At 37.7% G+C, this 57,671-nt stretch carries 66 protein-coding genes and 1 riboswitch (1 of these 67 running past the window's edge); of the genes, 15 read left to right on the top strand and 51 right to left on the bottom strand.

What is annotated here, in order from left to right; genetic code table 11:
- From RV15_RS12850 to RV15_RS12835, 4 genes are all read right to left on the bottom strand, one after another.
- A protein-coding gene (locus RV15_RS12850) for a beta-glucoside-specific PTS transporter subunit IIABC (protein ID WP_071878429.1) crosses the window boundary here: on the bottom strand, positions 1-1,120 show its 5' portion. The gene continues 773 nt to the left of window position 1, outside the view; only the first 1,120 of its 1,893 coding nucleotides appear in the window; its start codon is at positions 1,118-1,120; its stop codon lies off the left edge, out of view.
- Positions 1,121-1,228: 108 nt separating this feature from the next.
- A complete protein-coding gene (gene licT, locus RV15_RS12845; protein ID WP_071878428.1) occupies positions 1,229-2,065 on the bottom strand; it encodes a BglG family transcription antiterminator LicT in 837 nt (278 codons plus the stop codon).
- A 218-nt stretch (positions 2,066-2,283) separates the two neighbouring features.
- A complete protein-coding gene (locus RV15_RS12840) occupies positions 2,284-2,616 on the bottom strand; it encodes a thioredoxin family protein (protein ID WP_071878427.1) in 333 nt (110 codons plus the stop codon).
- A gap of 73 nt (positions 2,617-2,689) precedes the next feature.
- Positions 2,690-3,457 (bottom strand): MerR family transcriptional regulator, encoded by a 768-nt coding sequence (locus RV15_RS12835; protein ID WP_071878426.1) that lies wholly within the window; start codon positions 3,455-3,457, stop codon positions 2,690-2,692.
- Between the two features lie 98 nt (positions 3,458-3,555).
- On the opposite strand from RV15_RS12835, the gene RV15_RS12830 reads away from it, so the two are divergent.
- The 3 genes from RV15_RS12830 to RV15_RS18980 all read left to right on the top strand — a co-directional run bounded on the left by RV15_RS12830 (position 3,556) and on the right by RV15_RS18980 (position 8,970).
- Complete coding sequence (locus RV15_RS12830; RefSeq protein ID WP_071878425.1) at positions 3,556-5,298, top strand: ABC transporter ATP-binding protein; 1,743 nt, start codon at positions 3,556-3,558, stop codon at positions 5,296-5,298.
- Positions 5,298-7,073, top strand: a complete 1,776-nt coding sequence (locus RV15_RS12825) for an ABC transporter ATP-binding protein (protein WP_071878443.1) — start codon at positions 5,298-5,300, stop codon at positions 7,071-7,073. The genes RV15_RS12830 and RV15_RS12825 overlap by 1 nt, the downstream gene beginning before the upstream one ends.
- A gap of 919 nt (positions 7,074-7,992) precedes the next feature.
- On the top strand, positions 7,993-8,970 hold the full coding sequence (locus tag RV15_RS18980) for an Ig-like domain-containing protein (protein ID WP_071878423.1): 978 nt from the start codon (positions 7,993-7,995) through the stop codon (positions 8,968-8,970).
- Positions 8,971-9,087: 117 nt separating this feature from the next.
- Here RV15_RS18980 and RV15_RS12810 read toward each other — a convergent pair whose 3' ends face one another.
- On the bottom strand, positions 9,088-9,894 hold the full coding sequence (locus RV15_RS12810) for a WxL domain-containing protein (RefSeq protein ID WP_071878422.1): 807 nt from the start codon (positions 9,892-9,894) through the stop codon (positions 9,088-9,090).
- Between the two features lie 1,000 nt (positions 9,895-10,894).
- On the opposite strand from RV15_RS12810, the gene RV15_RS12805 reads away from it, so the two are divergent.
- The 6 genes from RV15_RS12805 (at position 10,895) to RV15_RS12780 (ending at position 19,017) form a co-directional block, all read left to right on the top strand.
- Positions 10,895-12,763 (top strand): Ig-like domain-containing protein, encoded by a 1,869-nt coding sequence (locus RV15_RS12805; protein WP_071878421.1) that lies wholly within the window; start codon positions 10,895-10,897, stop codon positions 12,761-12,763.
- Positions 12,764-13,048: 285 nt separating this feature from the next.
- Positions 13,049-13,220, top strand: a riboswitch (Lysine riboswitch).
- 396 nt (positions 13,221-13,616) lie between these two features.
- Positions 13,617-15,200, top strand: coding sequence for an ABC transporter permease subunit (locus RV15_RS12800; protein ID WP_071878420.1), 1,584 nt, complete (start codon positions 13,617-13,619; stop codon positions 15,198-15,200).
- Between the two features lie 65 nt (positions 15,201-15,265).
- A complete protein-coding gene (locus RV15_RS12795; protein WP_071878419.1) occupies positions 15,266-16,006 on the top strand; it encodes an amino acid ABC transporter ATP-binding protein in 741 nt (246 codons plus the stop codon).
- A 118-nt stretch (positions 16,007-16,124) separates the two neighbouring features.
- Positions 16,125-16,673: a metallophosphoesterase family protein gene (locus RV15_RS12790; RefSeq protein WP_071878418.1), complete on the top strand. Its 549-nt coding sequence runs from the start codon at positions 16,125-16,127 to the stop codon at positions 16,671-16,673.
- Positions 16,674-16,678: 5 nt separating this feature from the next.
- Complete coding sequence (locus RV15_RS12785; RefSeq protein WP_071878417.1) at positions 16,679-18,250, top strand: 5'-nucleotidase C-terminal domain-containing protein; 1,572 nt, start codon at positions 16,679-16,681, stop codon at positions 18,248-18,250.
- Positions 18,247-19,017, top strand: coding sequence for a 5'-nucleotidase C-terminal domain-containing protein (locus RV15_RS12780; protein WP_071878416.1), 771 nt, complete (start codon positions 18,247-18,249; stop codon positions 19,015-19,017). The genes RV15_RS12785 and RV15_RS12780 overlap by 4 nt, the downstream gene beginning before the upstream one ends.
- A gap of 11 nt (positions 19,018-19,028) precedes the next feature.
- On the opposite strand, the gene RV15_RS12775 is transcribed toward RV15_RS12780, so the two are convergent.
- A complete protein-coding gene (locus tag RV15_RS12775; RefSeq protein WP_071878415.1) occupies positions 19,029-19,598 on the bottom strand; it encodes an LOG family protein in 570 nt (189 codons plus the stop codon).
- Between the two features lie 25 nt (positions 19,599-19,623).
- Positions 19,624-20,262, bottom strand: a complete 639-nt coding sequence (locus RV15_RS12770) for a histidine phosphatase family protein (protein WP_071878414.1) — start codon at positions 20,260-20,262, stop codon at positions 19,624-19,626.
- A gap of 169 nt (positions 20,263-20,431) precedes the next feature.
- On the opposite strand from RV15_RS12770, the gene RV15_RS12765 reads away from it, so the two are divergent.
- The 4 genes from RV15_RS12765 (at position 20,432) to RV15_RS12750 (ending at position 24,592) form a co-directional block, all read left to right on the top strand.
- Entirely contained in the window at positions 20,432-20,773 is a 342-nt protein-coding gene (locus tag RV15_RS12765; RefSeq protein ID WP_071878413.1) for a MazG nucleotide pyrophosphohydrolase domain-containing protein, read from the top strand.
- A complete protein-coding gene (locus tag RV15_RS12760; protein ID WP_071878412.1) occupies positions 20,773-21,261 on the top strand; it encodes a GNAT family N-acetyltransferase in 489 nt (162 codons plus the stop codon). The genes RV15_RS12765 and RV15_RS12760 overlap by 1 nt, the downstream gene beginning before the upstream one ends.
- Before the next feature lie 114 nt (positions 21,262-21,375).
- Positions 21,376-22,722, top strand: a complete 1,347-nt coding sequence (gene brnQ, locus RV15_RS12755) for a branched-chain amino acid transport system II carrier protein (RefSeq protein ID WP_071878411.1) — start codon at positions 21,376-21,378, stop codon at positions 22,720-22,722.
- Positions 22,723-23,083: 361 nt separating this feature from the next.
- Positions 23,084-24,592: a helix-turn-helix domain-containing protein gene (locus tag RV15_RS12750; protein WP_071878410.1), complete on the top strand. Its 1,509-nt coding sequence runs from the start codon at positions 23,084-23,086 to the stop codon at positions 24,590-24,592.
- Between the two features lie 120 nt (positions 24,593-24,712).
- Here RV15_RS12750 and truA read toward each other — a convergent pair whose 3' ends face one another.
- The 44 genes from truA to RV15_RS12530 all read right to left on the bottom strand — a co-directional run bounded on the left by truA (position 24,713) and on the right by RV15_RS12530 (position 56,076).
- Positions 24,713-25,459 carry a tRNA pseudouridine(38-40) synthase TruA gene (gene truA / locus RV15_RS12745; RefSeq protein ID WP_071878409.1) on the bottom strand — a complete coding sequence of 249 codons (747 nt, stop codon included), beginning with the start codon at positions 25,457-25,459 and terminating at the stop codon, positions 24,713-24,715.
- Positions 25,460-25,478: 19 nt separating this feature from the next.
- Positions 25,479-26,276 (bottom strand): energy-coupling factor transporter transmembrane component T family protein, encoded by a 798-nt coding sequence (locus RV15_RS12740; RefSeq protein ID WP_071878408.1) that lies wholly within the window; start codon positions 26,274-26,276, stop codon positions 25,479-25,481.
- Positions 26,273-27,142 (bottom strand): energy-coupling factor ABC transporter ATP-binding protein, encoded by an 870-nt coding sequence (locus RV15_RS12735; protein ID WP_071878407.1) that lies wholly within the window; start codon positions 27,140-27,142, stop codon positions 26,273-26,275. The genes RV15_RS12740 and RV15_RS12735 overlap by 4 nt, the downstream gene beginning before the upstream one ends.
- Positions 27,118-27,957 (bottom strand): energy-coupling factor ABC transporter ATP-binding protein, encoded by an 840-nt coding sequence (locus RV15_RS12730; protein WP_071878406.1) that lies wholly within the window; start codon positions 27,955-27,957, stop codon positions 27,118-27,120. The genes RV15_RS12735 and RV15_RS12730 overlap by 25 nt, the downstream gene beginning before the upstream one ends.
- A gap of 274 nt (positions 27,958-28,231) precedes the next feature.
- Positions 28,232-29,401 carry a M20 family metallopeptidase gene (locus RV15_RS12725; protein ID WP_071878405.1) on the bottom strand — a complete coding sequence of 390 codons (1,170 nt, stop codon included), beginning with the start codon at positions 29,399-29,401 and terminating at the stop codon, positions 28,232-28,234.
- A gap of 15 nt (positions 29,402-29,416) precedes the next feature.
- Positions 29,417-30,619 carry a hypothetical protein gene (locus tag RV15_RS12720; RefSeq protein ID WP_071878404.1) on the bottom strand — a complete coding sequence of 401 codons (1,203 nt, stop codon included), beginning with the start codon at positions 30,617-30,619 and terminating at the stop codon, positions 29,417-29,419.
- Positions 30,620-30,910: 291 nt separating this feature from the next.
- The gene (gene rplQ, locus RV15_RS12715; RefSeq protein ID WP_025869346.1) at positions 30,911-31,294 is read right to left on the bottom strand and encodes a 50S ribosomal protein L17; all 384 of its coding nucleotides are present in this window, start codon (positions 31,292-31,294) and stop codon (positions 30,911-30,913) included.
- Positions 31,295-31,382: 88 nt separating this feature from the next.
- The gene (locus RV15_RS12710) at positions 31,383-32,321 is read right to left on the bottom strand and encodes a DNA-directed RNA polymerase subunit alpha (protein ID WP_010761667.1); all 939 of its coding nucleotides are present in this window, start codon (positions 32,319-32,321) and stop codon (positions 31,383-31,385) included.
- 80 nt (positions 32,322-32,401) lie between these two features.
- Entirely contained in the window at positions 32,402-32,791 is a 390-nt protein-coding gene (gene rpsK / locus RV15_RS12705; protein ID WP_010761668.1) for a 30S ribosomal protein S11, read from the bottom strand.
- Between the two features lie 27 nt (positions 32,792-32,818).
- Positions 32,819-33,184 carry a 30S ribosomal protein S13 gene (rpsM, locus tag RV15_RS12700; RefSeq protein WP_010766211.1) on the bottom strand — a complete coding sequence of 122 codons (366 nt, stop codon included), beginning with the start codon at positions 33,182-33,184 and terminating at the stop codon, positions 32,819-32,821.
- Between the two features lie 18 nt (positions 33,185-33,202).
- Positions 33,203-33,319, bottom strand: coding sequence for a 50S ribosomal protein L36 (rpmJ, locus tag RV15_RS12695; RefSeq protein ID WP_002288710.1), 117 nt, complete (start codon positions 33,317-33,319; stop codon positions 33,203-33,205).
- Between the two features lie 32 nt (positions 33,320-33,351).
- Complete coding sequence (infA, locus tag RV15_RS12690) at positions 33,352-33,570, bottom strand: translation initiation factor IF-1 (RefSeq protein WP_002356224.1); 219 nt, start codon at positions 33,568-33,570, stop codon at positions 33,352-33,354.
- Between the two features lie 194 nt (positions 33,571-33,764).
- A complete protein-coding gene (locus tag RV15_RS12685) occupies positions 33,765-34,415 on the bottom strand; it encodes an adenylate kinase (RefSeq protein ID WP_071878403.1) in 651 nt (216 codons plus the stop codon).
- A gap of 200 nt (positions 34,416-34,615) precedes the next feature.
- Entirely contained in the window at positions 34,616-35,914 is a 1,299-nt protein-coding gene (gene secY / locus RV15_RS12680; RefSeq protein ID WP_071878402.1) for a preprotein translocase subunit SecY, read from the bottom strand.
- Positions 35,914-36,357, bottom strand: coding sequence for a 50S ribosomal protein L15 (gene rplO / locus RV15_RS12675; protein WP_025869791.1), 444 nt, complete (start codon positions 36,355-36,357; stop codon positions 35,914-35,916). Before rplO ends, secY begins: the two co-directional genes overlap by 1 nt.
- A gap of 36 nt (positions 36,358-36,393) precedes the next feature.
- Positions 36,394-36,573, bottom strand: coding sequence for a 50S ribosomal protein L30 (rpmD, locus tag RV15_RS12670; RefSeq protein WP_010761673.1), 180 nt, complete (start codon positions 36,571-36,573; stop codon positions 36,394-36,396).
- Positions 36,574-36,586: 13 nt separating this feature from the next.
- Complete coding sequence (rpsE, locus tag RV15_RS12665) at positions 36,587-37,087, bottom strand: 30S ribosomal protein S5 (protein ID WP_010761674.1); 501 nt, start codon at positions 37,085-37,087, stop codon at positions 36,587-36,589.
- A gap of 20 nt (positions 37,088-37,107) precedes the next feature.
- The gene (gene rplR, locus RV15_RS12660; RefSeq protein ID WP_010761675.1) at positions 37,108-37,464 is read right to left on the bottom strand and encodes a 50S ribosomal protein L18; all 357 of its coding nucleotides are present in this window, start codon (positions 37,462-37,464) and stop codon (positions 37,108-37,110) included.
- Positions 37,465-37,560: 96 nt separating this feature from the next.
- On the bottom strand, positions 37,561-38,097 hold the full coding sequence (gene rplF / locus RV15_RS12655) for a 50S ribosomal protein L6 (protein WP_071878401.1): 537 nt from the start codon (positions 38,095-38,097) through the stop codon (positions 37,561-37,563).
- A gap of 31 nt (positions 38,098-38,128) precedes the next feature.
- Positions 38,129-38,527 carry a 30S ribosomal protein S8 gene (rpsH, locus tag RV15_RS12650; protein WP_010761677.1) on the bottom strand — a complete coding sequence of 133 codons (399 nt, stop codon included), beginning with the start codon at positions 38,525-38,527 and terminating at the stop codon, positions 38,129-38,131.
- 35 nt (positions 38,528-38,562) lie between these two features.
- Positions 38,563-38,748: a type Z 30S ribosomal protein S14 gene (locus tag RV15_RS12645; RefSeq protein ID WP_002356214.1), complete on the bottom strand. Its 186-nt coding sequence runs from the start codon at positions 38,746-38,748 to the stop codon at positions 38,563-38,565.
- Between the two features lie 18 nt (positions 38,749-38,766).
- Positions 38,767-39,306 carry a 50S ribosomal protein L5 gene (rplE, locus tag RV15_RS12640; RefSeq protein WP_071878400.1) on the bottom strand — a complete coding sequence of 180 codons (540 nt, stop codon included), beginning with the start codon at positions 39,304-39,306 and terminating at the stop codon, positions 38,767-38,769.
- A gap of 26 nt (positions 39,307-39,332) precedes the next feature.
- On the bottom strand, positions 39,333-39,641 hold the full coding sequence (gene rplX, locus RV15_RS12635; RefSeq protein ID WP_010761679.1) for a 50S ribosomal protein L24: 309 nt from the start codon (positions 39,639-39,641) through the stop codon (positions 39,333-39,335).
- Between the two features lie 34 nt (positions 39,642-39,675).
- A complete protein-coding gene (rplN, locus tag RV15_RS12630) occupies positions 39,676-40,044 on the bottom strand; it encodes a 50S ribosomal protein L14 (RefSeq protein WP_010761680.1) in 369 nt (122 codons plus the stop codon).
- A gap of 59 nt (positions 40,045-40,103) precedes the next feature.
- Positions 40,104-40,370 carry a 30S ribosomal protein S17 gene (gene rpsQ / locus RV15_RS12625; protein ID WP_010761681.1) on the bottom strand — a complete coding sequence of 89 codons (267 nt, stop codon included), beginning with the start codon at positions 40,368-40,370 and terminating at the stop codon, positions 40,104-40,106.
- A 23-nt stretch (positions 40,371-40,393) separates the two neighbouring features.
- Positions 40,394-40,582 (bottom strand): 50S ribosomal protein L29, encoded by a 189-nt coding sequence (rpmC, locus tag RV15_RS12620; protein WP_010761682.1) that lies wholly within the window; start codon positions 40,580-40,582, stop codon positions 40,394-40,396.
- Positions 40,572-41,006: a 50S ribosomal protein L16 gene (rplP, locus tag RV15_RS12615; RefSeq protein ID WP_002356208.1), complete on the bottom strand. Its 435-nt coding sequence runs from the start codon at positions 41,004-41,006 to the stop codon at positions 40,572-40,574. Before rplP ends, rpmC begins: the two co-directional genes overlap by 11 nt.
- A 2-nt stretch (positions 41,007-41,008) precedes the next feature.
- Positions 41,009-41,665 (bottom strand): 30S ribosomal protein S3, encoded by a 657-nt coding sequence (gene rpsC / locus RV15_RS12610; RefSeq protein WP_010766221.1) that lies wholly within the window; start codon positions 41,663-41,665, stop codon positions 41,009-41,011.
- 111 nt (positions 41,666-41,776) lie between these two features.
- The gene (gene rplV / locus RV15_RS12605; protein ID WP_010761685.1) at positions 41,777-42,124 is read right to left on the bottom strand and encodes a 50S ribosomal protein L22; all 348 of its coding nucleotides are present in this window, start codon (positions 42,122-42,124) and stop codon (positions 41,777-41,779) included.
- A 21-nt stretch (positions 42,125-42,145) separates the two neighbouring features.
- Positions 42,146-42,424 carry a 30S ribosomal protein S19 gene (gene rpsS, locus RV15_RS12600; protein ID WP_010761686.1) on the bottom strand — a complete coding sequence of 93 codons (279 nt, stop codon included), beginning with the start codon at positions 42,422-42,424 and terminating at the stop codon, positions 42,146-42,148.
- A 42-nt stretch (positions 42,425-42,466) separates the two neighbouring features.
- The gene (gene rplB / locus RV15_RS12595; RefSeq protein WP_071878399.1) at positions 42,467-43,297 is read right to left on the bottom strand and encodes a 50S ribosomal protein L2; all 831 of its coding nucleotides are present in this window, start codon (positions 43,295-43,297) and stop codon (positions 42,467-42,469) included.
- A 38-nt stretch (positions 43,298-43,335) separates the two neighbouring features.
- A complete protein-coding gene (gene rplW / locus RV15_RS12590; protein ID WP_010761688.1) occupies positions 43,336-43,626 on the bottom strand; it encodes a 50S ribosomal protein L23 in 291 nt (96 codons plus the stop codon).
- Positions 43,626-44,249, bottom strand: a complete 624-nt coding sequence (rplD, locus tag RV15_RS12585; RefSeq protein ID WP_071878398.1) for a 50S ribosomal protein L4 — start codon at positions 44,247-44,249, stop codon at positions 43,626-43,628. Before rplD ends, rplW begins: the two co-directional genes overlap by 1 nt.
- A 25-nt stretch (positions 44,250-44,274) precedes the next feature.
- On the bottom strand, positions 44,275-44,904 hold the full coding sequence (gene rplC, locus RV15_RS12580; protein WP_071878397.1) for a 50S ribosomal protein L3: 630 nt from the start codon (positions 44,902-44,904) through the stop codon (positions 44,275-44,277).
- 24 nt (positions 44,905-44,928) lie between these two features.
- On the bottom strand, positions 44,929-45,237 hold the full coding sequence (rpsJ, locus tag RV15_RS12575; protein ID WP_002389727.1) for a 30S ribosomal protein S10: 309 nt from the start codon (positions 45,235-45,237) through the stop codon (positions 44,929-44,931).
- 495 nt (positions 45,238-45,732) lie between these two features.
- Complete coding sequence (locus tag RV15_RS12570) at positions 45,733-46,041, bottom strand: PTS sugar transporter subunit IIB (protein WP_071878396.1); 309 nt, start codon at positions 46,039-46,041, stop codon at positions 45,733-45,735.
- A 62-nt stretch (positions 46,042-46,103) separates the two neighbouring features.
- Entirely contained in the window at positions 46,104-47,705 is a 1,602-nt protein-coding gene (locus RV15_RS12565; RefSeq protein WP_071878395.1) for a solute:sodium symporter family transporter, read from the bottom strand.
- A 23-nt stretch (positions 47,706-47,728) separates the two neighbouring features.
- On the bottom strand, positions 47,729-48,622 hold the full coding sequence (iolE, locus tag RV15_RS12560) for a myo-inosose-2 dehydratase (RefSeq protein ID WP_071878394.1): 894 nt from the start codon (positions 48,620-48,622) through the stop codon (positions 47,729-47,731).
- Between the two features lie 33 nt (positions 48,623-48,655).
- A complete protein-coding gene (gene iolG / locus RV15_RS12555) occupies positions 48,656-49,684 on the bottom strand; it encodes an inositol 2-dehydrogenase (RefSeq protein WP_071878393.1) in 1,029 nt (342 codons plus the stop codon).
- A gap of 39 nt (positions 49,685-49,723) precedes the next feature.
- On the bottom strand, positions 49,724-50,728 hold the full coding sequence (locus tag RV15_RS12550; RefSeq protein WP_071878392.1) for a Gfo/Idh/MocA family protein: 1,005 nt from the start codon (positions 50,726-50,728) through the stop codon (positions 49,724-49,726).
- 140 nt (positions 50,729-50,868) lie between these two features.
- The gene (gene iolD, locus RV15_RS12545) at positions 50,869-52,782 is read right to left on the bottom strand and encodes a 3D-(3,5/4)-trihydroxycyclohexane-1,2-dione acylhydrolase (decyclizing) (protein WP_071878391.1); all 1,914 of its coding nucleotides are present in this window, start codon (positions 52,780-52,782) and stop codon (positions 50,869-50,871) included.
- A 21-nt stretch (positions 52,783-52,803) separates the two neighbouring features.
- Entirely contained in the window at positions 52,804-53,763 is a 960-nt protein-coding gene (gene iolC, locus RV15_RS12540; protein ID WP_071878390.1) for a 5-dehydro-2-deoxygluconokinase, read from the bottom strand.
- Between the two features lie 14 nt (positions 53,764-53,777).
- Positions 53,778-54,596: a 5-deoxy-glucuronate isomerase gene (iolB, locus tag RV15_RS12535; protein ID WP_071878389.1), complete on the bottom strand. Its 819-nt coding sequence runs from the start codon at positions 54,594-54,596 to the stop codon at positions 53,778-53,780.
- Positions 54,597-54,615: 19 nt separating this feature from the next.
- Positions 54,616-56,076, bottom strand: a complete 1,461-nt coding sequence (locus RV15_RS12530; protein WP_071878388.1) for a CoA-acylating methylmalonate-semialdehyde dehydrogenase — start codon at positions 56,074-56,076, stop codon at positions 54,616-54,618.
- Between the two features lie 286 nt (positions 56,077-56,362).
- Here RV15_RS12530 and RV15_RS12525 point away from each other — a divergent pair, with 286 nt between their 5' ends.
- Together RV15_RS12525 and RV15_RS12520 are read left to right on the top strand one after the other, a co-directional pair.
- Positions 56,363-57,118 carry a DeoR/GlpR family DNA-binding transcription regulator gene (locus tag RV15_RS12525; protein ID WP_071878387.1) on the top strand — a complete coding sequence of 252 codons (756 nt, stop codon included), beginning with the start codon at positions 56,363-56,365 and terminating at the stop codon, positions 57,116-57,118.
- A 24-nt stretch (positions 57,119-57,142) separates the two neighbouring features.
- Positions 57,143-57,535 carry a tautomerase family protein gene (locus RV15_RS12520; RefSeq protein WP_071878386.1) on the top strand — a complete coding sequence of 131 codons (393 nt, stop codon included), beginning with the start codon at positions 57,143-57,145 and terminating at the stop codon, positions 57,533-57,535.
- The last annotated feature ends 136 nt before the right edge of the window (positions 57,536-57,671 follow it).

The raw sequence follows: 57,671 nt of genomic DNA, 5'->3' as shown, positions 1-57,671 counted from the left end.
TGTATCTTAAAATCAAGCCGTATACGATTGGTTCTGTTACTCCTGCAAATAAACCAGTTAATGCTAAAGGTCCAGCTAAAGCTTTCATTTTTGAATGTTTTTTAGATTTCAAGTAAAAACCAATTGCGATCCCAATTTGAGCAAAAACAGCCGCAACAGCCATTCCTTCGATTGGGTCACCGCCCATTACCGTTAGGTTTTCAAGCGTGATTGGCGAAAAGCCCCAATGCAAGCCAAACATCACCATAAACGGCATTCCGCCACCTAAAACGATTCCTGAAAGCAACGCACTTTTACCGATCAACCACATAACAGCTTGTGATAACGCATCCCCAATGACCGTTCCAAATGGACCGAAAAGTAATGCAGTCAATGGCACCATGATCATCAAACTAAACATTGGTACGGCAAATAATTGCAGGTCTCTAAATATAATTTTTCGTAAGAATTTATCCACGAATGAGTAAATAAAAATTGCTACAAAAATTGGGAAAATGGTCGTTGCATAATCAACAACATTTAAATTGATCCCTAGAAAATCTAGTTTTTCCTGACCGATCATGCCAGTAAATGACGGTTCTAGTAATGCTGCACCGATCACCCCACCTACATACATGTTACCGCCGATTTTTTTAGTCAACGTGATTCCTAAGAAAACAGGTAAGAAGTAAAAGATCGCATTACTTGCCGCACTTAAGACCATATAGGTTGAACTAGTATCGGCTAAAAGTTTCATTTCAACTAAAATCGTTAATACGGCTTTGATCATTCCTGATCCTGCCATTGCTGGAATCAGTGGTGAAAAGGCACCCGAGATTACTTCAAATACATAATTGAAACTTAGTTTTTTCTCCGTCTTTGGTGCATCTTCGTTTAAGTCAGCGAGCGATTGGATTGCCGCATAATAATCTGGTACTTTACTGCCAATCACGACTTGGTATTGGCCGCCGCTGTTGACTACTGACATCACATATGGCAATTTTTCCAATGATTCTTTGTCTGCTTTTTTCGTGTTTTTCAAACTAAATCTTAAACGTGTGGCACAGTGAACTAAACTATTGATGTTCGACTTGCCGCCGACAAGTTCGATAATTTTTTTACTTTCTTCTTCATAACGCATGATGATAGTTCCTCTCTTTGATTCATTTTTTTATAAAAAAAGTGACCTAAGAAACACTTAGAAACTAAGTGTTTTTCTTAGGTCACGCCTGCTTAACCAGTAACGATCCTATTGATTGCTTGATAAGCGATTTAAGTGAAGGGTTAAGTACATCAATTCATCATTTGAAATCGTCCAATCGTATTGTTGTTTCAAAAATGTTTTGATTTTAACTGCACACTGATAATCTTGTTCGTATTTCACAGCAATTAGATTGATCAAGGACGAATCCTCATTTGATGAAACTTCTTTATCTAGCTGTCTTTTGACAAAGTAACGAATATGGGTAATGAAACGAGTAAAATCATAGGATGTTTCATCGTATTCTTTGCCATAGTGATATTTAATAATATCAATAATGCTTTGAATGATTTTGGTTGTCAGCATCGTTTCGTTCATATTGCTAGTAGAGTTATAGGCATTGACAAAATGAAGGGTAATAAAAGCTGCTTCTTGATTTGGAATCTCAATACCTGTTTTCTCCCGCATCATCTGAACGGCTTTTAATGCAAATGCATATTCTTTTGTGTAAATCTGTTTGATGTCCCATTCTAGTGGTGAACGCATTTGTAAACCTTCCGCGGCTCGATTTAAGACAAAACCGATATGATCGGACAATGTCAGTAAAATGGAATCATCGATCGATTGTTCTAATTCTGCTTCGCCTAATTGAATAATATCACTGGCCAGTTCAATATCTTCAATATCGATTCGTGCAAGCAGATTATCTAAGTTACTAACGGAATTATTACCTTCAAGAACAAATCTTTTTTCAATCCGAGCTGAATCGATCACATCACCTTCACGCTTGTTGAAGCCGACGCCTTTGCCCATAATGATTTCTTCGATGTTGTCATCATTTAAAACCAAAGAAACATTATTATTAAAAACTTTCAGTACTTTCATTGAAATTATCTCCTGTTCTTGACTTGAAAAACGAAAAAAGACCTGACCATATCAAACATCACCAAAAAAAGTAATGTGTGAGGTCACGCCTGCTTAACCAGTAACGATCCGTTGACCAAAGTATACAACGACTTATTTTCTTTGTCAATAGTACGCTTACATTTTGACAACAAACTTCCTCGCACATTACTTAAACGCCTGAATTTACTGAATTTGATCTATCCCTTATTTTCTTCAAATGAATAAATTTGCTCGATTGCGTCGGTTAATTTTTTAAACTGAACAAACTTTCCTTCACGAAGATACTCTTTTCCATCGACGAAAAAAAGTAAGGTTGGGGCTGAAAAAATCAAATATTCAGCTGAAATTACTTTGACTTTATCCGCTTCCACTTCTCTTAGTTTGATTTTAGGATAGTGTTTTAATAGCTCGGTCAATTTAGGTCTAAGTGCATGACACACCGAACAATCTTCTTGCGAGACATATAAGAACGCAAGATGATTTTCATTGATAAAGGTCACTACCTCTTGAATTGTTTGTAATTTTTCCATTGGCTGATCATCCTTTTGCGATTGGCTAAATCATAGCACCTTCTTAGCAAGATTACGATTTTTATGCCCAACCTTACCTATTCACTTCAATCCATGCTTTGTAAAAATCTCTATAAAATCCGTCTTGATCTTCTGCTGTCATGATATAGCGCCCAACTAGCGTGCCAGTTTGATAGCCTTGTTTCGCCAATTTTGCTTTCATCGATTGGAAATTATTTTCCAACGGATTATCTGACTTGATCGTCAGTAGAAATTGTTTGTATGAATACTTTGGTTGCTCTATTTTTTGCCAAATCGTCTCTTCTTCTACAAATTCTTTTGCTGTGACTGCAAACCCATAGGTGATTTCTTTTTCACAACCATCCTCGATATAGATGACTAAACTAGAAGGATTATCGATATAAGTCTGCAATTCATTGGGATCTTTTAAATCAATTGGAATAATTCGTTCCACGTCTAATGGCTCATCAACAAATTCTTTTTCTTTCAACTCAATCAAATGCAACAATTGATCTTTCCTATGTTTGATCCCTTGTTGTCTTTTCTCCAGTTCAGCTAATTCTGTAGCCACTCGTGTTTCTGTTTCATCTAATATAGTCCATAATTCCTCTGGTGATTTTCGATAAAGATTTGTCATTTTGTTGATGGGGATATCGAGTTTACGGTAAAAATCAATATCACTGATTGTCAGAATATCCTCCATATCAAATAGTCGATAGCCATTATGCCGATTTCTAGAGGATGTCAGTAGATTCATATCATCCCAATAACGGATCTTTGATTTTGGTAATTTCATGATTTCAGCCACTTGTCCTACAGTTAATAACTTCTCTTTTTCCATCATCTCACCTCTGATTTCAATTATAAACAAAAAGCATTGACATTCAAGTAACTTGAAGGTGTAGAATTCCCTTTGAGTCTTGAAAAGGAGGAAATTATATGAAGATCATTCAGTTTTTCATTAAAAAGAATAGGATACTTATTTTAGCGACAGTTATTAGTTTGTGTTTACAAATTATTGGGACACTTGGTGTACCGTTACTCGTAGCTCAATTGATCGACGTGGGAATTGCTCACGGCGATGAACAATCTATCAAAACGATTGGGCTTAAAATGCTCGCAATGGCTTTATTTGGTGCGCTCTCAGCAATTGCTGGAAGTTATCTTTCTGCTAAAGTAGCCGCTAAATTTGGTTTAGAAACACGGGAACTATTTTTTGATAAACTTCAAACATTTTCCATTAAAGACGCAGATCATTTTGGAACAGGTTCCCTGCTGACAAGAATGACGAATGACGTTGATAATATTCAACAAATAATCGTGTTGTTCCTGCAATTGATTTTACCTGCACCGATCATTGCAGTATTCTCACTATATATGACATTCACTTACTCAGCAACATTAGCTTTAGTACCACTAATTGCAATCGTCGCTTTTGGGGTGATCGTCTATATTTTGATGAAAAAAGGGACCCCTCTTTCCTTATTGATCCAACCTAAAATGGACAAAATCATTGTGACTTTACGTGAATTTTTCACTGGAATCAATATGATTCGAGCCTTTAACAATCAAGAGTATGAAGAAAAACGGACAAATAAAACATTTTCTGACTATGCAAATGGCATGATTCGCGTAAATAGTATTTTTGCGTTTATTACGCCAGTCGCCTTCTTGTTAATGGGTGTGGTTTTCTCTTCTATCTTATGGTTTGGTGGAAACTTCGTGGCACTTGGTACCTTGCAAATTGGTACTGTTTCAGCCGTCGTTGAATATTCTTTACTAACACTTGCTTATTTGATGATTGCAGCAATGGTGTTAGTAATGTTACCTAGATCGCTTGCTTCAGTAAAAAGAATCGAAGAAATCTTGAATACCCAAGACCAAATTCTTGATACTGATCAGCCTGTTTTACTTGAAAAAACTGAATCTCAAGATACCTTGATCGATTTAAATCACGTAACATTCAGTTATGATCAAGCGGATGAGCCCGTTTTAGAGGATATCCATTTCAGTATTCCAAAAGGAAAAACAACCGCGATCGTTGGGGGTACAGGTTCTGGTAAGAGTACAGTTGCCAAATTACTGTTAAGACTTAGCGATGTCTCCGAAGGTGCGATTTTAATTGATGGCGTGGACATCAGAAATGTTACGCAAGAAAAGCTACGTTCTAAAATCAGTTACGTTCCTCAAAAAGCCTTTTTATTTAGCGGAACCATTAAGAGCAATTTATTGATGGGCTATCCTGAAGCAACGAAAGCCGATATGGATCGAGCTGCTAAAATTGCTCAACTCACTTCTTATATTGAAACGTTAGAAGAAGGCTACGATTCTTTTGTAGCGCAAGGCGGAACCAACTTCTCTGGTGGTCAAAGACAACGTTTGTGTATTGCTCGTGCTTTGATCAAGCCTGCAGATATTTATATTTTTGACGATAGTTTTTCAGCCCTTGATTATCAAACCGATGCTGCATTAAGACTGGCATTGAAAGAAGAAATGTCCGATAAAACCTTGCTGATTGTCGCTCAACGATTAAGTACGATCCAACAAGCTGATACGATTATCGTTTTAGATGAAGGTAAAATCGTTGGTCAAGGAACGCACAGTCAACTGTTACAAAGGAATAAAACATACCAAGAGTTTGCCCGCTCACAAGGGATTATCATGGAAGGAGCACAGTCATGATGGAAAATTTAAATAAACAAACATTAAAACGATTCTTTCAATTGATTCGACCTGAACGTCCGATATTTTTTGGTTTGATTCTATGTAGTTTGGTTGGAAATGCCTTAATCATCGCTATGCCGTTCATTATGGGGATCGCCATTGATGATTTGCTTATGCTAGTCAAAAACCATGGTGTCGGTCAGATCACGTTTCCAATGGTTCAAGAGGCTTTGCTGGCGCCTGTTTTGATCTTGATCGTCTTTTCAATCCTAAGCAGCGCGATGTCTTATATCCAAGAACGTGTCATGGCTTCTTTAAGCGAACGAATCACATTAAGAGTCAGAAAAGAAGTCACAAAAAAATTCAAATCTTTACCGATGGCGTTCTTTGATCAACATCAAGTAGGCGATATCCTAAGCCGAACAACAACCAGTTTAAATCAATTATCACAAGTTTTCTTAACAGGGATCAATCAATTCTTTACATCAATCTCAACCATTCTTTTTGCTGGAATCATGTTGTTTTACATTGATGTCAAATTAACCCTAATTGTGGTTTTACTGATTGCTGGAAGCTCATTCTTAACAAGTAAAATTGCCAATAAAAATAAAAAACTAGCAGAAGCAAGTCAAGCCGAACTTGGGATTTTAAATAATAAAACAGAAGAGTTTTTATCTGGGAATTTAGTGACAAAAACCTTCAACCAACAAGAACATGCCAAAAACGTCATTTCAGAAACGAACCAAAAGCATTACAAAGCATTTTTAAGTGCTCAATTTATGAACTTTGCGATTTATCCAGCGATTCGTTTGATCAATCAATTAGCGTTTATCGTCAGTGCTATCATTGGTGCCTTCTTAGTCTTACAAGGCGGAATCACGATTGGGTTACTTCAAGCTTATCTACAATATATCAATCAAGTTTCTGAACCGATTTCTACAGCTTCTTATGTCATTAACTCGATTCAAGCAGCACTAGCTGCTGTTGATCGGATTTTTGAGATTTTAGATGCGAAGGACGATGTTCCAGAAAAAGCAAACCTACAAATCATCGAGCAACCCACTGGCGCTATTGCTTTTGATCAGGTTCAGTTTGGTTATACTAAAGAAAAAATATTGATGAAACAAGTTGATTTTACCGTTAAGCCGAAACAAATGGTGGCAATTGTTGGACCAACTGGTGCTGGTAAAACAACGTTAGTAAACTTATTGATGCGTTTTTATGAATTAAATGGTGGTCGAATCACCTTTGATGGCGTAAATATCACAGACCTTTCAAGAACAAATCTACGTGCAATGTTCGGAATGGTTTTACAAAATACGTGGCTATTTGAAGGAACGATTGCGGAGAATATCGCGTATGGACGCATGGATGCGACACGAGAAGAGATCATCGAAGCTGCCAAAATTGCCCAATGTGATCACTTTATTCGGACATTGCCTAACGGTTATGATTCGATCATTTCAAGTGAAAACGGCTCACTGTCACAAGGGCAACAACAGTTATTGACAATTGCCAGAATTATTTTGGCAAATCCTCCTGTAGTTATTTTGGATGAAGCTACCTCAAGTGTGGATACTAGAACAGAAGCCCACATCCAAAAAGCGATGGATGAAGTGACAAATAATCGAACAAGCTTTGTGATTGCGCACCGTTTGTCTACGATTGAAAATGCTGATTTGATTTTAGTGATGAAAGATGGCGATATTGTGGAAAAAGGCAATCATCAAGAATTGTTGGCGAAACCTTCGTTGTATGCATCTCTTTATAATAGTCAGTTTCAGCAAACATGAGCGTTAAAAAAGAGCCCGAAACAAAAGATCCGTTTTGTTTCGGGCTTTATATTTGAATAAACATTTTTGTCTCGGCCCATTCAAAATATCCTCACCATCCTATATAATCAGAACCAAAACTGCCTAGATCATCTGTCGGTTCTAGTAACATCGAGCTGCTCAACAACTCATTTACTTCGCTCATCTGATGTTTTTTTCACAAGGAACAATCGTGACAGAATTGAGGAACCAATAGTTATTTCATAATAAGCATCGATTAATTTGGAATAATCGAGTTTTTTTATGAATTGGTCACGATAGTTCAGCGCATTTTCTTCTCTTTTTTCATATTTACTTTCTTCTACATAGGGATATTGTATTGGAACATCGACAATGATCATCTGGCTCTTTCGTTAATTCGTGAAGTTGCTCATGAATATTAAGACCTTTTGACCTTGTTTGGTGAACTAAAAGTCGATTTCTTTTTTGCTTTTAGTATTTTGGTAGCTTCGATCAAGCATTTTTTTATAAGCTTTTTCGTTATCTTACGAATGGTGGCCCATGTCATATTTGGATCGAAAGTTTTCCCAATTGACTCAATACAATGAGGTTCTGAGGGTTTATACTTTTTCAAAACTTATTCCATCGTGCACTTATTCAATCAAGCTAATTTGTTGAACACAGCCCAAAATTCCCTTGTTGCTTGATCCTTTTTTATTTATAATTTTCATCTCCTGCCTACTTGTTTATAACAATCAGTATATGGAATTATTATTTATTTTTCAGCGATAATAAAAGTTTTTAGCTGAGATATTAATCATTCATTAGATGATTCCATCTTTTCTTTATTGCTTTTTTTTTATATTTATATTATAATTTTCTCAGCTACTGTTCTATAAATAGTAGACTATAACCTTAAATGGGAAAGGAATTATGTATTTTGAAAAATTTTAGATTAGGTTTAATTGGTATTGTTTTATTAGGAACATCTCTAGCTGTTTTAGCGCCAGAATCAGCTTCAGCAGTAGATAAGAACGTTAATGTTTCTGATTCTATTGACGTGGCACCTCAAGAAATCGTTGTTGAAGACAACGTAGAACTAGATGCAGGAGATTCTGTAACACTTAAAGCTTCTGTTTTACCTGCCAATGCAACAAACAAGCAGTTACTTTGGGATACAACGGATGAAGGCATTGCTGTAGTAGATGCCAATGGACGCATTACTGGTGTAAACCCTGGTTCTACAAGTATCGACGTAAGAACAGCAGATGGAAAAATCGTTAAGTATATCGATGTTACCGTAAACGAAGTTGCGCCTCAAGAAATCGTTGTTGACAAAGAAAATGTAGAATTAAATTTAGGCAACTCAGTAACACTTAAAGCTTCTGTTTTACCTGCCAATGCAACAGACAAAGAATTATTCTGGGTTTCAATGGATGAATCGATTGTTGCTGTTGATGATAATGGTAAAATTACAGGTAAAAAAGAAGGAACAACTGAAATTTCAGTATTATCTGTGACTAACTTTGGTGAAATTGAAAAACAAATCACTGTTACAGTTAAAAAGAAATTGCAAGCAGCAAACTTAAAATTTCCAGCAACAAACGGATTATATTTTTCTAAACAAGATATAAAAGAGACGTTTGAAATGAAAGGTATTCCAGATGGAACACCTCATATTCTTTTCCATTTAAATAAACAAAATACTATGTATGATTTAAAAATCGGTGAACTAGATTTTCTTAATGGAACTGGCGTGTATAATGTTCAATCATTGACATTAGGTCGTCCGATGATTCAAACACTATATGATGTAAATGTAGATCGCAAATTAGATAATAGTAAAATGGTTATTATGTACGTAGATAAGAAAAATCCAACAATTGTAAAAGATTACTTTATCGTTAAACAACGCTAATTTTTACTCTTCATCTAATTTAACCTAAATTAGACAAAAGCTAAGTCTGTAGTGAAAATCAACAGTGATTTTCGCTACAGACTTTTGCTATTGTTTAAATATTTTATTCAATACAATTTATCCTGGTGTTTGTTCCACAGACCAAGTTAACGTTGTTACATAAGAGCCAGCTGTTGGAATTTTAGTATTAGCATCGATCCCCAATGAAATATTTTTTTCTTGATAGACTTCCTCTCCCGGAATATATCCTCCAGGATACGGATTATTTCTATAACCATCTTCATCCGTTTCAGGAACTTGGAACGGTGAGAGCCAATGTTCACCAATTGCTGCCTCACCTCGATAATCAGCAATCAAAGCGGAACTGTCTTTCTCTAAAGTAACATATTCAGCCAGCCAATATTTATCAGCCTCACCAGTATTTTTAGAGCGTTTTTCCCCTTTAAAATCTAAACTATCATGGAATTTCCCCATGTATAAATCAGCACCTGTCATTTCTTTGCCAGATTTTTCATGAGTAAATCCACTGCGTTTTAATGTAACTTTAAAATCAGGAGCACTCGTCTTATTATTCGTTACTGTCATCATAACATCTTTCCAAGGATACCAAGGTTCTGGCGGAACTACTGGGATTTCTCCGCTATAAGGATTTACCGTTGGTATAACCGTTTCTTGATCTGATCTACTAATACTTTCCTTATCGACTATTGGATAGATATAGTGCGTCTTCTTGTCTCCATATTTAATATCTTGAAAGGATAGTTTTATATTTTTTGCATTGACGGTGATAGTACCATCAACTACCTTTGTCGTGACATCTTGACTGGCTACCAGGTCTTCTGCCGACCCTATCATGGGACACAGAATTACACTTGCACAAAATGAAGCCGTTACCAACTGTTTTATCAACTTTTTTTTTCTCATTTTCTTCTCCTTTTTCAATTTACTATAATACATAATAATCATACCAAAATAAAGTTAAAATGTGAATGTTTTTTTACATCAAAAACGATATATATCTTGAATTAAGATATAAAAAATAAAATTTTAAAATATAACACATTTAATTATATGTTTTTTTATTCCATCTCCAATAAATGATTTATGAATTAATTACTGTTTTCTTAACCAAAACAGCCATCAGAATCATCTACATAAAAAACGATCCAAAAGATCCCAACAAGATATAGAGTTGCTCACAAAGTTTCGGTCTCGTGGTTCGGGCTAAAGATTGAATAGATTGACTATCATTTTAAATTTGTCCTTATTTGTTTATTTGCTTAAAGCACTAAGAATGGGGACTAAAAAACAGATATACTGGCCTATTGTGCTTCATTCCCCTACTCAAACACAACTTCATCGTGTTATCGAAATTCCTTGTGTAGTTTTCTCGGGTATTAAACATATTTTTTTGATTGATAAGTTTACCGGAATTTTCTTGTTTATTTTCTGGTTTCTGCTAACTTTCGATACGTTCTTTTTTTGAGCTTTCTTATTATCCGACTTATGGCATCTCTGATCATATAAAGTTCTTCTTCCTCCTTGATAATATTAGGAGCTATATTTTCCCACTGGACTTTATACAATCGACTATCAGCTCGTTTTCATCTTTTTAGAGACTCTTCCCTTTTAAGTTTATCCAGCTATGTCGTTTTATTGAATAAAGTCCTAAACTCAACGATGACTTGTTCTTTTTAATGCCTATTCTACTCTACTGTCCACTTATTTATTAATATAGTGAATTATTATTTCTATTTAAACAACAATTAAATAAAAATAGTATACTTGTTTCTGGTTAAAAGAAAAATTATAACAAATAAATATTTTTTATATTGATATTATTTTTATAATATACTATACTTTCTCTAGCTACTGTTTTATAAACACTAGACTGAAGATTCAAAAAGGAAAGGAATTACTTATTTTGAAAAATTTAAAATTAGGTTTACTTGGTATTTTTTTATTGGGAGCATCTATTGTTAGTTTTGCTCCTGAAACACACGCTTTAGAAATCGAAAGCAGAACAATCATCGGTTCTGATGATCGTCTTCAAATTACAGATGGCAAACTTGCCCCTTATCAAAGTACTACATTTATCGCAGCTGACGGAGCTTGGGGGTCAGGAACAGTCATTGGGAAGAATACTATATTGACTGCAGCCCATGTTGTTAGCAACGTTCGTAATGATCTGAATAAAGACAGTGTCTTTGTTGCTCCTGGTAGAACTGGTGCCGTTTTGCCTTACGGTAAATTTAAAATTAAAGAGGTTTTCATTCCTCAAAACTATCTTGATACGAAAAGTCCTGATAGTGACATCGCAGTTATCACGATTGAACCCGCTAATGGAAAAAGCATAGGCGATGTTGTTGCACCAATGCCTTTTGTTTTAACAGATACAGTTGGAACAGGTACTGCTGTTACTACTTCTGGTTACCCTAGTGATAAAGAGTGGGCAACGTTATGGGAAGCTTTTGGACAAGTCGTTGGAGAAACAAAAACAAGAATTAATTTTGATATGGATGTAATGGGTGGACAATCTGGTTCTCCAATTTACAATGATCAACAACAAGTTATTGGTGTAGTTGCTTATGCTTCCACTTATTATAATTACGGTACGAAACTGAATGCAGAATATTTTGATTTTGTCTCTGAACACTTAGATACACCTATCGAAGCTCAGGACATTCAAGTTGAAAAAGAAAAAGTAACGTTAAACATTGGCGAAACTACAGACTTTAAAGCTACTGTTTTACCAGTAAATGCAACAAACAAAAAATTACATTGGGATAGCGTTGCCGATCTAATTGCTACTGTCGATGAAAACGGAAAAATTACTGGGACAGGCTCTGGTGTAACCATTATTGATGTCACAACTGATGATGGAAAAATCACTAAATATATTGAAGTTACGGTAACAAATGAAGTAATCCCTAAAGATATCGTAGTTGAAAAAAGCAAAGTAGAATTGAATGTAGGAGACTCTATGAATCTTAAAGCGTCTGTTCTACCTGAAAATACAACAAATAAACAATTACGCTGGGGCACAATCGATGAAGGGATCGCCACAGTTGATGCCAACGGACGGATCACAGGAGAAAACCCTGGTTCTACAAGAATTGATGTTGTAACAGCTGATGGGAAAATCAAAAAATATATCGATGTTATTGTAAAAGAAGTTGCGCCTAAAGAAATCGTGGTTGAAAAAGAAAATGTAGAAGTTGCCTTAGGAAAATCAATAACACTTAAAGCATCTGTTCTACCTGAAAATACAACAGATAAAGAATTATTCTGGGACTCCAACGATGAAACTATTGCCACTGTTGATGATAATGGTAAAATCACAGGAATAAAGGCCGGCACAACTGAAATTTCAATAATGTCAGTAACCAATTTCGGTGAAATCGAGAAAGTTATTACTGTTACAGTAACAGACGGCTTACAACCGATCAAATTGACACTTCCCGCTAAACAAGGTCAATATTTCTCTCAATTAACTTTAAAAAATACATTTGAATCGAAATCCGGCGATGCTGTAAATGCACACGCTGTTGTCTACATGCCTAGAGCTAACTCATCATATGATTTAAAAATTGGTGAAATGGACGTGGCTAACGGAAATGCTGTCTATAACCTACAACCATTAAGATTAGATAACCCATTGTACCAATATTCATATACAGTTAATATAGAGAGAAAAATAAAGAATAGCTCTCTTGTTATCATGTATGTAGATAAGAAAAATCCTGAAATGGTCATAGGCTATTTCTTAGTTAGCAAAAGTACTCAATTTTAAAATATATAACATGAAATAAGCAAAAAAGGGGCCCTTTTTATAGAGTGGATTTTCCACTCTATTTTTTGTGTAGTGATTTATATTACTTTTCTTAACTCATTTGAGCTTTTTGAGCTAAATTTTTCTTTAGCACCAAGATAATGATGATAAGCTTAATAAAGAGACTATTTTCAAGAGATTTTAAGTAACACAATATTGTACTCACTTTTGCATAGCCTAACGTTGACTTTTATCTTCAAATAACGTACAATCTATACTCGAATCAACTAATTAAATAGTACCTCAAATTGAGGTAGAGGTTGCGATTTTTATTAAGCTTGTGGAGTGCGAGGACACATTGAAGCAAGTCTAGGAAAAATCGCCGAAATGTATAACAGCCTCCCTGTTATATGTTGGGACGTAAGCGAACAACTTACGGACTGTCTTAGTAGTGATGCTAAGTTGCGCTATGTTTTTGTTGAGAGTACCTGACGATAGTAGGCAACCATGCATTTTTGTATGGTTGTTTTTTGTATGAAAAGCGGAACAAGTCGTTTAGCTCTTGAGCAAATTAGGAAACTTACTCAAAGATGCTCTTTATCTGCGAAGTCAGTTTCTCTATTTGCCGAAAGAGCTGACTTGTGCAGCTGGATCTACGAAAAGTGGAACGGACTCGTTTTGCTCTGACAGAAAAATAGGGAATATTGATTGTGATGCTATTTGTCACCAGCAATATTCATCTTTTTTCCGAAGAGCTAGTTCGTGCAGCTGGATCTATGAAAAGTGGAACGAACTCGTTTTGCTCTGACAGAAAATTAGACAAGTAAATCAACAGAAATTATTCCAATTACATTAAAAAGAAAGGAAGAAAGAAATGAACAAAAAATCATTTTCATTAGGATTACTATTTGCAATCATTTTAAGTGTGTTCTGTGCACCGGTATTTAGTCAAGCAGAAACAAACGGAGAATTCCGTGTCGGAATGGAGGCTGGTTATGCACCATTTAACTGGTCTCAAAAAACAGACGCACATGGTGCCGTACCGATACAAGGAAATTCTTCTTATGCAGGAGGATACGATGTCCAAATCGCTAAAAAAATCGCGGATGGTTTGGATAAAAAACTAGTGATTGTTCAAACAAAATGGGATGGTTTAGCTCCTGCTCTGCAATCTGGCAAAATTGATGCAATCATTGCTGGAATGAGCCCCACTGCAGAACGCCGCAAAGAAATTGATTTTACTGATCCTTACTACGAATCACAATTAGTGGTCGTCGTTCAGAAAAAAGGCAAGTTTGCAGATGCAAAGAACTTGAACGATTTATCCGGTGCCAAAATCACGGCACAACTAAATACATTCCATTATAGTGTGATCGATCAAATTCCTGGTGTGAATAAACAACAAGCGATGGATAATTTCTCTGCTATGAGAACTGCTTTAGCCTCTGGCATGATCGATGGCTATGTTAGCGAACGACCTGAAGGTGTGACTGCTACAAGCGTCAATAAGGATTTAGAAATGCTGGAATTTGCTAAAGAGAATAGCTTCCAAACAAATGCCGAAGATGTTCAAATCGCAGTTGGTATGCGGAAAGCTGATCCAGCCATCGCCAAAGTCAACCAGCTTTTATCTGGTATTTCTTCAGAAGAACGTACCAAAATAATGGATCAAGCAGTCAAAGATCAACCAGCTGCTGAAACAAGTGATAGTGAAAAATCAGGGGTTTTAGCTGATTTTAAAAACATCTGGGATCAATACGGCGGTATGTTCTTACGTGGTGCAGGTTTAACCTTATTTATCGCGTTGATTGGGACATTTGTCGGAACAGCTTTAGGTTTATTGATTGGAGTCGTTCGTACGATTCCAGAATCTGAAAATAAAATGAAACGTTTCTTCCAAAAATTAGGCAACGCCTTGCTTTCAATTTATATTGAAGTCTTTCGTGGCACACCTATGATGGTACAAGCCATGGTCATCTTCTATGGTTTAGCCTTAGCTTTTGGGATTTCTCTAGATCGAACGGTTGCAGCATTGTTTATTGTTTCTATTAATACAGGTGCTTATATGTCTGAAATCGTCCGCGGCGGAATCTTTGCTGTTGATCCAGGTCAATTTGAAGCAGCACAAGCAATCGGAATGACTCATGGACAAACGATGCGTAAAGTTATAGTGCCTCAAGTATTACGCAATATTTTACCAGCAACTGGTAATGAATTTGTTATCAATATTAAAGATACAGCTGTTTTGAGTGTTATCGGTGTGGCTGACCTATTCTTCCAAGGAAATTCTGCATCTGGCGCGAACTTTCAATTCTTCCAAACATTTACGATCGTTGGGATCATGTATTTGATCATGACATATGCAATCACACGTATCTTACGTGTCGTTGAGAAAAAAATGGATGGACCTTCTGCTTATGTAAAATTAGAAGAAACAGAAAATATAAAAGAAAGCTAGTTAGCTGTGCAAATAAATCCTGCTCCACAGATTTGTTTAACTTTTAACTATAGGAGGAAATAGTGATGAATACAATTATTGACGTCGAGCACTTAAGAAAAAGTTTCGGTGAAAATGAAGTTTTAAAAGATATCAATGTGACGGTAACTAAAGGCGAAGTTGTAACCATCATCGGTTCTTCTGGTTCTGGTAAATCTACTCTTTTACGTTGCATCAATTTATTAGAAAAACCAACTGGCGGTAAAATTATCTACAATGGTGAAAATGTCTTAGAACGTGGTTATAATTTACCAAAATATCGTACACATTTAGGGATGGTTTTCCAATCGTTTAACTTATTCAATAATATGAATGTTTTAGAAAATTGTACCTCTGGACAGCTAACTGTTTTAAAGCGTGGCAAAGAGGAAGCTCGAAAAATCGCTTTAGAAAATCTGAAGAAAGTTGGTATGGAACGTTTTATCGACGCAAAACCCTCACAGCTTTCTGGTGGACAAAAACAACGTGTAGCCATTGCTCGTGCGTTATCTATGAATCCTGATGTGATGTTATTTGATGAACCAACTTCAGCTCTTGATCCTGAAATGGTCGGTGAAGTATTAAAAACAATGAAGGATTTAGCTCATACAGGGTTAACGATGATCATTGTGACCCATGAAATGGAATTTGCAAAAGAAGTGTCCGATCGTGTGATCTTTATGGACAAAGGTGTGATTGCAGAAGAAGGCACTTCAGAAGATATTTTTGTTCATCCAAAAGAAGAGCGGACCAAAGAATTTTTACATCGGATTTTATCTCAAAACTAAAATTTTCTAACGTAAACATCCATCAGACTTTAGCACGAATAGCTAATTCTGATGGATGTTTTTTGTGATAGCAAGCAAGTATAACTTACGTTATATTTCTCTATAGGAGATGATAAAAATGAAAACTAGAAAAAAATTGTTGCTATTGCTCACTTCACTTTGTTTGGCTTATTCATTTGCACCAAATGTGGTTCAGGCTGAGGAGTCAATAAGTGAACAACAAACCAAATCGAGTATGCTCTCTGTTCAATTTTTAGGCACTAATGATTTTCACGGTGCACTTTCAGAAGCTGCTTCACTATCTAGCAACTTAGCACAGGAAAAAAATAACTTTATCAACCAATTCCCCGAAGGCTTATCCATGAGAGTTCAAGCAGGCGATATGGTTGGCAGCAGTCCAGTGAATTCCAGTTTGCTTCAAGATGAACCTACAATCAAGGTAATGAATAAAATGAACTTTGATTTTGGAACACTGGGCAATCACGAATTCGATGAAGGACTAGAAGAATTTAATAGAATTCTCACAGGTACAGCTCCTAAAAAAGGGCAATTTAATTTAGAAACAGAAAACTATCCTCGAGAAGCTAGTTCCCAGCAAATACTGATTGCTAATGTCTTGAAAAAAATGACCAGACGATTCCATATAATTGGAAGCCGTATGCTGTAAAAGAAGTGACTGCGAATCAGAAAAAAGTCCGGATTGGTCTGATTGGAATCGTCACTAAAAATATCCCTAGTTTGGTTTCAAAAAAGTATCATGAAGAATACTCTTTTTTAGATGAAGCAGAAACGATTGCTAAATACAGCAAAGAACTACAAAGCCAAGGTGTCCATACAATTGTCGTGATCGCTCATACTGGCAATGGTGAAGCGATTCTCAATAAACTAAACAGCATTGCTCCAGACCATAGTATCGATCTCTATATTGATGGACATAGTCATAAAGAAGTCAATACCACTATAGGCAAAACAAGAATCGTTCAAAGTTTAGCTAATGGACGAGCTTTCAGCAACGTTACTGGGACTATCACACCTGAAACAAATGATTTTATAGCAACACCTACCGCAAAAATCGTTCCTGTAAACAAAACACTTACTAAAGATCAAGCAGTGGAAAGTATTGTTGCTGATGCAGATCAGCGCGTTTCTGGTCTAGCAAAACAAACAATCAGCCACGCTCTTTCAACTGATACTATTACTAAAAAAGAAAACCTATTTAAAGAATCGCCGTTAGGTAATTTAGTTGCCGATGCTCAACTATTTATTGCAAACCAAGAAGGATTTTCAGTCGATGCAGCTTTAGTAAATAGCGGCAGTTTAAGAAGTGATTTACTGGTTAATCCTGACCGCTCCATCACCTATGGCAATGCTATTCGTGTACAGCCTTTTAATAATCCTTTATACGTTGTACAACTTTTAGGAGAGCAGCTTTTAACTGTTTTGAATAAGCAATATCAAAATAACCAAAAATATACTCTTCAAAATGCTGGAATCTCTTATTCCTATACAGATTCCGCAAATAGCACTCAGCCATTCAAACTTATAGACATAACCAAAAAAGATCAGTCGTCCATTCCACCAAATCAAACTGTGAATGTCGTCGTAAATGAATATATTTATACACATGACGTTTTTAACCCTATTTTCGCTCAAGGACAGTTACTAGGTATTTTAAAAGCTACAGATACCGAAGCGTTCATTGCTTACTTGACTACACAAAAAGAGCAGCAAAGGCCACTTGATGCAAAAATCGATAATAGAAAAAACTATATTCCTTTTAGTGGGTTAACAGCAAATACAACTGTTTTGGATAAAGATCAAACACAAACTACCTATATTGCTACAACAGAGCTGAAAGAAAAAAAATTCCCAGTTGACTCCATTTATTATCAGGTCTGGAGTACCAAAAACGGAACAGATGATTTAAAAACCTATACAGCAACTGCTCTTGACAATTACCGATTCTCCGCTACAATTCCAATTGCCAATCATAAGACTGCTGGTGATTATGTTGTAGAAACGTATGCAATGGTGAATGGTGAACATAAAAAAATCGCTGATAATACCTTCAGGGTCGGTCAAGCCAAAATGTCTAGACAAATATCGAATGTTAATGTCCTTTCGGGAACATTTGATATTGTGTTAAACGTTCCGCATCCAAAAAGCGTTGATAAACTCAATATAAGTGTCTATCCTGAAAAAAATCCAACTATGAAAAAAACTATGTTGCCAAGCAACAATTGAATAACCCAACGGTTTATAAATTATCTGTTTCAATCAAAGACTATCAAAAGATTCGAAGTGCTTATAAAGTAGATGCTTCCCTTACCTATCTTAGTGGTTTAACTACTTCATTGGCTCTTACTAGCCAAAGTTTAGTCATTAACCCTGCCATGATAGTAGGATATGCTCAATCTACTGCTGCAATCAGCAAAGCTTCTAACACTAATAAGGAATCTGCATTAGGCAACTTAATTTCTGATGCTCAGCTAGCTGTTGCCAAGCAACAAACCCTACCTGTGGATTTTGCTTTTACAAATGACGGTGGCATTCAAGCAAACTTAATCATTTCTGCTGATAAATCGATTCATTATAGTGATGCTCAAAAAGTGCAGCCGCACAATAATGAATTAAAGATCGTCTCATTAACAGGTAAACAAATTGAAGAAGTATTAAATATACAATATCAAAATAATCAAAAATATGTGTTGCAACTAGCTGGCCTGACTTATCAATACAAAAAACAGCCTACTAACAAAGTACAACCGTACAAAGTTACATCTATGAAGCAAAATACTGGTCAACCTGTAGATCCAAAAAAACTCTATAATGTCGTAATCAACAATCATCTTTACACGAGCACGGCTTTTCCACAATTCAAAAAGGGCAAGTTATTAAAAACCTTCCCCTTAACTGATACCGAGACCTTGATTTCTTATCTATATGGCTTAAAAGAACAAAAACAATCGATCAATCCAAAAATAGAAAATAGAAAGGTCTATCTCAAATAATGTATTTACCGTTAGTGATTATACTCCCGTATTTTTGGTGGATCATAATTATTGATAAATGAGCTAATAGCTTCTAACGAGTCAGAGAAAAAAATTTTTTCTCTGTCTTTTTTTGTTAAAAAGCCTTCTAAAACCATTTTATCAAAGAATTCTGCCAACAGATCATAATACCCATCAACATTAAAAAAGACGCATGGATTTTGATGTTCCCCCACTCGTCCCCAAGAAACAACTTCTGATATCTCTTCTAAAGTTCCAGGTCCACCAGGTAAGGCTAAATAACAATCGGCTAAATCGATCATCTTTCGTTTGCGTTCATGCATGTCGCTCACAATATGCATTTCAGTGATTGCTTGATGGGCCAGTTCTCTTTCCATTAGAAAAGTTGGCATAACACCGATCGCTTTACCACCATTTTCAATAAGAGTATCTGCCAAGATGCCCATTAAACCGACATTGCCTCCGCCATAAACAAGGTCATATTGATTGTTGCTCATCCATTGTCCTAATTCTTTTGTTTGCTCCTGATAAATTGCCTTATTACCCACACTAGCACCACAATAAACAGCCATTTTTTTCATAGAATTCCCACCTAATCTACCTAATTTACGCTTCTTCATTTTGTGATTGATATGAAATATCATTAAACGATTTGATTGTATAAACTTTTTTATTCTGGTCTTTCTCCAAAATTGAGATACTAGTGTTCGCCAGTGGTCCGCCTTCACGCCATTTTGATTTTTCTTTTCCTACCAAGGCGTTGATCAGAGTAATCAGCAACACTCCGTGAGCTACGATCAACACTTTTCCATCTGGATAGGCTTCACTAAGATTTTCGATTGTTTCAATCGAACGTGCAACTAAAGAATCGATTGTTTCACCACCAAAATCTGTCGGATCATATAAATCTGGTCGATTACGTAAGTAGTCAGTTTGTTTATCTGTATGATCAATTTCGGCGCCTTCACGTTTACCGAATTTGATTTCTCTTAATGAGTCATGATATTGCACAGTCAACCCATCTAAAAAATTATTTTCTTTAAGAAGATAATTTGCTGTATCCATCGCACGCTTTTGAGTACTAACAGAAACTGCATCAAACCGTATATCAGAAAGATAACGCCCCGCTTGAATTGCTTGTTCAATTCCTACAGGTAACAACGGAGAATCAATCTCTCCTCCCTGAAATCGCAAGCTCAGGTTCAATTCAGTCTTTCCATGTCTAACAAAATAAAATGTGGTCATTTGCTCATCCCCTCCATTTTTTGAAATGTTCCTTCACTTGATTATGATACTACAAATAAGAAATCTTTGCTTTGAAAAAATGATTGTCGTTTTAAGATTTAGAAGGTTAAATGGGCTCCTTTTTCCTGATCGATATGCTACCATAGTAAAATAGACTGGAGGGATCGATATGGAACTTCAACATTATCAATTATGGATTAGTGATTTTTACAAAAAAAGAGGATGGTATGCGCTCAATTCATTTGCTCGTGTCGGCTTTTTAGCTGAAGAAACGGGCGAAGTTGCCCGTGCCGTTCGTGCCTTAGAAATTGGTCGTGATCGGCCGGATGAAGACGAAAAAGCGCCGGAAATCTTAATTCAAGACCTGACCGAAGAACTTGGTGACGTTTTAGATAACATTTTTATTTTAGCAGATAAATATGACATTCGTTTTGAAGATATTTTAACTTCTCACAAACAAAAACTTGAAGAACGTTTTAGCGAACGCAATACTGAGAAAGAGGAAGCATAATGGACAAAGAAATAGTAATTAGACCTCTTGAAGAAAAGGATTTTCCAGCCTTGCTTGAAATTGAAAATAGTATTTGGACAAACGAAAATTCTCCTGTTCTTCATTATTACCACTCGGTTGATGAGTATAAAGAAAGAGTTGACGGGCGAAATATTTTTGTTGCAGTGGTTGATGCTAGTGTGCTAGGGTTTATCGATATTCATCATCCCACGCCACTTCGTTCCCACACAAAGCAATGGATGTTCAGCATTGGTGTTCATCCGGCAAGTCAATCATTAGGTATTGGACACCAGTTATTAGCTTACGTAAAAAAGACAGCTAGTAAAAAAGGAATTCACAAGATTTCATTACGGGTACTAGGTTCTAATACCAAAGCAATCCAATTTTATCGCAAGAACGGCTTTATTCAAGAAGCACTGTTTAAGGATGAATTTTTTATCAACGGAATGTTCTGCGATGACTATCAGTTTGCCTACTTTACCAGTTAATCTCAGCAAGTTTTAATATTTTCTGAAAACATCAAGTTCTTTCTGAAAAATCACTTGATGTAGCTTTCTTATTCTGTTACTTTAATTAAAGATAACGTTAAGGAGTGTGGAAGTGTGACAAAAAAATTATCATGGCGTGATTACCTTTATGTAGGGTCCATGCTATTTGGTTTATTTTTCGGAGCTGGAAATCTGATTTTTCCTGTTCATATGGGACAAGAAGCTGGTGCAAGTATCTTTTTAGCAAATCTCGGCTTTTTGATTACAGGGATTGGCTTGCCATTTTTAGGCGTAATTGCCATCGGCATTTCCAAAAGTAATGGTGTTTTCGATTTAGCAACTCGTGTTAATCGGCGTTATGCCGTTGCTTTTACGGTGTTGTTATATCTGACGATTGGACCTTTTTTTGCATTACCACGTTTGGCAACGACATCGTTTGAAATTGGTTTAGCCCCTTTTATTTCAAGTGATCAACACAAAATAATTTTAGCAATCTTTTCGGCTCTATTCTTTTTGATTGCCTGGGCCTTTTCACGTAAACCTACTAAGTTATTAGGTTATGTAGGCAAATTTTTAAATCCATTATTTCTATTTTTGTTGGCAATTTTGATTTTATTTGCATTTATTAATCCACTAGGTTCGGTCTCGTCCGCTACTGTTGGAAATGCTTATGCAGAAAATCCTTTTTTCAAAGGCTTTACTGAAGGTTATAATACATTAGATGCGCTGGCCTCTTTAGCATTTGGGATCATCATTGTCTCAACGATTCGTGGTATGGGTGTAGAAAAACCAAATGATATTGCAAAAGATACGATAAAATCTGGTGCAATCAGTATTATCTTGATGGGTATCATTTATACGCTATTATCTTATATGGGTACGATGAGCTTAGGAAAATTTTCTCTTAGTGAAAACGGCGGGATTGCTTTAGCTCAGATTGCTAACCATTATTTGGGTAATCTAGGTAGTATTTTACTTGCGTTTATTGTTATTCTAGCGTGTTTGAAAACAGCAATTGGATTAATCACAGCGTGTTCTGAAACATTCAGTGAACTATTCCCAAAAGGGTCCTATGCCTTTTACATTGCAGTAGCGAGTATTTTACCTTGCTTATTTGCAAATGTTGGTTTAACAAATATCATTCAATTTTCAGTTCCTGTTTTGATGTTTCTGTATCCTTTAGCAATGACGTTGATGATTTTAGTGATTATCAGTCCTTTATTCCATCATCGAAAAGAAGTCTATCGCATGACTACGTATGTAACGTTGTTTGCCGCACTACTTGATGCGTTGAACAGTGCTCCGGAATTTGTTAGAAATCAAACAGCTGTTACAGTAATTTTAGATAGTGCAGAAAAATACCTCCCGCTATTTACCATAGGAATGGGTTGGGTAATACCGGCGGCCATCGGATTCATAATTGGCTTGATCTGGACTCCCTTCAAAAAAGAGCCACTATAATTAGCATGCTGCTAACACTAACGTCAAATAGCAGTAGTTATTGTAGTAATATACTGTATCGCTGATGTAACTAAACATACTATTTATCTAAATTTCAGGTGAGCAGGGTCTAACTCATAGAGTTATGTCCCGCTCATTTTTTTCTATATACATATAAAACTCCTAAACAATTATTTATCTAATTGGCTATTTTTCTGTTCAATAAGAGAATTAATGTTCATACCACTATTGTCGTTTGTTCAACTCATCCTTAAATAGCAACTTTTTGTTAAAAAAGCATAACTAAATATCTTGCCCTTATCGTCTTAGCTGACAAGCACCTATAAAGTACAGTAGAATAGGACTTAAGGAAGTGATTAGCATGTTATACGAGAAATTGATGATGGATTCTGGAATGCTAACGAAGTTTATGCTTTTCAAACGAATCACAAAAATAAATCAATCAGATGTATCAATTACGCAATTATCTGATGAATTATCTTTGAACTACCAACAAACATCAATTATAGTAACGGAAATCAACAATGATTTAACAAAAATAATCTCGACGCATCCATCGATTTTACATAGAGCTGGCAAAGTCGACAGTACAAAACTCCTTGTAACCATTGACGAGTATCGCTATTTCTTATTAAAAAAATCTGTTCCATTTCAATATATTCTCTATTTTTTAAATCATGATTCTCCTAACATAGAAGACTTTTGCCAACGGTACTACGTTAGCCGCTCAACGGTTTCTAGAAAGATGTTGCCTATAAAAAAGCACGTAAAACAATTTAATTTACGTTTTACATACACAGAAGCTAACTTGATTGGCGATGAACGTTCAGTACGAGTTGCTCTTTTTGATGCCCTTTGGTTGGGAACAAGAGGAACGATCTGGCCTTTTAAGAGTGTTGCGCTTGAGGATGCACAAAAACTTGCTGGTGCTTTTTCTGAATACTTTCCTTTGTCTAGAACTTATTTAGGTGCCAAAGAACTAACTTACTTTGCTGCAATTTTTCTTTGTCGTACACGAAAAAAGATGTTTGTCTCTTATGACACACGCTATGATTTTTTGATGAAGGATAATCCTTATTATGACTTCGAGCGTTTAAACAACGAGTTAGGTCCTGTACACTCATTAGATCCTGAACAAAGTAAAGGTGAAAGTAGCTTTATTTTTTTCTTGGCTCATTATGCACCTTTTTATACAATAGATGATGATCCATCATTGTTCCAAACCCTGCATGATTTTTCAGTCCGACCTAATCCGGTTTATGAATTGGTTCAAGAATTCTTGACCTACGCAAAAGCAAATATATTCAAAAAAGAACCTGAGATCCTGGATAAACCAATCATTATTGGCAATCTTATCAATATCATGTTCACCTTTTATGTGCTGGGAAAACCTTTTCCAAATTTACAGATTCTAGTTGAAACACCTCATCAAAAAAGAAAAGCCGACCAGTTTCTCGAGTTGAAACTGTATCAATTTTTTGATGAAAAAGCCCAGGAAAAAGAATATAAATTTATTTATACGATCAAAAAACCTTTGGTCCATTCAGTTAAAAGCATTCTACTTCCTTCTTATGATAAACCAAAACACTCCGAACATTTAAAAGTTGGTGTTGCCTTTGAACATAATTTCACTTTAGTTCGAATGATCTATCAGTTTCTAAATGACTTAGGTTTTGTTGACTCTTCTCCTTACCAAGAAGAACTTAATGACAGCTACGATTTAGTAATCAGCTCGTCCTTACTTCCTAGAAAAAAATATCCAGAACTTCCTTTGTATTTCTGGGATCTGTCTTATGGTAATAAAGATTTAACTGATTTGTATAAAACACTGCAACAACTATTTGAAAAGAAAAATATTATCCAAGATTAGCTGGGGTCAGTTACTACACGAGTTCGGAATAACTATTTTGGCTCATTTGTTTATCTCTTACTACTAATATACGCAAAAAAGTTCTCAGCTTATTAAAACTGAGAACTTTTTTTGCGTGAATCATTCATATTTCACTTCAACTAAATATAATCCTTCTGGATGTGCTGTAGGTCCAGCTAAATTGCGGTCTTTTGCGGCAATGATTTGAGGGATCGTTGTTTCATCCATCCGGCCATTCCCCATTTTAAGTAAGGTGCCCACTAAAATTCGAATCATCTTATATAAAAAACCATCTCCGCGAAAAGTAAAGATCAGTTCATCCCCAGCTTCATTGACCGCTAAACTTGCTTCATGAATTGTCCGTACCTTATCTTCGATCTCAGTCCCAGAGGCACAAAATGAAGTAAAATCATGCGTACCCAATAGGTCAGCTAATGCACGCTGAATTTTGTCTGTATCAACCGGATAAGGAAAATAGCTAGCATAGAATCGTTTAAACGGACTTCTTGGTTTCCCGATATCTACATGAAATTGATACGTCTTTTCTACAACTTGATACCTTGCATGAAAATCCTCTGGTACAATCTCTACACTTTTTACTGCAATATCTTCTGGTGTTTGCGTATCTAGAGCGTAGCGCATTCTTTCCAACTCTCTTGTTTGAGTGTAGTCAAAATGGATAACTTGCCCTGATGCATGGACACCAGCATCTGTCCGGCCAGACCCAAAAATCGTGATCGTCTTGCCATTATTCATTTTTTTCAATGTTTTTTCAATTTCTTCTTGAACCGTACGTCCATTCGGCTGAGCTTGAAATCCATTAAATTTTGTTCCATCGTACGCAATTATTGCTTTATAGCGCGGCATTTCTTTTCCACCTTTACTTCTAACTTCTCACCCAAACTAAAACGACAGTTAAAACGACAAATGCTAACATTACTGTCGTGTCCTTCAAATGCCAATGTAACACTCGATATTTCGTGCGGCCATCGCCGCCTTGATAACCACGGGCTTCCATAGCAGTTGCTAAATCTTCTGCACGATTAAAACTACTAACAAACAGTGGGATCAATAATGGGACCACTGCTTTCATTTTCTGAATCAAATTGCCTTCACCAAAATCGACACCGCGCGCACGTTGCGCATTCATAATTTTTTCTGTCTCATCCATCAATGTTGGGACAAAGCGCAATGCGATCGACAACATCAATGAAACTTCATGAACAGGAAAACGAACAACTCTTAAAGGGCGCATTAAGTATTCGATTGCGTCAGATAAATCAAGCGGTGGGGTCGTCAAAGTCAATAACGTAGACATGAAAATAATCAATACAAAACGGCAAAAAATCAGCAGCCCGTTGACCACACCAAATTCAGTAACCGAAAATATCCCCCATTTGAAATAAATTGCTCCACCTTGAGTAAATAGCATTTGTAAAATAACGGTAAATGAAATCAGCCAAATCAATGGTTTGATTCCTCGAATAAAAAAACGAATGTTGATTTTTGAAAGAAAAATAGCAAATAGTGTGAAAATCCCTAGGATAGCATAACTTTGCCAATTATTTGCTAAAAATATGATCCCAATAAAATAAAAACTAGCTATCAATTTTGCTCTAGGATCCATCGTATGGATAAAAGAGTCCCCTGGTATATAACGGCCAAAAATCAATTTGTTCATCATTGGTCTTCACCCGCCTTTTTTGAGCCCTTTAACAGATCATTAGCTAGTGCTTCAGCAGTCAATGGTAATTGCTCAAACGCAACTCCTTTGGCCATTAGCTTTTCTGCAAAGGAAGCAGCTGTTGGTACACCTAATTGCTTTGCTTTCAACCAATCAATCTCTTGAAAGACTTCTTGCGGTGAGCCAGCTTTAACGATTCTCCCTTGTTCCAATACAATCACATGATCTGCATAATTTGCCACGTCATCCATTAAATGCGTAACTAAGATGATTGTCATACCGCGTTCTTCATGGAGGTGCTGAAACATTTCCATCATCTCTTTGCGCCCTTGCGGATCTAATCCTGCTGTTGGCTCATCCAAAACTAGTACTTCCGGTTCCATTGCCAAAACACCAGCAATCGCTACACGACGCATTTGTCCACCTGACAACTCAAATGGAGAGCGTTCTAAGTAACTAGCATCTAGGCCAACTAAATCTAGCATTTCAGCGGCTAGTTTCGCCCCTTCTGCTCCAGTTGCACCAAAATTTTTAGGGCCAAAAGCAATGTCTCTAGCCACTGTCTCTTCAAATAGCTGTGCTTCCGGAAATTGAAAGACGATCCCAACTTTTTTACGAATCGGTTTTAAATTTTTATTATTTGTTTCTGGAACGATCTTTCGATCTCCAATCGTTACTGAGCCTTTTGTCGGCTTTACTAAAGCATTCAGATGTTGTAGCAAAGTAGATTTCCCACTACCAGTGTGCCCTACGATCGCCGTATACGAACCATCAGTTATGGTTAAATTCAAATCGAATAATGCCCGCTGTTCAAATGGTGTATTAGGCTGGTACGTAAAATCTACTTGTTCAAAACGGATGTCCATAACCAATCCACCATCCTTTCTTCGGTCATATATTCATTGGGTACTTCAATACCATGCTCCTTCAAAGCAATTTTCAGTTTTTCCGGAAAAGGAAGATCCAGCCCCATTTGAATCAATTCAGTCCCTGCTGAGAATATCTTCTCCGGTGTCCCTTCACTAACTAATTCGCCTTGTTTCATTACTAAGATTCGGTTAGCATTAGCAGCTTCATCAATATCATGTGTAATTGAAATGACCGTTAAATTGCTTTCTTCTTTGATTTTCTTGATCGTTGCAATGACTTCTTCTCGTCCTTCTGGATCTAGCATACTAGTAGCTTCATCTAAAATGATAATATCTGGGCGTAAAGCCACTACACCAGCAATCGCTACTCGTTGCTTTTGACCACCGGATAAACGAGCGGGTTCACGAGTGGAAAAAGAATCCATGCGTACTTTTTCTAGCGCATCTTTAACTCTAACAAGCATTTCATCCCGAGGAATACCTTGATTCTCTAAGCCAAAGGCAACGTCATCCTCTACTGTTGATCCTACAAATTGGTTATCAGGATTTTGAAATACCATCCCAACCATTTTTCGAATATCCCAAACGTTGGTTTCATTCAATTGTTTACCACCGACTGTAATACTACCTGAAGCAGGTAACAATAGGCCATTGATCGTTTTTGCCAACGTTGATTTTCCTGACCCATTGTGTCCAATAATAGCGACCCACTCACCTTGTTGGATGGAAAAAGATACATCTTTCAAAGCGGGAGAAGCATCTTCTGGTTGATAGTTAAAGTCGATATTTTTTAATTCAATTATCGGTTGCATCGCGTACTCCCTCAATTATTTAGTCTTACTAACACTAACAAAAAATCAGTGTTTTTTCAATCATCTATTCTTTTCTTTGCATTATTCTCTATTATAACAAAATAAGTACCCATATGTGAATTCTTATCTGTCTTGACAGAAAGTTTTTTTGCTGTTTAAAAGCCAAATTTCTGACTCATCAAATAAGAGCCGTGGACAAAACTAACAATCAGCTTTGTCCACGACTCTAAATTTGAATAATTAACTCAATATTTTACTACGCTTAAATCACCTATTACTGATTTAAGTATTCAAACGCATATTGTGCATATAATTCTGCACCAACTTCCATTGCATCCTCATCTACATTAAAGCGCCCATGATGGTGAGCCCATTGTGTATCTTTGTCTGGATTACCACAGCCAACCAAAGCAAAACAACCAGGTGTATTTTCAGTAAAATAACTAAAGTCTTCCCCACCAGTAGTTGGTGGTTCCTGAATAAGGGCTGAAGCACCAAAATTTTGCTCAATGATTGCTTGTGCAAATAACGCATCTACTTCGTCATTGATCACAGGGAGAGTTCCATAATTATATTCCACACTAGCAGTACCGCCATATATCGCCGCAGTTTGCTCAGCATAACGTTTTAGGGCTTTCTCTACACGATTACGTGTCTCTAAGCTAAAACATCGTACAGTACCTTCTAATCTAGCATTTTCAGCAATGACATTAAAACGTGTGCCTACATCCATCTTACCTATCGTTACTACAACAGGATCTAACGGATTAGTCTCTCTTGAAACAACGGTTTGGACATTCATTACAAATGATGATGCTATCACTGCGGCATCAATACAAGCATCCGGCATAGCACCATGCCCACCTTGGCCTTTAAAATCAATCGAAAAAATATCTGCTGAAGCAAATGATGATCCGACCACACAAGAAGCAGAACCTGATGGCATTTGTGACCAGATATGGATGCCAAAAACATCATCTACGCCTTCGACCGCTCCTTGAGCAACCATTGCTTTAGCGCCTTGAGCATTTTCTTCTGATGGCTGAAAAATAAATCGCACAGTTCCTTTGATTTGTCCTTGAATTTCTTTCAGAGCTTTAGCCGCTGTCAACAGCATTGCTGTATGTGCATCGTGCCCACAAGCATGCATTTTTCCATCTTCTAGTGACTTATAAGAAATGCCTTCAGTCAATTCTTGAACAGGTAGTGCATCCATATCAGCCCGCAAAGCTACTGTTTTCCCAGGAAGGGCGCCCACAAGTTCTGCAATGATTCCTGTTGGTTCTGTTTTGCGATAAGCAATCCCAATTTCGTCTAAAGCTTCTGCAACCTTTGTTGTTGTCCTAAACTCTTCAAATTGTAATTCTGGATGCTGATGCAAATCCCTTCTAAAATCGATCATTTCTTCTTTATGCTTTTGAATCAACTCTTTTAATTCTTTCATCTTACTTCCCCATTTCTACAAACTTAATAAAATACTTGAAAAAATTCCCGCTAGTACGACTGATACGATCGTGACTGTTATAAAACCTGCAACTAACATCGGCGGCATCATATGACTTGTCAGAGCTTCTTTTTCCTTTTCATCATCAGTTAGTGACTGAATGACTTCATTAGTGATGATATAATCCGCTGGAAAGCCATATAATGCTGTTAAAGAGACTGCAAATGCCATTTCTTTACTGACACCTAGTAGTCTTCCTACAACAGCTGAGAAGACATACATTCCAATCACACCAATTACAATAATACCAACCATCGGCAAAAGTAATTCTTCCAGCATCTCCGGCGTTGCTTTTTTCAAGCCATCAAAAATAAATAGCATCAACCCTAAAATTGCAAAACCAAAGCTGTTCGCCTTTTTTAGTGGCTGTTTCTCTAGAAATCCTAATGAAGAGGCCACAACCCCAAAGAATAGACAAAGGACAAATGGGCTAATTACTACAAACGGCGCACACCAAACGGAAACATAATAGGCCACTAAAGCAACAATTGCTAAACGGAAAATTCTTGAAAAATCAGTATGATATTTCTTAGGAACAGCCTTAAACAACTTTGGTATATCTTCATCACTTGCATCTGTCTGGCTATTTTCTTGTTCATGAATAGGTGTCCATTCACCACTACGGTACTTTGCTAGCATTCGTTTCCCTTCTTTTTTCAACATGATCGAAGTCAATGGGTATCCAGCAAATCCCTGCATTACATAGATCAAAATAGCTAAGACTGACAATGAAGTCAGACCCGCTGTTTGAGCCGCATCCGACATGATCAATGAAGATACAACCCCGCCAACTAATGGTGGGACAGCCACTAGAACTGTCTTGAGATCGAAAATCAATGATCCTACAGTCAACAATAAGACAACAATTCCTAGAATTCCTGAAAGTGTGATCACAATTGTTTTCCATTGATTCGCTAATTCTTTGATCGACAACAAGGTACCCATATTCGTGATCAATAAATACATCAATAATGTTGCAACTACTGGTGGAATCCCCGCAATCTCAACAATATTTTCTGGAAAAAATGTCCAATAACCAATAATAAATAATACCGCACAGACAAATACAGAGGATATCCAGGCCTTTGTTTTGCTTGATACAACATCTCCTATATACAAAATAGCCATCAATAACGTGAAAGCGGTCATTTGTGCCATGTTACTCCCCCTTTAAACTCCTTTTTGTTTTATCAGAAAATTCCGACTAATAAAAGTATACTAAAAATGACACCTAGATGCAATAACATAACACAAATTGTCAGTCAGCGTTGCAGAAAAGTAAAAAAGTCCTGAGAGTATCTCTCAGGACAAAAAAATACACCTTATAATATGATGAGTGCTCCCCTGCCAAACCAAGTTTGACAGGGAAAGCGTTGAGCTAGACTAGGAGTCGCCTCCAACATCATAACACTCTAAAAGAATCATCTATAAAGTGACGGTATAGTTTGATTATTTAACAAATTCGATAATTACCATTGGTGCTGCATCTCCGCGTCTTGGTTCTGTCTTCAAGATACGAGTGTAACCACCTTGGCGTTCTGCGTAACGAGGTGCAAGATCATTGAATAACTTTTGTAAAGCTGATTCAACAACGATTGCTTCGTTTTCTTCACGTACGCTAGCAACTTCATTACGAACATAAGTAGCTGCTTGACGACGGGCATGAAGATCTCCACGTTTGCCTAAAGTAATCATTTTTTCTGTAGTCGAACGGATTTCTTTCGCACGAGCTTCAGTCGTAACGATACGTTCATTGATAATTAAATCAGTAGTTAAGTCACGCAACATTGCCTTACGTTGGCTTGATGTGCGTCCTAATTTACGATAACCCACGTTGGTTTTCCTCCTTCACTAAGTTTCGTATACAAGTTCGACTAAAAAACTAAATAATAAGTCGAGCTAGCATCCTTCGTAAAGAGTATTAATCGTCTTTACGTAAGCCTAAACCTAAATCATGTAGTTTTAGTTTAACCTCTTCAAGAGATTTACGACCTAAATTACGTACTTTGATCATTTCTGGTTCAGATTTATTTGTAAGTTCTTGTACAGTGTTAATACCTGCACGTTTTAAACAGTTATATGAACGAACAGACAAGTCTAATTCTTCGATGGTCATTTCTAACATTTTTTCTTTTTGTGTTTCTTCTTTTTCAACCATGATTTCAGCATTTTTCGCTTCATCAGTAAGGTTAACAAAGATGTCTAAATGTTCCGTCATAATCTTAGCAGCTAAGCTAAGGGCTTCTTGAGGAATGATTGAACCATCAGTCCATATTTCCATTGTTAATTTGTCGAAATCATCACGACGACCAACACGAGTGTTTTCTACTTGGTAGTTCACACGACGAACTGGCGTATAGATGGAATCAACAGGTAGAACACCAATCGGCATATCTTCCTTTTTGTTTTCGTCTGCTTGAACATAGCCACGACCAGGTTTCACTGTTAAGCGAGCATGGAAAGTAGCTCCTTCAGAGACACTACAGATAATTAAATCTTTATTCAAGATCTCAACATCGCTGTCGACGATAATATCGCCAGCAGTTACTGTAGCAGGTCCTGTAATATCGATCTCAAGGGTTTTTTCTTCTTCTGCATAAAGCTTTAATGCTAAGCCTTTGATATTCAAAATAATTTGAGTTACGTCTTCTCTTACACCTTTAATGGTAGAGAATTCATGCAACACACCATCGATTTGAATATTGGTAATAGCAGCTCCTGGTAGAGAAGATAATAAAATACGACGTAGAGAATTGCCTAAAGTAGTCCCGTAACCTCTTTCCAGTGGTTCAACGACGAACTTGCCATAATCTCTATTCTCATCAATTTTTTCGATTCTTGGTTTTTCAAATTCAATCATTCTTATCTATACCCCTTTCAAAACGAAAAGTGTCTTGTTCAATGACGTTCTTAATTCAAACTCAGAATGAGTGGCACTCATTAAACACGACGGCGTTTTGGAGGGCGGCATCCATTATGAGGAACTGGAGTCACGTCACGAATTGCAGTCACTTCTAAACCTGTTGCTTGCAATGAACGAATCGCTGCTTCACGTCCAGAACCAGGTCCTTTAACTGTTACATCAACAGTTTTAAGTCCGTGTTCTTGTGCTGCTTTAGTTGCAGCTTCTGCGGCCATTTGAGCTGCAAACGGTGTTGATTTTTTGCTTCCTTTAAAACCTAATGAACCTGCAGATGACCATGCTAATGCATTACCATGACTGTCAGTGATCATTACAATTGTATTGTTGAATGTAGAATGGATATGTGCAATCCCAGTTTCTATATTCTTTTTCACACGGCGTTTACGACTAACTTTTTTTGCTGCCATGAAGATCTAACCTCCTTCACTTAGGAATTATTTTTTCTTGCCTGCTACAGTACGAGCTGGGCCTTTACGAGTACGTGCATTGTTTTTCGTGTTTTGTCCACGAGTTGGTAATCCACGACGGTGACGGATACCACGGTATGAACCGATTTCCATCAAGCGTTTGATGTTCAAGTTCACTTCACGACGAAGATCACCTTCAATTTTTAACTTATCAATTTCCGCACGGATAGCATCTGTTTGTTCGTTTGTTAAGTCACGAACGCGAATATCTTCAGATACGCCAACGTTTGCTAAAACTTTTTTAGCAGTAGTGTTACCAATACCAAAAATGTAAGTAAGGGAAATCACTACACGTTTATCACGAGGGATGTCTACTCCTGCAATACGAGCCATTCTACGTTACACCTCCTATTATCCTTGACGTTGTTTATGTTTTGGATTTGCTGGGCAAATGACCATAACACGTCCTTTACGGCGAATTACTTTACAATGTTCACACATTGGTTTTACTGATGGTCTTACTTTCATGATAATACCTCCCTGAATTTTACGGAGTACAATTATTTAAAGCGATAAGTGATTCGACCACGAGTTAAATCATATGGAGATAACTCTACAGTTACTTTATCTCCAGGTAAAATACGAATATAATGCATACGAATCTTACCGGAAACAGTAGCAAGAACTTGGTGTCCATTTTCTAGTTCAACTTTAAACATTGCATTCGGCAAAGTTTCGACGACTGTACCTTCGACTTCAATCATATCTTCTTTAGCCACGCACAGTACCTCCTTGTACTTGTTTCGCATTTTCACACGATAAAATGGCGGAAACTTCAGCCCCCACCTAGAATTTTCAATTAAACCTCTACAAAAAGGTAGAAGTCGGACTGATATATTCTATCATAAACTATTCTATTTGGCAAGAGAATCTGAATCAAACACAAATGGTAAGCTTGCGGCTAATCAGAAAACTATTTTTTTCCAATGATTTCTTTCACTTCTGAAAAAACAGTATCGATCTCGCGATTCCCATCTATTGTATGCAATACGTTTTTAGCTTTATAAAAATCTAAAATTGGCGCACTGCCTTTGATGTTGACTGCCAGACGGTTTTTGACCGTTTCAGGCTTGTCATCTTCTCTTTGATAAAATTCATGTCCGCCGCAACGATCACATGTTCCTTCTACAGTAGGAGGATTGAAAATCTTATGGTAAGTAGCGCCACACGAGCGGCAGATAAACCGACCAGCTAAGCGTTCCACCAAAATTTCTTCTTCAACATGGATGTCGATGACAGCATCAATTTTTTTATTTAATTCTACTAACATTTTATCTAATGCTTCTGCTTGATCCAAAGTCCGTGGAAAACCATCTAATAAAAAACCTTTATCAGTATCAGGTTCAGCCAAACGTTCTTTGACAATTCCATTTGTTACATCGTCAGGAACCAAAGCACCTTTATCGATATAAGATTTCGCTTCTAAGCCAAGAGCAGTTTCGTTTTTCATCGCTGCACGGAACATATCTCCTGTAGAAATATGCGGAATACCATAAGTATCCACGATCTGTTCAGCTTGAGTTCCTTTGCCTGCTCCAGGCAATCCCATTAAAATGAGGTTCATTTCATTTCCTCCTAATTTTAAAGGCTGGCTTTTGAAGCTAGCCTAGCGAGAGTTAAGGTCGCGACGGAAGTGTCTAGCTCCGAGAAATAAGAGGGAATTCCCCAAAATTGAAAATTTTAGTGAACTTCAGATTATTTCCGAAGGAGCTGCTTCTGTCCCGCCGTTTATGTGCTGAGGGATGAATCCTCAACACACGACTCCTACTTATTGATAAAGCCAACATATTGACGTTTCAACATTAAACCTTCTAATTGTTTTGCCGTTTCTAATGCAACACCAATCACAATCAGTAAGCTTGTTCCTCCAAGACCTATAGATTGCGGTAACTTCCAAATCATTTGCGCAATGATCGGCAGTAAGGCAACTAGACCTAGGAAAATAGAACCGACAACACTTAGTCTCATTAACATTCCAGAAATATATTCTTCTGTCCCTTTACCTGGTCGTACGCTTGGGATATAGCTTCCTTGTTTTTGCAAGTTTTCCGCTAATTTCTCAGGGTTAACTTGAACAAAAGCGTAGAAGAATGTGAAAGCGACGATCAGTACAGTATAAATAATTGCACCTGGAACGGTATTGTAACTAAAAATCTGTGTCATTACATCATACCAACCTTCACCAGCATAGCTTTTAGAGAAGGCTTGTAAAACAGCATTCGGCGTTGCAATCAATGAACTTGCAAAGATAACTGGGATAACCCCTGCAGCATTTACTTTTAACGGTAAATAACTACTAGTTGGCGCACCAGAAACACGTTTTGTATATTGGATTGGAATTTTTCGTTCTGCTTGCTGGAAAAATGTTACTAATGTAACAACAGCTAAAATTGCAATAATCAAAATCACAATAAAAATCACAGATTGCCAAATTCTAGAAGATTCAATATTGATAAAGTAATCCTCAGTGATTTCTTTGATACCTTCTGGTAAGCGAGAAATAATCCCCGCAAAGATAATCATTGAAACCCCATTTCCGATCCCTTTTTCAGTAATTTGTTCCCCTAACCAAGTAACAAACATTGTTCCACCAGTTAAAATCACAGCAATCATTGCATAGGTGCTCATATTAGGATTTTTTACGATCCCAACTGAACTTAATTGTTGAAATCCAGCAGTAATCCCAACAGATTGGGCAATACCTAAGAAAATCGTTAGGTATCTTGTCGCTTGATTCAATTTTTTACGTCCAACTTCACCTTGCTTTGACCATTCTACAAATTTAGGAACGATGTCCATTTGTAATAGTTGGATAATGATCGATGCTGTAATGTATGGCGAAACTCCCATCGAGAAGATAGAGAAGTTTTGCATCGCACTACCACTGACCATATTCAACATGTTTAAAAATGGTAAATTGCTTAAGTCTTGCAAACCTTTTGCATTTACGCCAGGTACAGTTATATGTGCACCTAAACGAAATACAAAAAGAATGAATACAGTAAACAAAATTTTTGATCTAATGTCTTTGACTTTAAAAGCATCTTTTAATAGTTTAAACATTAGATCACCTCGATTGATCCACCAGCTGCAACAATTGCTTCTTCTGCTGCTTTAGAGAATTTAGCTGCTTTCACAGTTAATTTTTTAGTTGTTAATTCACCATTGGCAAGAACTTTGATTCCAGCTTTTTCGTTTTTCACGATTCCAGCTTCGATCAAGCCTGCAGGTGTTACTTCAGTTCCATCTTCGAAACGATTTAAGACATCTAAGTTGATGACTGCATAATCTTTACGGTTGATGTTCGTGAAGCCGCGTTTTGGTAAACGACGGAATAATGGAGTTTGACCCCCTTCGAATCCTAGTCTTACACCACCGCCTGAACGAGCTTTTTGACCTTTTTGACCGCGTCCAGCAGTTTTACCATTACCAGATGAAGTACCACGTCCAACACGGTTACGTACTTGGCGTGAACCTTCAGCAGGTTGTAATTCATGAAGTTTCATTGGTTTGGCACCTCCTTAACAATGTACTATTGTAAATTAAACTTCTTCAACGTCCACTAAATGTGACACAGTGTTGATCATACCTTTGATTGCTTCGTTCGCAGGTTTCACAACAGAGCTGTTTAGTTTACCTAAACCTAGTGCTTTAACTGTATCTTTTTGGTTTTGAGGACGTCCGATAACGCTGCGTTTTAATGTAACTTTTAATTCAGCCATTATTTTGTCCTCCTTATCCTAAGATTTCTTCTACAGATTTACCGCGAAGTGCTGCCACTTCTTCGGCACGTTTTAATTGTTTTAACCCTTCAACTGTTGCGCGAACAACGTTGATTGGTGTATTTGAACCTAATGATTTTGATGTAATATCTGCTACACCAGCTAATTCCAATACGGCACGAACTGGTCCACCAGCGGCTACCCCAGAACCTTCTACTGCAGGTTTCATAAGGATACGGCCACCACCAAATACCCCGATCACTTCGTGAGGGATACTAGAACCAACCATAGGCACTTCAACTAAGTTTTTCTTCGCGTCTTCGATTGCTTTACGGATTGCTTCTGGCACTTCTTGTGCTTTACCAGTCCCAAAGCCAACGTGACCGTTTTTATCTCCCACAACAACTAGTGCCGCAAAGCGTAGACGACGTCCACCTTTAACAACTTTAGTTACACGGTTGATAGAAACCACGCGGTCTTCTAATTCCAAGTGTTTTGGATCAATATAAACCATGAATGGTGTTCCTCCTTCTCCTAAAATTCTAGTCCATTTTCACGCGCTGCTTCAGCTAAAGCTTGCACGCGGCCATGGTAAAGGTATCCACCACGGTCAAAGACTACTACTTTAACGCCTTTTTCAGCGGCACGTTCAGCGATTAATTTACCAACAGCTGCGGCTGTTTCTGTTTTGTTTCCACCTGAAATTTCTTTATCTAAGGCAGAGGCACTTGCTAGCGTTACACCCGCTACGTCATCAATGATTTGCGCGTAGATGTTTTTGTTAGAACGGAATACGTTCAAGCGTGGGCACTCAGCAGTACCAGAGATTTTGTTACGTACACGACGATGTCTCTTTTGACGTGTTTTGTTTTTATCTGGTTTTGTAATCACAATTGTCACCTCTTTATATTTGCTAGCTATTAAGCTGCGATAGACAACGGATCGTTATTTTCCAAACGTAGTTGAAAAATAACTCTCAAGTTGCTATTATTTACCAGTTTTACCTTCTTTACGACGTACGAATTCGCCAACATAACGGATTCCTTTGCCTTTATAAGGTTCTGGAGGACGAGTACCACGAATATTTGCTGCTAATTCACCAACGTGTTCTTTGTTAGCGCCTTTAACAATAACTTGTGTATTCGAAGGTACTTCTACAGTTACACCAGCTGGTGGTGTGATTTCTACTGGATGAGAATACCCAACGTTAAGAACTAATGTAGTCCCTTGCATTTGAGCACGGTACCCAACCCCGATAAGTTCAAGACCTTTTTCAAAGCCTGTACTTACACCAACAACCATGTTGTTGAAGTTCGCACGAGTTGTTCCGTGGATTGTTTTCATGTCTTTGCTATCATTTGGACGAGTGAATGTTACTTCGTTTCCTTCGATATTCATTGTGATATCAGCAGAAAATTCACGTGTTAATTCACCTTTAGGTCCTTTTACAGTAATGTTGTTTCCTTCTTGTTTGACTTCGACGCCAGCAGGAAGTACAACGATTTTATTACCAATACGGCTCACTTAGAGACACCTCCTTGTGTGTTTTTTTAAATTACCATACGTAGGCGATTACTTCGCCGCCGATGTTTTTAGCTCTTGCTTCTTTATCAGTTACAACACCTTCAGAAGTAGAGATAATCGCGATTCCTAGACCATTCAATACTTTAGGTACTTCGTCAGATTTGACATAAGCACGTAAACCTGGTTTAGAAATACGTTTTAAGTTTGTGATAACACGTTCTTCGTTTTTACCGTATTTAAGGAAAACACGAATCACGCCTTGTTTGTCATCTTCGATATATTCTACATCGCGTACGAAACCTTCACGTTTCAGGATTTCAGCGATATCACGTTTGATTTTTGACGCAGGCACTTCTAAGCTTTCATGTTTAACCATGTTTGCATTACGAATGCGCGTTAGAAAATCTGCAATTGGATCTGTCATGACCATTGAACTATTTACCTCCTTTATGCGAGTTTACTTGTTTACCAGCTAGCTTTCTTCACGCCGGGAATTTGACCTTTATAGGCAAGTTCGCGGAAGCAAATACGGCAAAGATGAAATTTACGATAAACTGAATGTGGACGTCCGCAACGTTCACAACGAGTATATGCTTGTGTTGAATGTTTTGCAGGGCGTTTGTTTTTAGCAATCATTGATTTTTTAGCCACGTAGTTCGCCTCCTTTTATTATTTTTGGAATGGCATACCTAATTGTGCCAACAATTCACGAGATTCTTCATCTGTGTTTGCTGTTGTTACAATAACGATGTCCATACCGCGTACTTTATCTACTAAATCATAATCAACTTCTGGGAAGATTAATTGTTCTTTAACACCTAAAGTATAGTTACCACGTCCGTCAAAGGCTTTTTTGCTTACTCCGTGGAAGTCACGTACACGAGGTAGAGAAACAGATACTAATTTATCTAAAAATTCGTACATTCTTTCTCCGCGTAAAGTAACTTTCGCACCGATTGGCATTCCTTCACGTAAACGGAAACCAGCGATTGATTTCTTAGCTTTAGTGATCAATGGTTTTTGACCTGTGATCAATGCTAATTCTTCAACTGCTTTATCTAAATTTTTTGCGTTTGAAACAGCGTCACCCACACCCATGTTAATAACGATCTTATCAACTTTTGGCGTTTGCATAACTGAACTATAATTAAATTTTTCCACTAATGATGGAGTAATTTCTTTAATATACTTTTCTTTCAGGCGGTTCATTTAGTAAGCCCCTCCTTCCTTTTAATCTATTTATCTAAGACTTCACCGGTTTTTTTAGAAACACGGACTTTTTTACCATCGACTTCTTTGTAACCTACACGACCAGCTACACCTGTTCCGTCAATCACCATTACATTAGAAACATGAATCGGCGCTTCGACTTCTAGGATTCCGCCTTGCGGCGCTGCTTGATTTGGTTTTTGGTGTTTTTTCATGATGTTAACACCTTCAACGATGACTTTGTCTTTTTTAGGAAACGCTGCTAATACAACGCCTTCTTTATTTTTGTCTTTGCCAGTGATAATTTTCACTTTATCGCCTTTTTTAACAAACATTACTGTTTCGCACCTCCTTTGATACGTGTCCTGATTATAATACTTCTGGTGCTAGAGAAACGATCTTCATGAAGTTGTTTTCACGTAATTCACGTGCAACAGGACCGAAGATACGAGTTCCACGCGGGCTCTTATCATCACGAATAATTACAGCAGCATTTTCATCAAATTTAATGTATGAACCGTCTGTACGACGAGCTCCTGATTTAGTACGAACGATAACGGCTTTTACGACTTCACCTTTTTTGACAACCCCACCTGGCGTTGCATGTTTAACCGTAGCAACAATCACGTCACCAATATTAGCAGTTTTACGTCCAGAACCACCTAGTACTTTAATCGTTAAGATTTCACGAGCACCTGAGTTATCTGCGACTTTTAATCGGCTTTCTTGTTGGATCACGATGTGTATCCCCCTTTCAGATTTTATGTTTCAATCTATATAGGAAAATCTCGTTTTTATTAGATAATAACTGCTTCTTCGACTACCTCTAGTAAACGGAAACGTTTTGTAGCTGATAATGGACGAGTTTCCATGATTCTTACGATGTCTCCAACTTTTGCAGTGTTGTTTTCATCATGAGCTTTGTATTTCTTAGAATATTTCATACGTTTACCATAAATAGGATGGTTTTTCTTTGTTTCTACGACAACTGTGATAGTTTTATCCATTTTGTCTGAAACAACACGACCTTGGTAAACTTTGCGTTGATTTCTTTCTTCAGTCATACGCGTTTGGCCTCCTTCCACTATTAGTTAGCTTGTTCACGCAATACTGTTTTGATGCGTGCAATCGATTGACGTACTTCTTGAATACGTGCAGTGTTTTCTAATTGACCTGTTGCTAGTTGGAATCTAAGATTAAATAATTCTTCTTTGAATTGCTTTTCTTTTTCAAGCATTTCGGCAGTGGTTAATTCTCTGATTTCTTTAACCTTCATTCGATTCACCACCCATTTCCTCACGTTTTACAATTTTGGTTTTCACCGGTAATTTGTGGGATGCAAGACGAAGTGCTTCACGAGCTACTTCTTCAGGTACGCCTGCGATTTCAAACATGATCTTACCACGTTTAACTGGTGATACCCAGCCTTCAGGTGCCCCTTTACCTTTACCCATACGAACACCGATAGCTTTACTTGTATATGATTTATGAGGGAAAATTTTAATCCATACTTTCCCGCCACGTTTCATATAACGAGTCATAGCAATACGGGCAGCTTCGATTTGACGGTTAGTAATCCAGTGAGATTCAGTTGCTTGTAAACCCCATTCACCAAATGCTACTTCTTTTCCGCCTTTGGCTTCACCACGCATTTTACCTCTAAATTCACGACGGTGTTTCACACGTTTAGGTACTAACATGATTATTTCCCTCCTTTCTCAGTGTTTTTTTTCGTTGGAAGAATTTCTCCACGGTAAATCCACACTTTAACTCCTAATTTTCCGTAAGTTGTGTCTGCTTCTTCCCATGCGTAATCAATATCAGCACGCAAAGTGTGAAGTGGAACTGTACCTTCAGAGTAACCTTCTGAACGAGCAATATCAGCACCGTTTAAACGACCTGATACTTGTGTTTTGATACCTTTAGCGCCTGAACGCATAGTGCGTTGGATCGCTTGTTTTTGAGCACGACGGAACGCAACACGGTTTTCTAATTGACGTGCAATTCCTTCGCCTACTAATTTTGCATCTAAATCTGGTTTTTTGATTTCAATGATGTTGATATGAACTCTTTTACCAGTCAATGAATTTAATGATTTTCTTAGGTTTTCGACTTCAGATCCGCCTTTACCGATAACCATACCTGGTTTAGCTGTGTGGATTGAAATATTCACACGATTTGCAGCGCGCTCGATCTCAATTGTAGACACAGCGGCATCAGCAAGTTTTGTCGCGATAAATTTACGGATTCTTAAATCTTCGTGCAAGAACTCAGCATACTCTTTTTCAGCATACCATTTTGCATCCCAGTCGCGGATGATGCCTACACGCATTCCTATTGGATGTACTTTTTGACCCACTGATTGTCCCTCCTCTTAATCTTTTAAGGTTCGGTAGTCACTATCTTTTAATACTCAGTATCAAAGATAATGATCCTCCTCTTATTAAGTGACGTCTGTTTAAAAACAGAATTATTTTTCTGATACGACTACTGTAAGATGACTTGTACGTTTGTTAATTGGTGATGCTGAACCTTTTGCACGTGGACGGAAGCGTTTCATTGTTGGTCCTTCGTTAACAAATGCTTCAGATACTACTAAGTTTTCAACGTCTAAGTCAAAGTTATTTTCTGCGTTAGCAACTGCTGACATTAAAACTTTTTCAATGATTCCAGCAGATTTGTTTGGCATGAATTTCAAAATTGAAATTGCATCCGCAACGCTTTTACCTCTGATAAGATCGATTACTAAACGGGCTTTACGAGGTGAAGTGCGAACTGTTTTAGCAGTTGCCTTAGCTGATGTAATTTGTTCTGACATTTGCATTTCCTCCCCTCAAAATTAACGTCTAGTTTTCTTATCGTCAGCTCCGTGGCCACGATAAGTTCTAGTTGGTGCAAATTCACCTAATTTATGTCCTACCATGTCTTCTTGAATGTATACTGGAACGTGTTTACGTCCATCATATACGGCAATTGTAAATCCAACGAATGTTGGAAAAATTGTAGAACGGCGAGACCAAGTTTTAATTACTTTCTTCTTTTCGGCACCTTGTTGAGCTTCAACTTTTTTCATTAAATGCTCATCAGCGAAAGGTCCTTTTTTCAAACTACGACCCATGGTGAACCTCCTCTCAAAATGTACGACACATGGTCAAAAAAATTATTTAGTACGACGACGAACGATAAATTTGTCGGATTTAGCTCTTTTATTACGAGTTTTCAAGCCGATAGCTGGTTGACCCCAAGGTGATACTGGAGCTTTACGTCCAATCGGTTGTTTACCTTCACCACCACCGTGTGGGTGATCATTCGGGTTCATTACGCTACCACGAACTGTTGGGCGTTTACGCATCCAACGAGAGCGGCCAGCTTTACCAATGTTGATTAATTCGTGTTGTTCGTTACCAACAGCACCGATAGTTGCACGGCAAGTTGCTAAGATCATACGAACTTCGCCTGAGTTCAAACGAATCAATACGTATTTGCCTTCTTTACCAAGTACTTGTGCACTTGTTCCAGCAGAACGAATCAATTGACCGCCTTTACCAGGTTTCATTTCAATGTTGTGGACAACAGTACCGACTGGAATGTTTTCCAATGGTAATGCGTTCCCTACTTTAATATCTGCATCAGTACCAGAAACAAGGCGCATGCCTACTTCCAATCCTTTTGGTGCTAGAATGTATGCTTTGATTCCATCTTCGTAATGTACTAACGCGATGTTAGCAGAACGGTTTGGATCATACTCGATAGTTTTGACAACCGCTACAACGTTATCTTTATTACGTTTGAAGTCGATCATACGGTATTGACGTTTGTGACCGCCACCTTGATGACGAACTGTAATACGACCATTGTTGTTACGACCGGCATGGTTTTTTAATGGCGCCAACAACGTTTTTTCAGGTGTTGATGTCGTGATTTCAGCAAAATCAGATGCTGTCATATTACGACGGCCATTTGTGGTAGGTTTATACTTTTTAATCGCCACGTCTTTTTCCCTCCCATTTAATAGTTAACATGGACTGCTTATTCAGCAGCATCGAAAATTTGAATTTCTTTTGAATCATCTGTTAATGTCACAACAGCTTTGCGACGTTTTTTTGTGTAACCAGCGTGTTTGCCCATACGTTTAAATTTAGGGCGCACGTTAATGATGTTTACGTTTTTAACTTTAACATCAAATGCTGCTACAACAGCTTGTTTTACTAAAGTTTTGTTCGCGCGAGTGTCCACTTCGAAAGTGTATTTCTTTTCGTCCATAGCAAGCATGGATTTTTCAGTGATCACTGGGCGTTTGATTACGTCTAGTAAGTTCATTATGCAAGCACCTCCTCAATTTGAGTAAGAGCAGTTTGTGTTGCCAATACTTTAGTATTAGAAACGATATCTAAAACACTTACGTTATCAGAAGTTACTACAGAAACGTTTGGTAGATTACGTGCAGACAACGCTGCAAAATCATTTCCTGTTTCTAAAACAACTAATACTTTCGCATCAATAGATAAGTTTGATAAAACTTGTTTGAATTCTTTTGTTTTTGGAGCATCAAAGCCTAACGCTTCAACTGCTACCAAGTTGTTTTCAGCAACTTTATCTGACAATACAGATTTCATTGCTAAACGACGAACTTTTTTAGGAAGTTTGTAGCTGTAAGAACGTGGTGTTGGTCCGAAGACTACGCCACCTCCACGCCATTGTGGTGAACGAATTGAACCTTGACGAGCACGACCAGTTCCTTTTTGACGCCATGGTTTGCGACCACCGCCACGAACTTCTCCGCGGTGTTTTACTGAGTGTGTACCTTGTCTTAATGAAGCACGTTGCATGATGATTGCATCGTAGACAACTGATTCATTAGGTTCGATTCCGAAAATCTCTTCGTTTAAAGTGATTTCACCATTTTGAGTTCCATCTTGTTTAAATAATGCTACATTCGGCATTCCTTAGTTCCTCCTTTCCCTACGCTTATTTAGCTTTCACAGCTGATTTGATTGTGATTAATGATTTTTTTGCTCCAGGAATGTTCCCTTTGATCATGATTACATTTCTTTCAGCGTCCACTTTAACAATTTCAAGGTTTTGAATTGTTACGCGGTTACCACCCATACGGCCGGCAAGTTTTTTATTTTTAAATACACGGTTAGGTGCAACTGGACCCATTGACCCAGGACGACGGTGGTAACGTGAACCGTGACTCATTGGTCCGCGGCTTTGTCCGTGACGTTTGATAACGCCTTGGAATCCTTTACCTTTCGAAGTTCCTGTAACATCAATAATGTCTCCTGCTTGGAAAACATCTACCTTAATTTCTTTACCTACTTCATATTCTCCTAGCTCAACATTTTTGAATTCCTTAATGAAGCGCTTAGGAGCCGTGTTTGCTTTTGCAACATGACCTTTCGCAGGTTTGTTTGATAAAACTTCACGTTTGTCTTGGTAACCGATTTGGATAGCTTCGTATCCGTCAGTCGCAACAGTTTTTACTTGTAAAACTACGTTTGGCGTAGCTTCAACTACTGTTACTGGAATTAATTCACCAGACTCAGTAAAGATTTGTGTCATTCCCACTTTTTTCCCTAAGATTCCTTTGGTCATGAGTACACCTCCATTGTCTTGATTTTATAGTTTGATTTCAATATTCACACCAGATGGTAAGTCAAGCTTCATTAAAGCATCAACTGTTTTTGGTGTTGGGTTCACAATGTCGATTAGACGTTTGTGCGTACGCATTTCGAATTGTTCGCGTGAATCTTTGTATTTATGAGTCGCACGAATAACTGTGTAAAGTGAGCGTTCTGTTGGTAATGGAATTGGTCCTGACACGTCAGCTCCAGTTCTTTTTGCTGTTTCCACAATTTTATCCGCTGATTGATCCAAAATACGGTGTTCATACGCTTTTAAACGGATACGAATTTTTTGTTTTGCCATCTTGTTCCCTCCTTCGCCTATTTTGAAAGTAGACATAGCTCCACGAAAATTTTTCCGTCACGCTCGTTCGTGGCAAAGCGTCCGGGCGTGTCGCAACCTCTCGTTTCTTAGCCGGTAGATCAAAAGCTTGATTTACCTATGCTTTTACACTTCTGTAAATAGCACCTTTGTAATTATATTATAGAAACATAGTAATAGCAAGGATTTTTTCAGAAAAAGATGACTTTTTTCCTGTAACCATTTTCTTGAAGAGTATTTTCTCTTTTATTGATTCATTCGATCAACAGCTTTACTCTTTATTATAGAAGGAAAATATTCTATGTACATTTTTGATCGAACCATATTTTGCACTTTCAGACAAAAAAGATGAGAGTGGAACCTCACTTTTTGAGTCAGGTTCCAATCTCATGCAATTCGGATCAATGGTGAACACCAGGTCAACCTCTTCTTATGCTTTTATTTCAACTCAAGCTTTTATCTCACCACACTATCCTTTTACTGCACGTCACTAATAATCTGTTCAATGTTCATATACTGGAAATCCTCTGGTTTTATAAAGACGATTTTTGACGTACATTTTTGTTGATCAATAATTTCCTGGATTTTTTCTTTGTATCGTGCAACTTGTGGTGTTAAAAGCAACACATCATAATCTTTGAATTCCAGTTTTTCCTGCACGCGGCTTACAGGTGCATAATCAATCACGTAATCCAAATGCTTTTTTCTAAGCGTTTCAAGTATTTTAGATACCAATAAAGAAGCGCTGATTCCAGCCTCACAAATAATTAATATATTTTTTTCCATGCCAAACCTCCTTAACTAAAATTCAGTATTGCTTCAAACAATCCCAGTAGACAAAGCAAGATTCATCGTAAACTAGCAAATCCTATCGGAGAAAAAGCGATATAAGTTAAAATAACGATGCCAACCAGCGCAACCGAAACAACTTTCGAATAGCGCCACGGTTTGATGTCAACTTTTGTATCAAATGAATCCAGCACAAAATTTCCGTCTGGTTTCAATTTGGAGATACCCAACATAATCACGACATCTAAAAAAAATAGAAGACTCAGCACATATAAGAAATGAATATCTTTAAGGAACACTTTTGATAACGCATACAATACAATATGGATTGCAATTGTTGATTTAGCCGCAATAGCAGTTGCCGTTTTTGAGTAAAAGGCAAATAGAATAATTACCAACAATGGCATATTGTACAGACCATTAAATTCTTGAACAAATTGATACAAACCTGCTGGCGCAAATGAAATAAATGGCGCAACAACGACCGAGATCACGCCAACTATGATCGTTACGATTTTTCCTGCTCGTGCGATTTGTTTATCGTCTGCTTGTTTATTGATCACAGGTTTGTAAAAATCAAGCGAGAATAACGTAGCCGTTGCATTTAAGGCACCCGCAAATGAAGATAAAATTGCTCCAAAGATCACTGCAGCAAAAACACCAAACAACGCTTGCGGTAAGACCTCAGTTACAAGATACGGATAGGCATTGTCTGGATTACTCATCAGTGCATCACCAAATATATTCCGAGCAACAATTCCTGGGAATACTAAAAACAAAGCGCCGAATACTTTGAAAATCCCGACAATAAAGGTTCCTTTTTGCGCTTCTGCCAGATTTTTTCCTGACAAAGCTTTTTGCACGATCATCTGGTTAGTACACCAGAAATATAAATTATTAAATAGCATCCCTGTAATCAATGTAGGCCACGGTACGATCGCTGAATCGATCGCCCCTACAGAATTAAGCAGCCAAGGTGTATGATCCACAATATAGTCGATCCCACCAATAAAATGACCATCGCCTAACTTCATGACACCCAAAATCGGTATCAACAAGCCACAAATCAACAAGCCTACACCGTAGACAGTATCACTATTTGCACTCAAGGATAATCCACCAATCAATAAATAGAGAATGCCGACAATACCGATGATTAAAGCAACTAAAATAATAGCGACGATCGGACGAACGCCTAATAATTCATCAATATGGAAAATTTTATTAAACACTAATGACCCTGAATATAAAACAACTGGTAAAAATGAAATCATATAGGTCACAATAAATAAAATTGAAATTACTCTTTTAGTCACTGTATCATAACGAATCTCAATAAAATCTGAAATCGTGTTAATGCCGTATTTAAAATATTTTGGTAAAAAGATGACCGCTAAAGCAACAATCGCAATCGCAGCTGTTACTTCCCAAGCCATTACTTCCATACCGGCATGATAACTTTGACCATTTTGACCAACAATTTGCTCGGTTGATAAGTTTGTCATGATAATTGAACCTGCGATCGGCAAGGCCGTTAAGCTTCTGCCGCCCATAAAGAAGCCCTCTGAACCAGAAGTGTCCACACCTTTTGCACGCCGATAAGCAAATAACCAGACACAGGCAACAATTACAACAAAACTGATGAGAGAAAATATATTCATATGCTCCCGCTCCTTCTTCGGTTTTAGTTATTCGTGATTTCACGAATATATTTTCTCGCCTTCACCGCATATTCAAAAGGATTGGCTTTGGCTGGATCTTGTTCTGCTTCAACAACGATCCACCCTTCATAACCGCTACTTTTGATTGCTTCCCAAACCGGCTTAAAATCGATCATCCCGTCTCCCGGAACAGTAAACACGCCTGCTTTAACTGCATTTAAAAAACTTTGATCTGTTGCTTTCACTTGTCCAGCGACTTCTTCTCGAATGTCTTTAAAATGGATGTGCTTGATTCGTTCTTGATAGGTTTGGTAGATAGAAATCGGGTCTTCACCTGAAAAAACTAGGTGTCCAGTATCGAATAGCAAAGAGACTTTTGCTGGATCTGTCATTTTCATTAGCTGATCAATTTCTTCTGTCGTTTGCACTCCAGTCCCCATATGATGGTGATAAACGATTGTCATACCTTTGGCATTCGCCAATTCGCCTAAGCGTTCTAAGCCAGAAGCTAGGTCTTGCCATTCTTGTGCAGTAAACACAGGTTTTTCTTTAAAAATAGGGATTCCCATCTGCCCTTGAATGCTGTGTCCTTGTTCTGAAACGACAATCACTTTGGCTCCCATAGCATGTAGAAAATTCATATGTTCAATAAAGGCTTTCTCTGTTTCCTCGTATGGCTTGATTGTTAAAAATGCGCTGAACCAGGCACTTGCCACTGATAGCCCCCGAATATCAAGGTACGGGCGCAAAACTTTCGGATCTTTAGGATACTTATTACCGATTTCTGTCCCAACAAAACCTGCTAAAGCCATCTCACTAATACACTGTTCAAACGTATTCTCTTTGCCAAGTTCTGGCATATCATCATTAGTCCATGCAATCGGCGCAATACCTAAACGGATTTTCGACTCATTCATTTTATTTTTTCTCCCCTTTCTAAGGAATGTTGCTTATATAGTTTCAATGGTAATCAATTGATTTGTCTCAAACGATTCTTTACATGCTAAAGCGACCTTAGTTGATTGAAGCCCATCATAGGCTGTCACTTCTGGCTGACGTTTTTCTCTAATACAAGCAATAAATTCTTTTGCTTCATTGATAAACGCTTCGCGAAATCTTTCTGGAAAATCCTGTGAGCAAGCCCGGACAACACCTTGTTTATTCATCACTGTTACTAAGTTTTTCTCTGGCGCTGCTGCCACACGTAACATGCCCTTGGTTCCAATCAATTCTGTTTCCACATGATAGCCATGGTGGCAATTTCGACCTGCGACTAAGATCGCCATCGCTTGATTTTCCAACTGCATCATGGCGGCTCCAGTCTCTAATTCTCCCACCTCATCTAACTCAGGATAAGCAGCATTTTTCCCGATTGCCCAGACTCTATCAACTTCTTTTTTCATAAACCAGCGAACTAAATCAATATCATGGATCGACATATCCATGAATATCCCTCCACTGTCACTGGCTCCTGCGAATTTCACGAAACTTTCCATGCCTGAGCTAGGATCAATGCTATAACAGCGCATTAGCGTCAACTCACCTAACGCTCCAGAATCTACTAGCTGTTTGGCATATTGATAGGAATCATCATAACGTCGCATAAACCCTAACATAAAGACTTGCTCCGGATGACTTTCAATCACTTGCGTAGTTTCTTTTATTTCAGCTAAATCCAATCCGATTGGTTTTTCGCTAAAAACATGTTTTCCATTTTCCATTGCTAATCGAATCTGTTCACAGTGAAACCCGGAAGGCGAAACAATGAACACGGCATCAATTGAAGGGCTCTTAACCATCTCTTCATATTTTTTATAGGTTTCTTCCACACCTAACTCTGTTACAGCGTAAGCTAATTCTTCTTGAACAACACTACAGGCCGCAACTAGTTGACAGCCTTGAACATTTTCGGCTAAGTTTTTTGCATGCACTTTGCCTAAGCGACCTAACCCGACGATTCCTACTTTAATTTTTTCCATTTTCAGCCTCCCAGTAATTTAGTTATAGATATTTTCACCTTATTTATATAAACTTGGACAATCAGGCAATTGAATCAGCGCGCGTTCTCCCGTATCTCTCGCTTGCCCACAGGCATCCATCGTAACCGCAGCAACATAGCCATCCCAAGCAGTCGGTCCCGTTAACTCACCAGACTGAATCGAACGAATCCATAACTCAAATTCATAATCATAGGCTTCAATAAAACGAGTTTGCCAGTCTAGCGCGATTTTAGTATAGTTTTTACCTTTTGATTTCACATGAGTATATGCTGGATCTTCTAACCCAATTTCACCAGTTTCACAAACAACCTCGCACTTGATATCGTAGCCAAACTGACAATTGACAAAGATTTCTAAATCGATATGAATGCCAGAGGTTGTTTCTAAAATCAGCATTTGCGGGTCATGCAATTTTTCATGCGTAAAACTTGTTTGCTTTGGCATGATCATTTGCGCAGAAACGTAATCTTCCTGAAGCAGCCAACGTAATGCATCGATTTCATGTATTCCCGTATTGATGATCGCCATCGGTGTATGATAGTTTTCGTCTGCGGTCGGATTTCTATGTGCACAATGCAGCATCAATGGTTCTCCGAATTTTTTTGTTTCGATCGCTTGCTTCAACTCTATATAGCCCCGATCATACCTTCTCATAAAGCCAACTTGAACTAATTTCTTTCCTGCAGCAATTTCAGCATCAACAATCCGTTTACACCCAGCGCTATCCGTCGCTAGAGGTTTCTCACAAAAAACGTATTTTTTATGTTTAATAGCTTCTAGTACGTATTTCTCATGTGTTGGATCCCAAGATGTTACCACTACAATGTCAACATTGGCAGAAGCAATCAATTCTTCTCCCGTTTCAAAAAAAACAGCATCAATTTGATCGGCTAAACTTTGTGCTTGTGTCACATTTATATCTGAAACTGCCGTAACATATGCACCTTGTACTTTTTCATTGATCCGTCTGATATGTTCGATTCCAATTGCACCTGTTCCGATGACACCTACTTTTAAATCCATTGTGTTACCTCCATTTTCTATTTTTTCACAAACCTGTCGGACAAGTTCTTTTATGCTTACAGTTGTATTCGCTTTCAATTCTATTCAACTGTTTATCTGCTCCTTTTAAAAGAAGCAGATAAACGACTTTTTTTAGAGTGTTAATATTTTTTAGCATTTTTCAACATTTCTTGGCTACGTTCATACGCAACATGAACGGCTGGGCTTTTTGAAACTTCTGCTACTCCTACATGCCACCAACTATCATAGCCGTCTGACATCGTTTTTGGTAAAACTTTTATGTCGATCAATGTGGACTTATCTTGTTTTTTAGCATCTTCCAATGCAGCAATAAGTGCTTCTTTCGTATTTGCACGATAGACTTTAGCACCATAACCTTCTGCAACTTTAGCATAATCAATTGACATGATTTGATTGTTATAGTCTCTAAATTCACATTTATAACTACCACTACCGTTGCCCATCTGTAAATTATTGATACAGCCGAAGCCTGAATTATCAAACAGTAGGATATTGATTTTTTGATGATACTGCAAGGCCGTGATCAATTCTGAGTGAAGCATCAAAAAGCTACCATCTCCGACCATAGCGTAAACCTCTTGTGACGGGCTAGCTAGTTTTACACCTAAGGCTCCGCCGATTTCATACCCCATACACGAATAACCATATTCTAGATGATACGTATTCGGAACAACCGAATTCCATAAGCGCTGCATATCCCCGGGTAATGAGCCAGCTGATGCAATAGCGATACTGTCTTTTTCAACAGTGTCATTAATTGCGAGAAATGCACTTGTTTGAGTAAGATCTGTATCCAGTGTATCCGCATACTCATTTAGAGTTTCCTGTGTAAATTGACCTTTGATCTCTGGCGAGAAATTAGTTCTTGAAAACGTAGTCTCACCCAGACGTTTTCGTTCAGCAGACCATTCTGTCTTCAAGTGTTGGATCGTTTCACCAAGTTCTGTTTGATACCCGATAAGCATCGGAGTTAACAACGTTAAACTCTCCTTCGCATCGCCAATAAGCTGGAAAGCATCAAATTTATACGCCTGCATTCGGTTAACATTAATGTTCAAAAATTTTGTTTCCTCATAGTCAAAGGCCGTTTTAGACGAGGTCGTAAAATCGGTGTAGCGCGTGCCGACTCCGATGATTAAGTCAGCTTGCCGAATGATTTTATTGGCTGCTAGTGTTCCTAAAACGCCAGTACCACCTAAATTATTAATAAAATCTGCCTCTACTGTTGCTTTTCCAGCAGGAGTTTCTACTAGCGGGATACCACATTGAGAAGATAGGCGTAGCAAAGCGTCACGCGCCTCTGAATATTTTGCGCCGCCGCCAACAATGATTACAGGTTTCTTGCTTGCCTCGATTCTTTCAACTGCACCTTCTAAAGCACGTTGAGCGGGTATTTGCCGATCGACATAATGAACTCTCTTCTTGAAAAAGTCTTCATCATAATCATAAGCCTCAGCTTCCGTATCTTGAGCAATGCAAATCGTTGCAGGTCCACACGTTGCAGGATTGGTCATCACTTCAAAGGCTCTGAGCAAACTACTCATCAACTGTTCCGGACGTTGGATCCGATCCCAGTATCTTGATACTGATTTAAAAGCATCATTTGTTGTTATCGCTGCACTCGTCTCGTGTTCTAATTGCTGTAAGACCGGATCAGGCTGCCTTGTAGCGAACGTATCTGCTGGCAATAGCAGTACTGGAATATTATTAGCAAAAGCGGTGGCTGCAGCTGTAACCATATTGGCTGAACCTGGCCCTGCTGATGCCGTCACTGCGAAAATTTTTTGTCGTAATTTTTGCCGACTATAGGCTACAGCCGCGTGAGTCATCCCTTGCTCATTTTTTCCTTGAAATACTTTTAAGTGACCTGGTTCTTCTTCAAGTGCTTGGCCAATTCCTAAGACATTTCCATGACCAAAAACCGTAAAGACTCCTTCAACAAAAGGAAACTCATTTCCATCAATATGAATATACTGCTGATTTAAAAATTTAATCAGCGCTTGGGCTGTGGTCAAGCGAATTGTTTTAACCATTAATTTCCCACCTCACTATTATCAAGATTGTTCTGAGATCAGTTGTTCTATTTCACTCACTGTTGGCATCGCTTCTGAGGAGCTATGCTTACTAACAACAATTGCAGCTGAAGCACTACCATATTTCAGTGCCGTTTCTATATTTTTTCCTGTATTCAATGCATACAAAAATGCTGCTGCATAAGAATCACCTGCTCCAAAGGTTTTCAGAACGTTCGTTTTGTAAGAACCTGCTTGATATATTCCACCGTCTTTTGTATAAGCATAAGAACCTGCCACCCCATGTTTGATCACAATCAATTCTGGGCGATACTGAAATAAATAATCAATCGTCAGCTGATTATTTCCACCTTTTTGCCCTTCCATTTCGTCATATTCATCTCTGGTACCAATCACAATATCGGCATTTTCAGCAACAATCGAATAATAAACTGCAACCTCTTCTGATGTTTGCCAAGTATATGGACGATAATCTAATTCAAATGCAACTTTTACTTGATTTTTTCTAGCGTAAGAAATAGCTTTTAAAACCGCCTCCCTAGATGGACTTTGCGCCAATGCAGTTCCAGAAACTAGTAACAGATCCGCTTGCTTAATATACTCCTCTTCAATTTCCTCAGGCGCCAAGTACAGATCTGCAACTTGGTCCCGATACATTAAAATACTACATTCTTCTGGGCTTTTGATCTCCGTAAAAGCCAGTCCAGCTTTATGTCCTTTTTGATCGACAAACATCTGACTTGTATCAATTCCAGCGTCATTCATAAATGATTCAATAAAACGTCCATGCTGATCGTCAGGAATTTTTCCTATAAATCCAACTCTTGCACCTAATTTAGCACTGCCAATGGCGATATTTGCAGGAGAGCCGCCTACATATTTTTTAAAAGTCAGCGTCTCTTCCATCGGTCGATTATACTCAACAGCATTTAAATCAATACACGCTCGACCAAGAGCGATTATATCAAATTTCTTTGTCATCTCTGCCACTCCCTCTATTTTCTAGTTAAAATCCATTCATGATCTGGATCATTATGAAACTGCCATTTTCTCGTAGGTCCGGCCATTATATTCAAATAATAAGAATCATAGCCATCTGGCACTCCAACTGGATGATAGCCTTTTGGCACAACGACGACATCACCATTTTCAACAGTCATCGTTTCATCAAGCAAACGATCATCAGTATAAACACGCTGAAAAACAAAACCTTGCCTAGGATTTAATTCATGATAATATGTTTCTTCTAATTTAGATTCCAACGGTAAATTATCCTGATCATGTTTATGCGGCGGATAACTTGACCAATTACCACCGTCAGTAAACACTTCAACAACCAATAAACGATCAGCATGTGGGCTTGTGTCTGGCAAAATATTATGCACTAAACGTTTGTTTTGGTATTTTCCGCGTTGCTCAACTGTGTTATCTGATGCTTTGATCAATACGGTAGGTTTGCTTTTCTCAGATGGAGCGTAACAAAGTACTATGCTTGCTTTAGAATTTGCTGTAATTTCAAATGAATGCTCTATAGAAATATAGATACTGTCCGTTGGAATTTTCTCAAAGACACTCTCACGTGTCCCGATTTCATCAAAAATCTGTTCACCATCTGTTACAGTTATTTTCCCTGTCAATGCAACAATACAAACCTCTTTTTTTCCTAAACTTTCTTGATAGGTGCTACCAGCTGTCATCTCAAGTACCTTCAGCTCAATATAGTGCAAAGCTGCATTTTTTTTATGGATATGCTGAAGTAATGAAGTTCCTTCATTCAACATTCTTGGAACGGGCTTATAGTTTAAACGGGCCATATTTACTCCTTCTTTCCAGTTAAATAGTCGCTTTAGGGTAACGAGCTGTAACTACTTTTTTACGCGTATAAAATTCCACACTATCTTTACCATTGGCATGTAGTGTGCCATAGAAAGAAGATTTCCACCCAGAAAATGGGAAAAATGCCATTGGTGCAGGTACCCCTAAATTGATTCCCAGCATGCCTGCATCAATATGTTCTCTAAAGTAACGAATCGCAGAGGCATTATTAGTGAATAAACAAGCACCATTTGCAAATTCAGACTGATTAGCGGTTGTAATTGCTTCTTTTAGATCTTTCACTCGGATAATCGATAATACTGGGGCAAAAATTTCATCTCGCCAAATCGTCATATCTGTTGTTACACCATCAAAAATCGTCGCTCCTACAAAATAACCATTATCTGGACTATTCTTTCTACCATCAACAATAAGCTTCGCACCTTCTGCAAGTCCTTTTTCAATATAGTTAAAGGTTCTTTTTTGATTTGCTTCCCGAATGACCGGACCTAAGAAGACACCATCATCCAATCCATTTCCTACTTTGATTTCTGTAGATTTTTCCTGCAATTTATTAATAAACTTGTCTGCTACTGCTTCTTCAACGGTTACAACAGCACAGGCCATACAGCGTTCACCAGCAGAACCAAATGCTGCTGATACAATATTTGTCACCGCATCATCTAAATCTGCATCTTTCAAAACGATCGAGTGGTTTTTAGCACCAGTGAGTGCTTGTACTCGTTTTAGATGTTTACTTCCCTGAGTATAAACATATTTCCCAACTGGCTCCGACCCAACAAAGGAAATCGCTTTCACTTCTGGGTGTTCTATCATTCCATTAACTATATCATGTGCCCCATAGACAATATTAAATACGCCCGCTGGCAAACCAGCTTCTGTAAATAGTTCCACCAATCGCTCTGTCAGTAAGGGTGTTCGTTCTGATGGCTTTAAGATAAACGTATTTCCACAAGAAATCGCCATTGGAAACATCCAACACGGAACCATCATCGGAAAATTAAAAGGAGTGATTCCTGCTACAACACCAATCGGATAACGATAATTAGCTACCTCTACATCTGTGGCAATTGATGCTAAAGAGTCCCCCATCATTAAGGTTGGGGTTCCTGCTGCAAATTCTACGTTTTCAATGCCGCGTTGTACTTCTCCTAGTGCTTCATTTAGGTTTTTTCCATTTTCCAACGTGATCAATTTCGCTAATTCCTCTTTATGCTTAATCAATAGTTGTTGATAGTTAAATAGAATTCTTGCACGCCTTGGCACCGCTACTTCCTTCCAGGTCTCAAAAGCTTGTGCCGCAATTTTGACCGCTTCTTCCAAATCTGCTTTCGTAGATAAGGGTACCTCACACAATATCTCTTTTGTAGCTGGATTATAAACTTTTTCGTACGACTGAGTCTGACTCGCTACCCAGTTTCCTCCAATATAATTTTTTAATCTCCGTACCTCTGTCATCTATGCGTCCTCCTTGTTCTCTATTTAAAAATCAACGTATTGGTAACATCTTGATGATGTTTGGTTAACTTTTGATTACATTGTACAATTGCAATGTTAGATAGTCAACCTATTTATAATAAAAAAACCTGTTCCTTTTCAGTAATTCTTGATTACTTCCTTATTCCAACTAAAAATAAAAAGATAATTTCTGGTTAATTACCAAAGGTATTTGGTTACATGTTGATTACATCTAGACCCTATGTTATAGTGACGTTAATAACACAAAGTGGAAAGGTTAGCGCATATGAAATTACAACGCATTCAACAAATTGAAAACTATATACAGCAACAAGGAAGTATCTCTCTTGATGAGCTTTGTCGTGTTTTCAATGTTTCTAAAAATACCATTCGTCGAGACATCAATGAATTGGAAAAAAGAGGGACGTTGAAAAAGGTCTATGGGGGTGTGGTCTACGTAGAGAATAATTTGGTTTCTTTTGAAAATCGAAATATTCACAACCAAAAGGAAAAAGAATCGATCGGGGCACGTGCTGCTTTACTAATTGAAGAAAACGACTTAATTTATATCGACTCAGGCACAACCACCAGTCAGATTTTAAACAATGTGAACCCAGAGCTTCCGTTCACCTTACTGACAAACAATCTTGATATCATTAACTTAGCTGCAGCAATGAACAATGTCCAGCTCATCCTGATCGGAAATAGCTATAAAAGAAAAACTCGATCTTTTGTGGGAATCGAAGATGAAGCCGTAGTTACAAGATACAATATAAATAAAGCATTTATGGCAGCTACCGGCGTATCGATTACAAGCGGATTAACTAATTCAGATTTAATGGAATACCGCATAAAAAAAATGATCGTCCAAAGAGCCAAAGACATTTATCTGCTTGCAGATAGTTCAAAGTTCGATCATTCTACGCTGCTTACTTACTCACCTCTAGAAAGTATCAAGGGGATCGTTACAACAAAAGAGCTTCCACAAAAGTATGTAGATTTTTGCGACTTGCATACGATCGAACTTTTATATAGTAATTAGTAACGGAAAAAAGGAGGAATCTACTTGCCACTACTAAAATTTGATATGGTCGAAGGCCGCAGCAAAGAAGAAATACAGGCGATTCTGGATGTTGCTCATTCCGCAGTTTTAGAATCTTTTAAAGTCCCAACGGGCGATAGATATCAAATCGTTACTCAACATAAACCTTTTGAAATGGTGATGGAAGACACCGGTCTAGGTTTTAAACGAGAGCCTGAAAAAATGATTTCATTAACTGTTATTAGCCGCGAACGACCTACAGAACAAAAGAAAATGTTTTATTTTCTACTTTCTGAACAACTAGAGGAATTGTGTGGTATTGCACCCGAAAACTTACTTGTTTCATTTGTCATCAACAATGATTCAGATTGGAGCTTTGGGTACGGTAGAGCACAGTTTTTAACAGGAGAACTTTGAAAGGTAAAGAGCGTGGGACAAAACTAAAGATCAGTTTTGTTTCGCGCTCTAAATCCGAATAAACGGCGAGAAAAAAGCAGCTCCTTCGGAAATAAGCTGAACGCTTTTTATACGAAAACTAAACCCTTAAAAAAAC

Origin of the sequence: Enterococcus silesiacus, assembly GCF_001886225.1 — a bacterium.
Taxonomy (GTDB): Bacteria; Bacillota; Bacilli; order Lactobacillales; family Enterococcaceae; genus Enterococcus_L; species Enterococcus_L silesiacus.
The sequence above is the reverse complement of the archived record's forward strand: the minus strand, read 5'-3'. Positions and strand labels throughout refer to the sequence as shown.

Excerpts from the sequence above, each read along its gene's own strand:
- licT (WP_071878428.1), bottom strand. The coding sequence starts at position 2,065 with ATGAAAGTACTGAAAGTTTTTAATAATAATGTTTCTTTGGTTTTAAAT.
- RV15_RS12570 (WP_071878396.1), bottom strand. The coding sequence starts at position 46,041 with ATGGAAAAAAATATATTAATTATTTGTGAGGCTGGAATCAGCGCTTCT.
- iolE (WP_071878394.1), bottom strand. The coding sequence starts at position 48,622 with ATGAATGAGTCGAAAATCCGTTTAGGTATTGCGCCGATTGCATGGACT.
- rpsS (WP_010761686.1), bottom strand. The coding sequence starts at position 42,424 with ATGGGTCGTAGTTTGAAAAAAGGACCTTTCGCTGATGAGCATTTAATG.
- rpsH (WP_010761677.1), bottom strand. The coding sequence starts at position 38,527 with ATGGTCATGACAGATCCAATTGCAGATTTTCTAACGCGCATTCGTAAT.
- RV15_RS12525 (WP_071878387.1), top strand. The coding sequence starts at position 56,363 with ATGAAATTACAACGCATTCAACAAATTGAAAACTATATACAGCAACAA.
- RV15_RS12800 (WP_071878420.1), top strand. The coding sequence starts at position 13,617 with ATGAACAAAAAATCATTTTCATTAGGATTACTATTTGCAATCATTTTA.
- iolD (WP_071878391.1), bottom strand. The coding sequence starts at position 52,782 with ATGGTTAAAACAATTCGCTTGACCACAGCCCAAGCGCTGATTAAATTT.
- RV15_RS12710 (WP_010761667.1), bottom strand. The coding sequence starts at position 32,321 with ATGATTGAATTTGAAAAACCAAGAATCGAAAAAATTGATGAGAATAGA.
- rplX (WP_010761679.1), bottom strand. The coding sequence starts at position 39,641 with ATGTTTGTTAAAAAAGGCGATAAAGTGAAAATTATCACTGGCAAAGAC.
- RV15_RS12740 (WP_071878408.1), bottom strand. The coding sequence starts at position 26,276 with ATGATGAACAAATTGATTTTTGGCCGTTATATACCAGGGGACTCTTTT.
- rplV (WP_010761685.1), bottom strand. The coding sequence starts at position 42,124 with ATGTCAGAACAAATTACATCAGCTAAGGCAACTGCTAAAACAGTTCGC.
- RV15_RS12825 (WP_071878443.1), top strand. The coding sequence starts at position 5,298 with ATGGAAAATTTAAATAAACAAACATTAAAACGATTCTTTCAATTGATT.
- RV15_RS12830 (WP_071878425.1), top strand. The coding sequence starts at position 3,556 with ATGAAGATCATTCAGTTTTTCATTAAAAAGAATAGGATACTTATTTTA.
- RV15_RS12840 (WP_071878427.1), bottom strand. The coding sequence starts at position 2,616 with ATGGAAAAATTACAAACAATTCAAGAGGTAGTGACCTTTATCAATGAA.
- rpmJ (WP_002288710.1), bottom strand. The coding sequence starts at position 33,319 with ATGAAAGTAAGACCATCAGTAAAACCAATGTGTGAACATTGTAAAGTA.
- RV15_RS12750 (WP_071878410.1), top strand. The coding sequence starts at position 23,084 with ATGTTATACGAGAAATTGATGATGGATTCTGGAATGCTAACGAAGTTT.
- iolB (WP_071878389.1), bottom strand. The coding sequence starts at position 54,596 with ATGGCCCGTTTAAACTATAAGCCCGTTCCAAGAATGTTGAATGAAGGA.
- rplP (WP_002356208.1), bottom strand. The coding sequence starts at position 41,006 with ATGTTAGTACCTAAACGTGTGAAACACCGTCGTGAATTTAGAGGTAAA.
- rplW (WP_010761688.1), bottom strand. The coding sequence starts at position 43,626 with ATGAACTTACTAGACGTAATCAAACGCCCAGTGATCACTGAAAAATCC.
- RV15_RS12530 (WP_071878388.1), bottom strand. The coding sequence starts at position 56,076 with ATGACAGAGGTACGGAGATTAAAAAATTATATTGGAGGAAACTGGGTA.
- rpsE (WP_010761674.1), bottom strand. The coding sequence starts at position 37,087 with ATGGTTTATATTGATCCAAAACACTTGGAATTAGAAGACCGCGTGGTT.
- rpmD (WP_010761673.1), bottom strand. The coding sequence starts at position 36,573 with ATGGCTGAATTAAAAGTTACATTAAAACGCAGCGTTATCGGACGTCCT.
- rpsK (WP_010761668.1), bottom strand. The coding sequence starts at position 32,791 with ATGGCAGCAAAAAAAGTTAGTCGTAAACGCCGTGTGAAAAAGAATATA.
- RV15_RS12730 (WP_071878406.1), bottom strand. The coding sequence starts at position 27,957 with ATGCAACCGATAATTGAATTAAAAAATATCGACTTTAACTATCAACCA.
- RV15_RS12770 (WP_071878414.1), bottom strand. The coding sequence starts at position 20,262 with ATGACCACATTTTATTTTGTTAGACATGGAAAGACTGAATTGAACCTG.
- RV15_RS12735 (WP_071878407.1), bottom strand. The coding sequence starts at position 27,142 with ATGGACATCCGTTTTGAACAAGTAGATTTTACGTACCAGCCTAATACA.
- iolC (WP_071878390.1), bottom strand. The coding sequence starts at position 53,763 with ATGACAAAGAAATTTGATATAATCGCTCTTGGTCGAGCGTGTATTGAT.
- RV15_RS12760 (WP_071878412.1), top strand. The coding sequence starts at position 20,773 with ATGGACAAAGAAATAGTAATTAGACCTCTTGAAGAAAAGGATTTTCCA.
- RV15_RS12765 (WP_071878413.1), top strand. The coding sequence starts at position 20,432 with ATGGAACTTCAACATTATCAATTATGGATTAGTGATTTTTACAAAAAA.
- iolG (WP_071878393.1), bottom strand. The coding sequence starts at position 49,684 with ATGGAAAAAATTAAAGTAGGAATCGTCGGGTTAGGTCGCTTAGGCAAA.
- RV15_RS12810 (WP_071878422.1), bottom strand. The coding sequence starts at position 9,894 with ATGAGAAAAAAAAAGTTGATAAAACAGTTGGTAACGGCTTCATTTTGT.
- truA (WP_071878409.1), bottom strand. The coding sequence starts at position 25,459 with ATGCCGCGCTATAAAGCAATAATTGCGTACGATGGAACAAAATTTAAT.
- rplC (WP_071878397.1), bottom strand. The coding sequence starts at position 44,904 with ATGACCAAAGGAATCTTAGGGAAAAAAGTGGGAATGACACAAATCTTT.
- RV15_RS12720 (WP_071878404.1), bottom strand. The coding sequence starts at position 30,619 with ATGGCACAAATGACCGCTTTCACGTTATTGATGGCTATTTTGTATATA.
- RV15_RS12725 (WP_071878405.1), bottom strand. The coding sequence starts at position 29,401 with ATGAAAGAATTAAAAGAGTTGATTCAAAAGCATAAAGAAGAAATGATC.
- rplD (WP_071878398.1), bottom strand. The coding sequence starts at position 44,249 with ATGCCGAATGTAGCATTATTTAAACAAGATGGAACTCAAAATGGTGAA.
- rpsM (WP_010766211.1), bottom strand. The coding sequence starts at position 33,184 with ATGGCTCGTATTGCAGGAGTAGACATCCCTCGTGATAAACGTGTAGTG.
- RV15_RS12565 (WP_071878395.1), bottom strand. The coding sequence starts at position 47,705 with ATGAATATATTTTCTCTCATCAGTTTTGTTGTAATTGTTGCCTGTGTC.
- RV15_RS12550 (WP_071878392.1), bottom strand. The coding sequence starts at position 50,728 with ATGGATTTAAAAGTAGGTGTCATCGGAACAGGTGCAATTGGAATCGAA.
- rplO (WP_025869791.1), bottom strand. The coding sequence starts at position 36,357 with ATGAAACTTCATGAATTACAACCTGCTGAAGGTTCACGCCAAGTACGT.
- rpmC (WP_010761682.1), bottom strand. The coding sequence starts at position 40,582 with ATGAAGGTTAAAGAAATCAGAGAATTAACCACTGCCGAAATGCTTGAA.
- RV15_RS12835 (WP_071878426.1), bottom strand. The coding sequence starts at position 3,457 with ATGGAAAAAGAGAAGTTATTAACTGTAGGACAAGTGGCTGAAATCATG.
- rpsJ (WP_002389727.1), bottom strand. The coding sequence starts at position 45,237 with ATGGCAAAACAAAAAATTCGTATCCGTTTAAAAGCGTATGAACACCGT.
- rplE (WP_071878400.1), bottom strand. The coding sequence starts at position 39,306 with ATGAACCGCCTGAAAGAAAAGTATATTAAAGAAATTACTCCATCATTA.
- rpsQ (WP_010761681.1), bottom strand. The coding sequence starts at position 40,370 with ATGACTGAAGAAAGAAATCAACGCAAAGTTTACCAAGGTCGTGTTGTT.
- RV15_RS12795 (WP_071878419.1), top strand. The coding sequence starts at position 15,266 with ATGAATACAATTATTGACGTCGAGCACTTAAGAAAAAGTTTCGGTGAA.
- RV15_RS12775 (WP_071878415.1), bottom strand. The coding sequence starts at position 19,598 with ATGAAAAAAATGGCTGTTTATTGTGGTGCTAGTGTGGGTAATAAGGCA.
- secY (WP_071878402.1), bottom strand. The coding sequence starts at position 35,914 with ATGTTTAAACTATTAAAAGATGCTTTTAAAGTCAAAGACATTAGATCA.
- RV15_RS12790 (WP_071878418.1), top strand. The coding sequence starts at position 16,125 with ATGAAAACTAGAAAAAAATTGTTGCTATTGCTCACTTCACTTTGTTTG.
- RV15_RS12685 (WP_071878403.1), bottom strand. The coding sequence starts at position 34,415 with ATGAACCTCATTTTAATGGGATTGCCTGGAGCAGGCAAAGGAACTCAA.